This window comes from Pseudomonas sp. (assembly GCF_030683065.1).
Lineage (GTDB): Bacteria > Pseudomonadota > Gammaproteobacteria > Pseudomonadales > Pseudomonadaceae > Aquipseudomonas.
Window position 1 is genome coordinate 1 of the sequence record NZ_JAUXMX010000040.1, and the last position, 55,458, is coordinate 55,458.

Here is a 55,458-nt window from a genome sequence, read left to right on the forward strand (position 1 = left end):
TGGTAACGTTGGGCCCGGGTCAGCTGCCGGTAATGCGTAGTCATCTGCGCTTGAATCCTTTGGTGTGAGAGCCTGGATTCTACCGGTGGCTGGCCCTCTGCCTATCGTTTCAAGCGTTGCACTTATTCTATGAATTCAGGAATCCTCTTTTCCCTTTTTTCGCGGTATATACCTCGAGGCCAAGGCAGCGCAGGGGTTACGTCAGTAGGTTCTGTAGTGAAATTCGATGACGAGGATGGTACGGAATTCGAGTTCTCTGCCAAATAAGCTGTTCAGCTCATAGCAGCAGCTCAGAAGAAAATACCACTCTGATTGCTGGGCAAAGAAAGCGACTGGCCGCTTTAGGGAACACCTCATTGGGTTCTGCGCAAAGCAGGAGATGTAAAGAGCAGGCTGAACCTTGTCCCCATCTGGTCGCTGCTGACACTGACCTTTCCTCCATGGGCCAGCATGATCGACCGCACTATCGCCAGGCCAAGGCCGCCGGAATCATCGGGCTGGTTGCGTGAAGGGTCGCATCGGTAAAACCGCTCGAAAAGATGCGGCAGGTTTTCAGCTGCAATCGCCTCCCCCTGGTTATGTACGCTGATCTCAAACCCATCAGCCTTGCTCACCGAGTGGATGGTCACTTGCGTATCAGGGGTCGCATAACGCAGCGCATTGGCCAGCAGATTGGCCAGCGCCCGACGCAGCAAGTCCGGGTCGGCATCCAGCTTACCGCTCGTCATGTTGATCAGCGCAAGGCCGCGTTCCTGGCCCATGCCCTCGAAGTATTCGCAGAGCTGCTCAACCATCGCGTGCAGTTCAATGGTTTCACGTCTGATCAGGGCATTGGGCTGTTCGGTACGAGCCAGGAACAGCATGCTGTCGATCATCCGGGCCAGGCGCTCGTATTCTTCCTGATTGGACACCAGCAGGTTCTGGTACTCCTCGAGCGAGCGACTGCGGCCAAGTGCATGCTGAGTCAGCCCCATCAGGTTGCTCAGAGGGGTGCGCATCTCGTGCGCCAGGTCTTCAGAGAAGCGCGAAAGCTGGGTGAAACCATGCTCCAGGCGCGCCAGCATCTGATTGAGGGCCTGACTCAGCCGGCTCAACTCGGCGACCTCCCTGAACTCATTTAGACGCACATGCAAATGCTGCGTATCAATGGTGGCTGCACGCAGCGCGAGCTGGCGTACGGGTCTTAACCCACGCTGACTCACCAGCCAGCCAAGCAGGAAAGCCAGCAATGTCCCTGCCGTCACAGCCAGCACAACCTTTAGGCGATAGACCCCGAGCATCTGCTCACGCTCAGAGACATGCTTGCCGGCGATCAGGCGCAGCTGGCGCTGCGGGCTGGCTACATCAAGCCAGGCCAGGCGCAGTGATGGGCTTTCCAGGCTATCGGCCAGACTCGGTGCCGGTGCCGCCGGCAGGTTCGGCAGAGGCAGGGCGAGCGGGTTTATCTCGATCAGCAACTGTCCGCCGCCATCGACGATCCAAAGCAGGTTGTCACGATTGCCCAGCATGTTGTCATAGAGCTGAGGTCGCATGCGCAGTGCCTCGATGTCGATGCTTTCATCGATCAGCGTTTGCATGCGCTGCAGACGCCCGAGCAACGCCTGGTCATCGCGCCAGGCGATTTCGCGCTGCAGTGACTGGTACAGGTAGAGCCCCACTGCCCCCAGCAGCAAGACGCTGACCATGGCAAACATCAGTGCCAGGCGCAGGCTCAGTGTACGCGGCCACAGACTCATGGGTGCGCATCCAGCATGTAGCCCATACCACGCACGGTATGAATCAGCTTGAGCGAAAAAGGGTCATCAACCTTGGCCCGCAGGCGCCGGACGGCCACATCTACCACATTGGTGTCGCTGTCAAAATTCATCTGCCAGACGTGGGAAGCTATCAGCGTCCGTGACAGCACCTCACCTTCGCGACTGAGCAAAAGATGCAGCAGCGCAAACTCCTTGTTGGTGAGGTTCAGGCGCTCGCCAGCGCGGGTGACCTTACGCTTGAGCAAATCCACATGCAGATCGGCGACCACAAACTGCTCCACTTCTCGGGGCGGCCCTCGGCGCAGCAAGGTCCGGACACGGGCAAGCAGTTCGGCGTAGGAGAAGGGTTTGACCAGATAGTCGTCCGCCCCCAGCTCCAGCCCCTTGACGCGATCTTCGACGGCATCGCGGGCAGTCAGAAAGAGCACGGGGGTTTGCCATTTGCGCCGGATGATTTGCAGCAACTGCCAGCCGTCCAGCCCGGGCAGCATGACGTCGAGGATGATCAGATCAAACTCGCTCTCCTGCACCAGATGCTGACCGTCCATGCCATTGAGAGCAACTTCGACCAGATAGCCGGACTCACTCAGCCCCTTGTGCAGGTAATCCGCTGTCTTCGCCTCATCTTCCACAACCAGGATACGCATCTTGTCCTCCAGCGCAGATGCATAGCCTAGGCCCATAACCACTTTCGTCCCATTACAAATTGGTAATGCGCAGGCAATCAGTCTGAGCGCATTGCCTGTGCAGTATGGCCGGCAACTGCTCAACCGAGCTTTGAACGGGAGGAACCATGCTTATCCGAACAACATTCACGTTGCCTCTGCTTGCACTGGCGCTGGGTTCGAGCGGCGTATTTGCCGAGACCGCAGCCGTAGTCCAGCGTGCGGATGTCACCCTGACCATGGCCAATCAACTGCTGGAAGCGACTCTGGCCGCCTGCCACGCCGAAGGGCGGACAGGGGTCGCAGCAGTGGTAGACCGCGGCGGCAATCTGGTCGCAGTGCAGCGCGACGACAATGTCGGTCCGCACAACACCCTGGCAGCGCAGCGCAAGGCCTATACCGCCCTATCGACCAAGACTGCAACCGGCCTGCTGGCAGAACGGGCACGCAGCAACCCGGACGCCGAAAACCTCAACACCCTTGATGAGCTGCTGCTTTTGGGTGGTGGCGTGCCACTGCGGATTGGCGATCAGGTGATCGGCGCCATCGGTGTTGCCGGCGCCGGTGGCGCCCAGATCGACGAGGGCTGCGCCCTGAAGGCCATCGCAAAAGTTTTACCCAACGACAAATAACCTGGAGAAGACCATGACCATGCTGAAAAATCTGATTGCCGCTGCCGTACTGGGCGGACTCACCTCGGCTACATTTGCCGCAGGCAACCCCCTGAGCGTGCACGTGCTGAATCTGCAGGATGGCCTGCCTTCACCCGAAGTGAGCGTTACCCTGGAAAAACAGAACGGTCAGGACTGGAGCACGCTCAACAGCGGCACGACCAATGAGCAGGGGCGCATCACCGCGCTGTACCCGGAGGGCAAAACACTGGAGAAAGGCACCTACCGTGTCACCTTCAAGACCGGTGACTGGTTCAAGAAGCATCAGTCGGCCACTTTCTTTCCTGAAGTGCCGGTGATTTTCGAAGCCGATGGCAGCGTGCCTCACTACCACATCCCGCTTCTGTTGAGCCCCTACGGCTTTTCAACCTATCGCGGCAACTGAGAATGCTGCAGCCTTGCCCCGACCATGGGGCAAGGCTGCACTCATACGAATGCCGACCCCAGGACAGGCGGCTCTGCAACGCTTGATACCTGCGTCTGATTGCGACCTGCCTTTTTCGCCCGATAAAGGGCCTGGTCGACACGATCGATCAGATCCGCCAGCGCCTCATCCGGCTGCAGTTCGCCCAAACCAATCGACAGTGTGACTGCACCGACATCCTCGTGCCGACTGTCCTGTATGGCCTTGCGACAGCGCTCGGCCAGCAACAGGGCATGACTCAGGTCACAGCCACCAAAGATCAGCAGAAACTCCTCACCGCCCCAGCGGATGACACTGTCGTTAGCCCTGAGCGCGGCAATCAGGCTGCTTGAAACCGTGTTGAGTACCGCGTCGCCCGTGCTGTGGCCCCACTGGTCGTTGACCTGTTTGAAATGATCGATATCTGCCAGGGCAATCGACATGGGCAGTTTGCTGCCGCGGGACTGCATAAAGGCATTCTCCAGTGCCAGCTCACCAGCCGTCCGGGTCAGCGCCCCAGTCAGGCCGTCAAAACGCACCATCTCGCGAAACATCTGCTCTTCCAGAACCCTAGTGGTCAGGTCACGAAAGATGCTGACGTAATGGGTGATGGCATCGTTCTCATCCATGAGCGGGGTGATGGTCTCGTCACAGTAGATCAGCTGGTTATTCTTGCCCCGGTTCACAAAGGTGCCCTTGTAGGAATGCCCCTGCTTCAGGGTGTTCCACATCTCCGTGTAGAACTCGGCATTCTGCTCCCCGGACTTGAGCATGCTGGGATTGCGACCGAGCACCTCAGTCAGCCCATACCCGGTGATTTTTTCAAAACCCTTGTTAACAAACTCAATGATGCCACGGCTGTCCGTGATGACGACGCCATCATCCGTGGCGTTAAGTACATGGGCGAACAACTGGGTGGTCTTTTGTGCGGCGATCAGGCTGCTGATGTCCTGCTGCAATGAAAGAAAATGGGTAATCTCACCGGACGCACTGCGCACAGGCGAAATATTCCACTCGACAACATAAGGGCGACCGTCCTTGCGATAGTTGATGGTCGAACCTTGAAAGAATGTGCCATCTGCCAGGCACTGGCGAAGGCGCCTGATGACCTCGCGGCACGTATCCGGCCCCTGAAGGATGCGCGGATTCTGTCCCAGAATTTCTTCTTCGTCGTAGCCGGTCATGCGCAAAAACGCGGCATTGGCATACACGATATGGTGCCCACCCTCGCCCGTGTGTGCATCGGTCAGCAAGACGGCATTGACTGACTGATCCAGTGCCTGGGCAATCACGCTGGGCTCAATGTAACTAGCAATACTCTTCATGCGAAACGCGACTCGTTGTAGGTTTTGTACTGATTGTGGCAGGTCGTCTGGGCGAATGAATATAGACCTTTCTGTCAGGATTTCAGTTTCCCAATTACCCGCATGCAACCGGCCTATCTCAGACTGTGCCCAAGGTTTGCCCTGGCCTGAACGCCTAAACGGTTACCCATAGATGCTGTAGGGCGGACAATCCTGTACAAGAATACAGTGATTATCACCATGTCCGCCCCTCTCCCCCTTGAGCTTTACTACCCCAGCAATTTCCGCACTGATCTCGCCTGGGTGGCTGAGCGCTATGCCGATTTGCTGTCGGATGAAGAGCAGGCCTTTCTCGACACCTTCAGCACCCTGGGCTGGCAGTATCAAGCTCTGCTGGTGCGCATGATCATGCGCAAGGGCTGTCACTTCCGCCTGAGCAAGCTCGAATACTCGGAAATCGACTACTGCCTGACCGCTAGTCCACTGCTAGAACATGGCCGGATTACCGAGCATGCGGCGCTGGCAGTCGATGAGATTGCCGAACTGCTGCGCAAGGATGAGGTACTGGCCCATCTGCCGGTCACCGACCACCGCGCCGCGCAGAAAAAGGCCGAGCCGCTCGAACAACTGCGCGCTCAGGCTTACCCGCCCAGACCGTCAGGGACTGGTGCCCTGGGCTGGATGATCAGTTACTGAGCCTTATGATGGACGAGCTGTGTGACCGCCTGCGCCTGATACTCTTCGGCAATCTGGCCCAGGATTGGTCCGAGTTCGTACTGGCAGACCTGGGCATCTAATGCTACGAATCGGTGGACATAGGCCCGGAGTCACTGGATTTTCAGTGCCGTTAGGACCTTGAGGATTCCCTGCACCTGCGCCAGTTGCGCCTCAGCGTTGAACAAGGAGCGGTCCTTTCGGACATTGTGCGGCCGCTGCAGGAGTTCAGTTCAGGTAACCCCTATCTGTGCAGTAGCTAGTCGCGCCCGCTGGCGGCAGATTCGTGTACTGGAACAACTGAGGCAGCATACCGAGGCCCGTGAACAGGCACTGGCCTTTAGCCAGGCCCAGGGCAGTGATGAGGAAAGCCCCCGATCTACCGTTTTGATAAATCAGCTCATGCTGACAACTAGCCTGAAACCGGGGGCCAGAGTCATTCTTACCGTTCACCTCGCAGCTACTTTGGCTCGAAATCCTTTTGATGTAAGTGACAGCTTTTGGCTGGTTTCTGTCAATCCGCCACTGGCGGCTTCGGGCCGTTTTCTGTCTGTTGCGAACGGCAGCTGTGGGTCAGTAAAAGCAAAATCATGGGAGGACCGCACAACCGCAGCCCTCCATCTGCAATCTTTCCTTTACGATGAGCCAGGCATCCGCATCAGGCCGTGGAGTACCCCCATTCTCAAACCTGGCTCGGAGGGGACCATCTCTTCGATGCCTAACACTTTGAAAGCAGCGAGCATTACCGCCAGCCCACCCGGCAAAGTACTTAATCGTTGGGGTTGCAGGCCAGCCAGTTTCAACTGCTTGACGTGACCGGCCTCTAGCAAACAAATGGACAAGCGCAACAAGCCCGCATAGGTAATGCCGTCTTGACCATAGGCATTCAGGCCATTGGCTTTGAGAACCTTTGCCAGCATCCTTGCCGTGCCGGAAGAGCCGATGGCTTGCTCCCAGCCCAATTTTCGATAGCGGTAGGCAACTTTTTCAATTTTCTCGCTGGCGATTCGTTCGGCCTCTTGGAGAGAGCGGCTGTCAATATAGCCACCGACAAAGTAGCGCTTGCTGAAACTGCCACTGCCGATCGCTATGCTTTCAGTCAACAGCGGACGATCACCCTGCCCCACAATGAGTTCGGTAGACCCGCCACCAATATCAACGACCAGTCGAACGGCTTGCGCACTTGGCATTGTGTGGGCCACACCCGCATAGACGAGTTTGGCTTCCTCACGCCCAGAAATCACATCGATACGAAACCCCAGGCGTTGTTCAGCACCCGCAAGAAACACGTCGCAATTATTGGCCTCACGGACTGCGCTGGTGGCCACCGCACGAACACGGCCAGCCTCGAAGTTACGAAGCTGCTTGCCGAATCGCTGCAAGGCGAGCCAACCCCGCTCCAACGCCAAACCATCTAATGCTTTACCTTGAAAACCTTCGGCAAGGCGCACCGGCTCGCGAAAGGTTTTCACTTCCTGAATAACCAGCCGTTGGTTCCGCTTGACCTGTTGGCCAATCATCATCCGAAACGCGTTGGAACCCAGATCAATGGCAGCAAACAGCGAAGCGTCACCCTTCATGCTGAATTCCTTTTGAGTTCACGAGCCGAGAGCACTTCGTCCGCGAGACCCTAAAAAGTAGGAAAGAAAGGGATCTTGCCACTGGAACCATGACACTCCGATGACATCCGCTGAGCTTGAATTCGAGACTGCTAACCTTTTATCTCAACTCAGCGCAGCGCGCCTGCCGGACAAGCTTTCCCTTATTTCAGAGCTGATGGTTATTGGTGACTATGGCGCACTTGATATGCCCTCCTAGCCCCGTGCGGGAGGACAAGGAAGAGACTCAGGCCGCTTCTGGCCCAAGACAGGCATAAGGAACCGACAGGCTGTCGCTCACTTAGCGATATCAGGCACGCTTAAGCTCTTGGCCGGCAATGTCATCACGGGCTACACGCAGTTGAAAAGCATCCAGGTTCATGCGATGGATCACATTGAAGAGTTGTTGCTTAAGCACATCGTCGCCAATTCTCTCGGCTGCGCGCATTACGGCTACTGAGGCAGCCTCATTGTTGGAGGCCACTTGGTCGAGCGTTTTGCAGATATTTCGTGTTGTACGGCTCACGAGAGTGCTCCTCCTAAAATCAAGCGTGCACTGTAGAGCCGCCACATGTCGTTTTGATTTCAGCTTGTCACGCCTGAAGAGTTCAGGGTCAGTTAAACTGAATCTTAGCTGTGACGGGAGGGATCTATGCGGCGCGTGGTGTTCAACCAAAAAGGGGGCGTAGGCAAATCCAGTATTGCCTGCAACCTGGCGGCAATCAGTGCGACAGAAGGTTACCGAACCTTGTTGGTCGATCTGGATGCTCAGGCCAACTCTACCCAGTATCTGACTGGCCTTACTGGCGATGCGGTGCCTAGTGGCATAGCCGACTTCTTCAAACAAACGCTTTCATCAGGGCCGACGCAGAAGAAACCCCGCGCCCACATTCATGAAACCCCTTTCGCAAATCTCCATCTGATTGCCGCATCGGCGGAGCTGCGCGAGCTGCAATCCAAACTCGAAGCACGCTACAAGGTGCAGAAACTGGGCAAGTTACTGAACCAGCTGGATTCGGACTATGAGCGGATATATCTAGACACCCCGCCAGGGCTCAATTTCTACAGCCTTTCAGCCTTAATCGCAGCGGATCGCTGCCTGATCCCCTTCGACTGCGACAGCTTTTCCCGCCAGACTCTTTACGCCGTACTCGGTGAAATTGAGGAAATCCAGGCAGACCATAATGAGAACTTGAGACTCGAAGGCATCGTGGTCAACCAGTTCCAATCCCATGCATCACTGCCTCGGCAGTTGCTCGATGAACTGGCTTTGGAAGGACTGCCATTGCTACCGGCCTACTTGATGAGTTCGGTGAAGATGCGCGAGTCGCACCATGTCTGCAAGCCGCTGATTTATCTAGACCCGAGGCATAAGCTGACGCAACAGTTTCAGGCATTGTTCCAACTATTAGAGAGTTGAGCTAGCCTCTCGCAGTTCGATAGCTATGCTTCCAGGTGCCTCACTATTTGGTGTGAGCCTTGGCTCTTTCAACCTGACCCCACCCCATGCATGAGGGAAAGATGTCAATAGTCGACGCGGTCGTTGCTCATGTTTTTCAGATCGAAATTAGCCTCTACCACGCTTGCGCACGCCTCGATGGTAGAACCGATGCTGAAGCCCTGCATGACTTACGCATCAATGTGCGGCGTCTGCGGAGCCTGCTCAACCCCCTGCGTGGCAGAGACGGTGTGGAAGCGTTGGACGAAGCCGCCGCCGCAGTCGGACAGCTGACCACTCCGGTCCGTGACCTGGAGGTGTTGGCTGACGAGTTGCGCAAACGCGGTCTAAGCGGGCCGGCCAGCACCCGCGAGGCCATGCTGGCATCCCACTACGTTGAGATTCTGCAAAGTACAGAGTTGCGAGAGCTATTCGCCCGGCTGGACGCATGGCCGGAGGTCGCTCGCGCAGCTGAACGGGAGGGCGAGCTGCGCAAGTTGGACAAGCTACTTCGCAAACGGCTGCGCAAGCAGATGGTGCGTCTGCAAGAAGCGCTGACCAACATGCAACACGACCCACATCGCATCAGGCTGCTGGTCAAACGCAACCGTTACGCTGCTGACGCTTACCCGCAGCACTCGCCTATATCGCCGGAGGCGGTTAGCGTTCTGAAAGCCGTGCAATCGTCCCTTGGTGCCTGGCATGACCGCTATCAGTGGTCACTCCGGGCTTGTCAGGAGTCAGATCTTGAACCGCTCCGGCAGCAGTGGCAAAGCGAGGCGGTCAAGGCGCTAGAAGAGGCCGAGAGCAGGCTGCTTGTGCTGGCGGGCCTCTTTATTTCGGCGAACAAGTCCAAGATTAACGGTCCCGCACACAAGCACTCGTATTGGCAAAATTGGTCTATCGTCTAGGCGCATGCTAGTAAGCCATTGGAGATAGGTATGAGCGACAAGCTACGTATCCTTTTCATCTGTACTGCTAACGACGCGCGTTCGCCTATGGCAGAAGCATTGCTGCGTCACCTCGACAGCGAGCACTTCGAGGCCCACAGCGGTGGTCTTCAGCCTGGACAGATCGACCCACGGGCCATCACCGCGTTGGAACGTGCAGGTGTTTCCGCTGCTGACCTGCGTAGCAAATCCATTGATGAGTTCAGTGGCCAACACTTCGACTACCTGATCGACCTGTGCGACAAGTCCTCCGACGAGGAGCAACTGCTGCCCAGTTCAGAACAGGTGCTGGTCTGGAACTTCGCCGACCCGTGCATCAGCGAACAACCGGATGCCTTTCGTCATACATTCCAGGAAATCAACGACCGGGTGCGGATGTTCTCGCTGGTGAAGAACAAGGGCTGATCAGCGTTCAAAGCAATTCCTAAGGATTGGCGGACGACTCCTGATTAGAGCGCGCCGGTTTTTCATTTGGCAGACTATGGGGTGCATCGATCCGCTCTTTGAGTTTGGCGGCAAACGTCAAAGCCGAAGCTTGACAGGAAAACGAGAAGGCCATGCTGTCAGCAGTCACCCGCCAGACCTCACTATCGCCCTGCAACAATTTCCCAGCTGTAATATCCATGACCGCTCCCCTCTGTGCGAGTGTTTCAAAGATGCTGGCCTTTCCATGGCGTTCAATCACGCAAAAAAAATGCCAACCAATGGTCGGCAAAAATATGAGCACACAACGAAGATCGTTGTGTCCCAGCAGACTGGGCTTGCTGCGTTACGTTTTTGTTACCCTTATGTGAACCTTTGTCACACGGAATCCCCCGGCTGCGTTTTATGTACCGATCGTCCGCAATTGGACAGATTACTGTCTGTCACGACTGACCGCTTTTGGCCGGTAGCTGCCTATCGCGACTGACCGTTTCTGGGCGATCCTGCCGTTCATCCCTTGCGGCTAAATACTAGATGGGTATTTTCGGCAGTGCTCCACCACTAAATTGTTTACTCAAGATGAGCATACTCTCTACGCCCTGCGCTGCAGTTCTCCTCTGCTCCATACCATAGCCGGAACTGTTGCCTGCCTGCACAAGATTACCCACCCAAACGGTCTTTGACCCCTTCTCCACCTTTGCCGAATCTCTCGCACGCGGCACATTTGCGTGCCGTGCATTTTGCCGGAGAGGTTGGGTTCAGGGATGCAAGCGACAACAGTGCTGTACGGCCATGTGCTGGCGGTTTTGGCCGTCACCCTGTCAGGTGTATGGACCGCTACCCAGTGGACGGCTGCGGCGCTTGACTACCAGGCCCGCTTGGGGGCCCCGTGGTTCGAGTTGCTCGGAGTCCCTATCTACCACCCCTGGCGGCTGTTCGAGTGGTGGTTCTTCTTCGATGCCTACGCGCCTGACATCTTCAACTTCGGCGGGGCCATCGCGGCTGGAAGCAGCCTTGTGGCGGTGCTGGTGGCAATCGGCATGGCCATCTGGCGCGCCCGTCAGGCACGAAGAGTCACCACCTACGGCTCGGCACGCTGGGCCGATAAGGACGAGGTGCGCAAGGCCGGGCTGACTGGAGCGGCAGGCGTTTTCCTCGGCCTCTTTGATGAGCAGTACCTGCGCCATGAAGGCCCCGAACATGTTCTGGCATTCGCACCAACACGCTCGGGCAAGGGCGTTGGTCTGGTGGTGCCCACCCTGCTCTCCTGGCCGGCCTCTGCGGTTATCCACGACATCAAGGGCGAGAACTGGAGCCTGACCGCTGGCTGGCGCTCACGCTTCTCGCACTGTCTGCTGTTCAACCCTACCGACCCGGCTTCGGCAGCCTACAACCCATTGCTGGAAGTACGCCGCGGCACCCATGAGGTGCGCGACGTACAAAACATCGCCGACATCCTGGTCGACCCAGAAGGCGCTCTGGAAAAACGTAATCACTGGGAGAAGACCAGCCATGCACTGCTGGTCGGTGCCATCCTGCACGTGCTGTATGCCAGCGATGACAAGACCCTGCGCGGGGTCGCCAACTTCCTCTCAGACCCTGCCTGCACCTTCGAGCTGACCCTGCACCGGATGATGACCACACCTCATCTCGGCAAGACACCTCACCCGGTTGTGGCCTCCGCTGCCCGCGAGGTACTCAACAAAAGCGAAAACGAACGCTCGGGTGTGCTGTCCACGGCCATGTCCTTCCTTGGCCTGTACCGCGACCCCACAGTGGCCAGCGTGACCGCGCGCTGCGACTGGCGTATCGCCGACCTTATCTCGGCCAAACACCCTGTCTCGCTGTACCTGGTAGTGCCGCCCTCCGACATCAGCCGCACCAAGCCACTCATCCGCCTGATCCTCAATCAGGTCGGGCGTCGCCTGACCGAATCCCTGGACGGTGCCGACGGCATCGAACGTAGGCACAAGCTGCTGCTGATGCTCGACGAGTTCCCCGCGCTGGGTCGGCTGGACTTCTTCGAGTCGGCTCTGGCCTTTATGGCCGGCTACGGGCTGCGCGCCTTTCTGATCTCACAGTCGCTCAACCAGATCGACAAGGCCTATGGCCAGAACCACTCGATCCTCGACAACTGCCATGTGCGGGTGACCTTCGCCACCAACGATGAGCGCACCGCCAAGCGCATCTCCGAGACGCTCGGTACCGCCACCGAGCTGCGCGCGCAGCGCAACTATGCCGGCCACCGGCTGGCTCCCTGGCTGGGGCACCTGATGGTGTCGCGCCAGGAGACCGCTCGCCCTCTGCTGACGCCGGGCGAGGTGATGCAACTGCCTACCGACGAATCGGTGGTGATGCTCTCCGGCCACGCACCGATCCGGGCGAAGAAGCTGCGCTACTTCGCCGACGCCAACTTCCAGCGCCGGGTGCTGCCGGCCCCTCAACTGCAGCCCGGCGGGTACGCCGATGCACCAGCAACCCGGGCAGATGACTGGAGTGCCCTGGCCCTGCCGACAGCCGTTTCCGTCCCGCGTGCAGAAACCCAGAACAGCGAAGGCCTCGACGACGGCGGCCCACGTCGCCAGCCCGAGCTGACGGAAATCGATCACCTGCCGGATCCCGATAACCCGGCCAGCGATCTGTTTCTCCTCGACGAGGACGACGCTCCCGCGCCCTTCCCCTCCCAGCTCGAGCCGCGGCTGCAACGCGCGGCTCGACTGGCCGCCCTCGACCCTGACGACGGAATAGCCCTATGAGCCGAGCCCGCCTGAACCTGTTCATCCAACCGGAGCACGCCAAGCGCCTGAACGAACTGGCGATCAAGAAAGGTGTGTCGAAGTCCTCGATCATTGCCGCAGCGCTCGCCTCCTGGTTATCGCCGGACTCCGGTGACCAGCGTGAGGCGGCCATTGCCAAGCGCCTGGATCGATTGTCTCGCCAGTTCGAACGACTGGAGCGCGATCAGAACATTCTGATCGAGACCATGGCGCTCTATGTGCGCTACTACCTGACGGTCAGCACGCCAGTGCCCGAGGCACACCAGGACGCCGCACGGGCTCAAGGCAAGCTGCGCTTCGCCCAGTTCGTCGAGCAACTGGGCCGCCACCTGCAGCGCGGACGCAGCCTGGTCAGGGACGTACAGGAGGAGATCCAGCCTGACGCCCAGTGGTTGGACATCCCCCAAGGTTCGGGAGAGCAGCCATGACCGCAGCCCCGCACACAACGCTGGCGGCGGCCGCTACCGCCTTGGATCGCCGCACCCGCATGCTGCGCACGGCGATGGGCCCGCTGATCGCCGCTGCGCTGGAAGACCCCGACGTGGTGGAGGTCATGCTCAACCCCGACGGGAAGCTCTGGCTCGACCGGCTCTCCAGCGGCCGGGCAATACTGGGCACGCTTTCAGTCGACGACGGCGAACGCATCATCCGCTTGGTCGCCGCGCACATCGGTGCGGAGGTGCACCGTGGCAAGCCGCTGCTAAGCGCCGAACTGCCGGAAACAGGCGAGCGCTTCGAAGGATTACTTCCGCCCATCGTATCTGGACCGACCTTCGCACTGCGTAAACGCGCCATGAGCGTGATACGGCTGGCCCAATACGTGGCAGATGGCATTCTCACGCCCACGCAAGCCGACTACCTGCGAGAAGCAGTACTCAGTCGGCAGAACATCCTCGTGGCCGGCGGAACCAGCACCGGCAAGACCACCCTGGCCAATGCCCTGCTCGCTGAAGTGTCCAGTACGGGTGACCGCGTTCTGGTGCTGGAGGACACGGTCGAGTTGCAGTGCTGCGCACATGACCATGTTGCCTTGCGAACCCGTAGCGGCGTGGTGTCCATGGCCGACCTGGTACGCACCACCCTGCGCCTGCGTCCCGACCGTGTGGTCGTCGGCGAGGTGCGCGGCGGCGAAGCGCTGGACCTGGTCAAAGTCTGGGGCACAGGCCACCCAGGCGGTATTGCCACCGTCCACGCCGGCTCCGCCCATGGAGCCCTGTTGCGCCTGGAGCAACTGATTCTCGAGATCGCCATGACCGCCCCTCGCGCGTTGATCGCCGAGGCGGTCAACCTGGTGGTTTTTCTCGCCGGGCGCGGCCGCGCCCGCCATGTCCAGCAAATCGCCCGCGTCGTCGGCCACGACGAACACGGCTACCGGCTCGACACCACCGATACCGCTCAATCCCTGCCCACTGCCACTGGAGAACAGCAATGACCGCAGCCTTTGTCCTGCCCATCCATCGTCAACTGACTGCTCGTACGCTGGCAGTGGGCGCGCTTTTGCTGGGCATTGCCTTGCCGGCTTTCGCAGCCGGCTCCGGGATGCCCTGGGAGGGACCGCTGCAGTCGATTCTCGACTCGGTGCAAGGCCCGGTGGCGCGAATCATGGCGGTGATCATCATTATTGTCACCGGCCTGACCCTGGCCTTCGGCGACACCAGTGGCGGCTTTCGCAAGCTGATCCAGATCGTCTTCGGCCTATCTATTGCCTTCGCCGCGTCGTCATTTTTCCTGAGCTTCTTCAGCTTTGCCGGCGGAGCGCTGATCGCATGACTATTGATAGCGATTTCATCGCGGGCTTCGAGGTGCCTCTGCACCGCTCGCTGGCCGAGCCGATCCTGCTTGGCGGCGCGCCGCGCAACGTGGCCATTCTCAACGGCACCTTGGCCGCCGTAGTTGGGCTGGGCCTGCAACTGTGGATACCGGGCTTGGTGCTCTGGCTAGTCGGCCACTCGCTGGCCGTCTGGGGTGCACGGCTGGACCCGCAGTTCCTGCAGGTCTTCGCCCGGCACATCAAACATCGCCCCTTGCTTGACGTATGAGGGGGACGCCATGCTGAACCTAGCCGAATACCGCCAGCGCCCTGCGCAACTTGCCGACTGGTTGCCATGGGCCGGACTGGTCGCCCCTGGGGTCGCACTCAACAAGGACGGCTCGTTTCAGCGCACCCTGCGCTTTCGCGGGCCAGACCTGGACAGCGCCACTGCGGGCGAATTGGTGGCCACCTCTGCGCGCCTGAATAACGCCCTGCGCCGCCTGGGATCAGGCTGGGCATTGTTCATCGAGGCCGAACGCCTGACCGCGGCCGGCTACCCGGCAGGCGCGTTTCCCGAGCCGCTGTCCTGGCTGGTTGACGAAGAGCGCCGCGCCGCCTTCGAGGCGCAAGGCAGCCACTTCGAGAGCGCCTATCACCTGACGCTGCTGTACTTGCCAAACGAGGAGTCGCGCTCGCGTGCTGCTGGGTTGCTCTACGAGCACAAGCCGCAACGCGGCGTCGACTGGCGCGAGAGACTGGTCGCCTTCATGGCGGAGACGGCACGCTTGCACGACCTGCTCGTGGGGGTGATGCCAGAAGTCGCCTGGCTCGACGACAGCCAGACGCTGACGTATCTGCACGCCACGGTGTCGACCCACAGGCAGCGCATTGCTGTTCCCGAGGTGCCCTTCCACCTGGACGCCCTGCTGGCCGACTGCCCGCTGAGCACTGGTCTGGCACCCAGACTGGGCGAGGAGCACCTGCGCGTGGTCTCGGTGCGTGGTTTCCCAACCTCAACCTGGCCCGGCCTGCTGGACGACCTGAACCGACTGGGTATCGCCTATCGCTGGTCGACCCGCTTCATCTGCATGGACAAGGACGAGGCGGAGAAGGAACTGGTGCGCCTACGGCGGCAGTGGTTCGCCAAGCGCAAGGGTGTTCTGGCCCTGCTGCGTGAGACCCTGTTTCAGCAGGAAAGCCCGCTGGTCGACAGCGATGCCTCGAACAAGGCCAGCGACGCCGATGCAGCCCTGCAGGAACTCGGAGCCGATCAGGTCGCCTTCGGCTATGTGACCGTGACCGTTACGGTGAGCGACGCCGACGCACGAGTAGCCGACGAGAAGCTGCGCCTGGTCGAGCGGGTGATTCAGGGCCGAGGCTTCGTCACCATCGCTGAAAGCCTCAACGCGGTGGAGGCCTGGCTATCGTCCATTCCGGGCAACGCCTACGCCAACGTGCGCCAACCGATCATCTCCTCACTCAACCTGGCGCACCTGATGCCGCTGTCGGCGGTGTGGGCTGGCCCTGCGCGTAACGCCCACCTCGACGGCCCGCCGCTGGTGGTGACCCGTACCGATGGGGCTACGCCTTTCCGCCTGGTCACCCACGTCGGCGACGTCGGCCACACCCTCGTGGTGGGGCCGACCGGCATGGGCAAGTCGGTGTTGCTGGCAACCCTGGCCCTGCAGTTTCGCCGCTACCCCGGCTCACGCCTGTTCATCTTTGACATGGGCCGCTCACTGCGTGCGACGGTCCTAGGACTAGCGGGTGAGCATTACGAGCTGGGCGGTGATGGCGACCTGGCCTTCCAGCCCTTGGCGCGCATCGATCAGGACAGCTATCGCACCTGGGCCGCCGAGTGGCTGGAAGGCCGTGTGCTGCATGAGGGTGTAGCCGTCGGCCCGGACCAGAAAGCGGCCCTCTGGACGGCCCTCACTAGCCTGGCCGGTGCGCCTGAGGCGCAGCGCACGCTGACAGGGCTGTGCATGCTGCTGCAGGACAACACCTTGCGTCAGGCCCTGCAGCCCTATGTGCTGGGTGGTGCTCACGGCAGGCTGCTGGACGCGGACACGGATCGCCTGGGTACCGCCGACGTGCAGTGCTTCGAGATGGAAGAGCTGATGCACAGCAAAGCGGCAGTAGCGGCCGTGCTCGGCTACCTGTTCGCCCGCTTCGAGGCGCGCTTCGATGGGGCTCCTGCCCTGCTGATCCTCGACGAAGCCTGGCTGTTTCTCGACGACCCGCTTTTTGCCGCGCGCATCCGCCAGTGGCTCAAGACCCTGCGCAAGAAGAATGTCTCGGTGATCTTCGCCACCCAGTCCCTCGCCGATATCCAGAACTCCAGCATCGCCGCCGCGATCATCGAGAGCTGCGCGAGCCGCATCTTCCTGCCCAATCCGCAGGCCAGCGAGCCGCAGGTTCGCGGCATCTACCAGGGATTCGGGCTCAACAACCGGCAGATCGAGATCATCGCCCAAGCCACGCCCAAGCGTGACTACTACTACCAGTCGCGCCTGGGCAACCGGCTGTTCGACCTCGACCTGGGACCGGTGGCACAGGCCTTCACAACCGCTGCAAGCCCTGCCGAGCAGCGCGAAATCAGCCAGATCCTGCAGGGCGCTGATGACACGGGCTTCGCCCCCGCCTGGCTACGTCATCGTCAGCTTGGCTGGGCCGCCGACCTGCTTACCGCCCATACCTCGCAACGCAAGGAGCAGCTGCCATGACGCCTCGCACCCGCCTTACGCCCATCGCCGTCTTATTAAGCCTAGGTTTGCTGGTAGCCCAGCCGGCGAACGCAATGACCGTCATCGACCCGACCAACCTGGTGCAAAACATGCTGACCGCGGTGCGCACCCTGGAGGTGATCAACAACCAGGCCAGCCAACTGCAGAACGAAACGCAGATGCTGCTGAACCAGGCCCGCAACCTGGAAACCCTGGACATCAACGTGCTCAATCGCTTGCGCACGACCCTGGCTAGCACCGAGCGATTGCTGGCCGAGGCCCAAGGTTTGGCTTTTGACGTACAGCGTCTGGACCAGGAATTTACCCGTCTGTATCCAGCCGAATACACCAGCTCCGTCAGTGACGAGCGCATGGCTCAGGACACACGCGCGCGTTGGAAGCAGGGACTTGATGGCCTGCACACCGCCATGCGCATGCAAGCCCAGGTGGCGCAGAACCTGGCCCAGGACGAGAGCGTGCTGGCCGACCTGGTCAACCGAAGTCAGTCGGCCAGCGGCGCACTGCAGGCCAGCCAGGCCACCAACCAACTGCTGGCCCTGCAGGCCAAGCAGTCGATCCAGGCGCAGCAGTTGCAGATCACCCAGAACCGCGCCATCGCCCTGGAGCTGGCGCGCCAGGCTGCGGCGGTAGAGGAAGCCCGCGAACTGCGGCGGCGCTTTATGGGCAGCGGCACGCCCTACACCCCTCATCCCGTGCAGTTCTACCGGTAGTGGGGGGTGCTATGAAAGCTCCATTGCTGATAACGGTTCTGCTCGTACTGGCTGCCTGTGGCAGCGGCGGCAAACCCGATGAAGCCAGGCAGCACGCGCCTCTGCATGAGCGTTTTTACTCTGGTTGCGCTCTGCCAGATGAGTTCCAGACTCCCGAAAGCCTGCCAGCCATTCCCGCGAGTTTCGAGGGGGACGTGCAGTGAACGATGTCAGCGTGATCGATCATTTCCTCGATGTGTTCTCGCGCTACATCGATTCGGGTTTCGGCCTGCTCGGCGGCGAGGTGGCTTTTCTCACCCTCACGCTGGTGGTGATCGACATGACCCTGGCCGGCCTGTTCTGGACCATGGGCGGAGAGGACGTTATCAGCAAGCTGATCAAGAAGACCCTCTATGTCGGAGCCTTCGCCTTCATCATCGGCAACTTCAATACCCTGGCCGAGATCATCTTCCGCTCCTTCGCCGGGCTGGGCCTGCTTGCCTCAGGCTCCGCGCTGACCCAAGCCGAGTTTCTCCAGCCAGGACGGTTGGCGTCCATCGGCATCGAAGCTGGCCGACCTATGCTGGAGCAAATCAGCAATCTCAGTGGCTTCCCCAAAGTCTTCGGAAACCTTGACACCATCGTTGTCCTGCTCCTTGCCTGGACTGTGGTGGTGATCAGCTTCTTTATCCTGGCCATCCAGCTGTTCGTCACGCTGATCGAGTTCAAGTTGACCACCCTCGCCGGCTTCGTCCTAGTGCCCTTCGCGCTGTGGAACAAGACCGCCTTTCTCGCTGAGAAGGTGCTGGGCAATGTGGTTTCCTCTGGTATCAAGGTGCTGGTGCTGGTGCTGGCGGTGATAGTAGGCATCGGCTCCAGTCTGTTCGCTGAGTTTCAGACGTTGACGGACAAGCCCTCCATCGATCACGCGCTGGTAGTCATGCTCGCCGCCCTGGCGCTGTTGGGCCTGGGCATTTTTGGCCCTGGTATCGCCACCGGCCTGGTCTCCGGTGCACCGCAACTGGGTGCCGGAGCCGCTGCCGGCACTGCCCTTGGCGCCGCGGGGATGGCGGCTGGAGCTGCGGCGCTTGCCACAGGTGTCGGCGGTGCCGTGATGGCCGGCGCACGTATGGCTCCGGGCGCAGCACGCCTGGCCATGGGCGGCGCACAAACGGCGAACACCCCCATGCCCCAGGGAGCCCAGCCAGCAGGATCTATAGCAGGTAGCGCCTCCGCTGCGAGCGCCGCGCCAGGCGCGCCCGCCAAGCAACCCGACTGGGCCAAACGCCTACAGCGCAAGCAACAACTCACCCATGCCGCCACCACCGTTGCCCACACCCTGCGTGGTGGTGATGCCGGCGGTTCAGCTCCTGGACCACAGGTGCGCGACCCATCGAATTCGTGAAGGAGAACAAGCATGCGATTCAAGCGCCCTCAGGTGCGTTACAGCGACACTCCGGCACCTGCAACGCCTTACCAGAGAGCGGCGCAGGTATGGGATCAGCGTATGGGGGCAAGCCTGGCGCAAGCGAAGAACTGGCGCTTGATGGCCTTCGGCTGCCTGAGCCTGGCCTTGCTGATGGCTGGTGGTCTGGTCTGGCGTTCGGCCCAGTCGATGGTCACGCCCTATGTGGTGGAGGTCGACAGTGCCGGCCAGGTGCGGGCAGTTGGCGAGGCGGCCAGCACCTACCAACCCAACGATGCGCAGATGGCTCACCACCTGGCGCGCTTTATCGGTCTGGTGCGCTCGCTATCCATCGACCCTGTTGTGGTACGGCAGAACTGGCTGGAGGCCTACCACTACACCACCGACCGGGGCGCTGCGACGCTCAACGACTATGCCCGCGCCAACGATCCCTTTACCCGAGTCGGCAAGGAATCGGTGACCGTCGAGTTGAGCAGTGTCGTGCGCGCCAGTGACAACTCGTTCCAGGTGCGCTGGAACGAGCGCCGCTATGTGAATGGCGCGGCTGCGGGCATAGAGCGCTGGACTGCGGTGATATCGATCGTGTTGCAGCCTCCACGTAGCGAGGAAAAGCTGCGCCGCAATCCTCTGGGCATCTACGTCAACGGCCTGTCGTGGAGCCGTGAACTGGACACTACGCAAGGAGCCAAGACCCCATGAAGACCTCCACCTACCTTTACGCCTGCCCTCTCCTGCTGGCCATGCTGGCCGGTTGCGCCAGCCAGGGTAAACCGCCGCCTACCATTGCCCTCGACGAGCCAGTGGAAGCCCAACGCCTGCCGGAACCGCCCAAGCCCATCGAGGTGGTGGCAGTGCCGCAGCCACTGGCCTTGCCGGCACAGCTGAAACCGCTTCCAGATACCAAGCCGACCACCCCTGCCAAGGAACCCGCCGATGAGCAGGTGCGTGTCTCACGTGCCAACCGGGACGCGCGCATTGCGCCAACCCGGGAGGGCTATATCAACGCCATTCAGGTGTGGCCGTTTTCCGATGGCGCGCTGTATCAGGTGTACACCAGCCCAGGCCGGGTGACGGTGATCAACCTGCAGGCAAGCGAAGAACTGGTCACCGTGGCCGCAGGCGACACCGTGCGCTGGATCGTTGGCGAAACCTCCAGCGGCAGTGGTGAGGAGCTTCGCATCAGTGTGCTGGTTAAACCCACACGCAGCGACCTCAAGACCAACCTGGTCATCACCACGACGCGGCGCACCTACCTGATCGAACTGACGTCTACCGAGCAGGCCTGGATGGCCTCGGCGTCCTGGGATTACCCCAAGGATCGCATGCTCGCACTGCAGCGTCGGGCCAACGCCGCTCAGGCGGCAGCACCGGTCGAAGCCGGCCTGGCGTTGGAGCAGTTGCGTTTTCGCTATGCGATCAGTGGCAGCAATCCGCCGTGGAAGCCGCTGCGCGCGTTCGACGACGGTCAGAAGGTCTATATCCAGTTTCCTGCGGGCATCGCCCAAGGCGAACTGCCGCCGTTGTTCGTCATCGGCCCGGAGGGCGACGGCCAGTTAGTCAACTACCGCTTCCGCTCGCCCTACTACATCGTGGATCGGCTGTTCGGTGCCGCCGAGTTGCGCCTCGGCGCAGACAAGGGCGATGTGGTGAGGATCGAGCGCACCGATGGTATAGCGCGGAGGCCCTGAGCATGAGCGCTGTCGATAACGTCCAGGATACCCAGTCCGCAGAGCTACCGTCCAAGGTGGCCCCGGAAAGTCTCGAACTGCGTGCGCAACCGCGCCCGGTCACGCGCCTCAACCCGCGGATGCTGGCCGTCCTAGCGGGTGGGCTGGCCACTGCAGTGCTCGGCGCCATGCTCTGGTCACTGCAGCCGCCACAGCGCCGGCAAGGTGCAGAGCAAACCGAGTTGTACAACGTCGACCGCGTGGCCCGTTCCGAGGGGCTGGAGCAGTTACCCGCCGACTACTCGCAACTGCCGCCACCCTCGGCACCCGAAGTGCCGCAACTGGGGCCACCCCTGCCCGGCGATCTGGGCGGGCCCATCCTCAGAGCGGAGCAGCAGGCCCAGAGCTATGACTACCGCCATGCGGGCCCTGACCCGGCTGAGGCCGAGCGCCTGGCCAGGCTCAAGGAAGCCGAAGAAGCAGCGCTGTCCTCCGTATTTTTCCGCTCGGGTGGCGGGCGAACGACAAGTACCAGTGCCCCGACCGAAAGCCCGCCGATACATTCGCGACTGACCGGATTCGATCCCATGGCGGCCGGGCTCGCCTCGACTGCCGCAGTCCCTGCAAGCGCCGGATCAACGCAGAACAGCCAGGAGCAGAAAGAGGCGTTTCTCAGTAAATCCGCATCCCCACAAATACGTAATTCTGGATTTGTGCAAATGCCCGGCTCGCCCTACCAGGTCATGGCCGGCACCGTGATCGCTGCTGCCCTGGTCACCGGTATCAAATCAGACCTACCGGGCGATGTAATCGCCACGGTGACCGAACCAGTCTACGACAGTGCCACCGGCCAGCATGTGCTAATCCCCCAAGGTTCGCGTCTGCTGGGCCGCTATAACAGCCAGGTGAGCTACGGCCAGAGTCGCGTGCAGGTGGTGTGGCAGCGGGTGATCCTGCCGGACGCCTCGTCCTTCCAACTCGACAACCTAGTTGGCAGCGACACCGCCGGCTATGCCGGCCTAGAAGATGGCGTTGACTGGCACTGGGACCGCATTGCCGCCGGCGCAGCCATGACCAGCCTGCTAGGTATCGGCGCCGAACTCGCAGCTCCTACCAACCGCACCGACGGCGACCGAATCATCATCGCCGGGCGCGACAGCCTGCAGGACACGGTCAACCAGGTCGGCCAGGAAGTCACCCGGCGCAATCTCGATATCCAGCCCACGCTGACCCAACGCCCAGGGTTGCCACTGCGCGTGATCGTCAACCGTGACCTGGCACTACGCCCTTACCAACCCTTGTTCATTCAACGGAGGAACCATTAATGAGCATGAACAAGCTACGTCTCGGCCCCTTGCCCAAGACCGAGAACCTGAAAGTCACCTTTACCTGTCCAGCCAGCCTGAAGGCTGACCTTGAGCGCTATGCGGCGTTGCACGCGCAGGCCTATGGCGAAGAGGTCGATGCCCTGACGCTCATCCCGCACATGCTGGAAGCGTTTATGGCGAGGGACCGGGTGTTCAGAAGAGCCACCACGGGCTAAGGGCATAGACAGCGTGCCACTCGACCGCCAGTAGGACGCCAAAAAAAATCGGAGTCGGTATGCACTGCCATACGTGAATATCTGGTATCTGCAACTAGTTAAACCGTAGGAGTGGGCCGGGCTGGAGGTTTACCGCTGATTGCCTGGATGCCATTCAGGGGCCGCCATTTCCCGAGTCTCGCCCGGTTTATCTGCTGCAAAACGTGCGCCGCTCCCCGCATAATGCAGCCATTGTAGACCCGGCCTTCTCGCCAGAAAGGAATCGACGTACCCCCATGTTTGACACCAGGATGAGCATGACGGATCAGGAAAAGCAGCTGGAGGCCGAGGCCCTGGCGTTTGCTAAGGCAAACAAAAAAGCCATCGCCAAGCGCCTGACCGATCCGACCATTTTCCTGCCGGAAGACGACCCGGTTTCGGTGTTTATGGCCGGCTCGCCGGGCGCAGGCAAGACAGAAACCTCCATTGAGCTACTAGAGCTGTACCAGCAGAATGGCAACCGGGTGCTGCGGATTGACCCGGATGAACTACGCAACGAGCTGCCTGGCTATACCGGCGACAACTCCTGGCTGTTCCAGCGTGCGATTTCCATCCTCGTGGAAAAGATTCACGACCTGGCGCTGAAACAGAAGCAGAGCTTTTTGCTCGATGGCACCTTGTCGAACTATGAGGTGGCGGAAAAAAATCTGCAGCGTTCCCTGGATAAACTGCGTTTTGTACAGATACTGTATGTGTATCAGGAGCCGCATTTCGCGTGGGATTTTGTCCGCGCTCGCGAGGCAGCTGAAGGGCGGCGCATCCGACCTGAGCATTTCATCCAGCAGTACTTTGCCGCCCGTGACGTGGCCAACCGCTTGAAGCGGCAGTTCGGCAAGACCATCCGGGTCGATCTGCTACAGAAGGACAATGACGGATCACACCGCGCATACCATGCGAACATCGATCAAATTGACAACCATGTGGCCGAAAAATATGATCGTGCATCCCTAGAGCGGATGCTCAACTTGAGCGAGGCCTAAAATGTTCGGCATCACCAAAGCAAAGACTGTCCCCTCCACCCCCTTTGCTGATTTCATTCGTAACGCCTCTTCTGGCGAGAAGAAGCGTGTGTATGAGCGCGTGTTGAAAAAAGCCACCGAGCGTCAAAATCGCGTGCTGGCAGAGGCAGCCAGCAAGTAACTCAGCGTCTTTCTGACTTCTATCCCCCATTATTAATGGTCATATTCAACCCGCCACATCCCGGCGAAACGCTGCTCGAAGACGTGATACCCGAACTGGGCATCAGCATTGCCGAACTGGCCCGTCGCCTTGGTTTTGCACGTGAATCCTTGTCCCTCGTCCTGCACGGCCAGGCACCGATCAGCCCAGACCTGGCCGTTCGCCTGGAACGGGCCGGCGTTGGCAGAGCACGCACCTGGCTGGACGTACAAACCGATTATGACTTGTGGCAAGCAAGGCATCGCGAGCAACCCCATATCGAGCGCTTTGCCGCCATCGCTTAATGGCTAACCGGCAAAATACGGAGCAAGGCGGTGAAACGCTGGCGCAGCACATGATCCCTGGGCTGCCAACGCCCTCGGACTCATCCACGGCCCGATCTACCGCGGTCGACACCAGACGTTCGGAAGATGCCGACCTATGACATTAAGAAAAAACCAATACAAACGCCTGAAATAAAGGTCTTCTTGCCTCAGTTAAGAAAAACTGAGGCTCAGAGTCGGCCTAAAGGATTTTTGACATGCACCTAGTCGGATATGTCTATCCCAGGTGCTCATCCAGATCCGCCGGCAAGGTTATTTGGTAAGTCGGGTTCAAGTGCCCCCCAGGGACCAGGCAGCGCTTCCCCTTGCCGAGATACACACCATCCAGCGAAACATGATCCAGCCAGGCATGCTGGTGACGGTCGGCAAGTGCTAGGAATAGCTGCTTGGCCTTTATGCTGGTGCAATGGCACCCCTGACCCACCCACACCTACGCCCCCATTTTCTACAGCTGGTTTTAATCATGACCTCTGCCTCTTAGGCTGCGAATAGGATAATCAATGAGGCACGTGGAGTGATGAAGACACTGTTTTTGCTAATGACTCAATACGACGGACAAGCTGTCATCCCCATCGACTGGGTTTGCCGCGACTTTCTTGGATTGTCGGTGGACAAGTTCAAACGCAAAAGGCTCATGGGTGAGATTGATCTGCCGGTAGTGCGCCTCGGCGCAAACTCCCAGAAGGCAAACCTTGGAATACACCTCGAGGATCTCGCTGCCTATATCGACAGGCAGCGAGCGGCAGCGATCAAAGAAAGGGATCAGTTGACGGGACGGCGCTTAGCCTGAACCGCCCTGGCCAAGCCAGGATCAGCCTCACTTGGCACCCGAGCCCCAAGCTCTACAGGGGCGGCGATGATCTTGCCCAGCCAAGTCCATTCCTTGTATGGATCCCCTCGACCATTCAAATGCGTGTAACGACGCATTGAGTTCCAGTCACGATGCCCAGAAACACTGGCTACGCGAGGAATATCCCAGTCCATCTCAAACAACCGACTCACACCATCATGGCGAAGGTCATGGAAATGCAGGTCTTTGATCTCGAGAAACTTGCAGGTACGGGTAAAGGAAGCAGAAATTGAGTCCGAGCAATAGGGGAAGATCTCTCGGCCCGATTTGGGCATGCTCTGCAGGATCTTCCAGGCTTCATCCGGCAGATGACACCAGACGTTGTTGCCGATCTTCTGCCCAGGATTCTTCATATCCCTGACGAGAACCGACTGGCGTTGCTCATCCAGGTCTTCCCAACGAATCCTGGTGATTTCTTCCTGCCGACGGGTCGAGAAGATCGCGAAGGCGATCACCTTGGGCATGTGGATAGCGCTAGGTCTACGGTCTTGTAGCTCAAAGAAGCAGGAAAGTAGCTTATCCAGTTCGTCCTTGCTCGGCCGCCGATCACGCTCGCGGCTCCGACTGACCATACCCAGCTTGCGCAGAACCTTGCGGGCATCACTCATCGCGACTGAATCTACCTCATAGCCCCAAGCAGGCCTGGCAACACCCATCACCGCCCCCAAGTGCGAAAGGTCATTGCCGACAGTCTGAGCTTGCACGCCGCCGCCCTCCTTGCTTATGCGCCACTGCGCATACTCGACCAATTTCTGACTTGTCAGCTCGCTATCAAGGACACCGCCCAACCAAGTCTCACTGATCGCGCACAAGGTCGCACGCTTAGTCTTGCCCAGCGGCCGGATCCTTTCGTACTCCTCAAGGTAGCGCGCAATGATGTTCTTGAGCGGCACGGCCTTACGTGACGCGCTATCGAGAGCGCCAGGTTGTGCCAGCTCAGCCTCCCGCCTGGTCATCCAGGCACGGGCCACCTGTTTTCGGTCGAACGATTGGCTTTCTTGGTAGACTATTACCCCTTTTCGTCGCAACCGAATCTGGGCCGTGTACTTGACCTGCCCGCTTTTGTTCAAGCGCTTAGTGATCGTTCCCACTGCGCTCACCTCCAGTGCTAAAAGCTGATCATCCAGTGCTAAATTTTAGCACCAAGCTTGCGAAAACAGGCAAAAACAAGCTTTTTCGGCCACCAATTGACATGAACCGATGCCCCTAGAATCAGCCTCAAACCCAACAAACACGCCACCTACAGTGTCTCGACGCTTCTCCGTTGCGCCGATGATGGATTGGACAGATAGGCACTGCCGATTCTTTCTCCGCCAACTGTCGACGAACGCCCTCCTCTATACCGAGATGGTTACCACTGGCGCTCTGTTGCACGGTGATACGGCGCGGTTCCTGCGCCATAGCGCGGCGGAATACCCATTGGCACTGCAGCTCGGCGGTAGCGTTCCGGGAGATCTGGCAGCCTGCGCCAAGCTGGCGCAACAGGCGGGCTATAACGAGGTTAACCTCAACGTCGGCTGCCCCAGCGATCGGGTGCAGAACAATATGATTGGCGCCTGCCTGATGGGCCATCCACAGCTGGTCGCCGACTGTGTTAAGGCCATGCAGGATGCGGTGAGCATCCCTGTGACGGTCAAGCACCGCATCGGCATCAATGGCCGTGACAGCTATGCGCAGCTGTGCGATTTCGTCGGTACGCTACGAGACGCCGGCTGCCAGAGTTTTACCGTGCATGCGCGCATCGCCATTCTCGAAGGCCTGTCACCCAAGGAAAACCGCGATGTACCGCCGCTGCGCTACGACATCGTCGCGCAGATCAAACACGACTTTCCGGACCTGCAGATCATCCTCAATGGCGGCATCAAGACCCTGGAGCAATGCCAGGAGCACCTGCAGACCTTCGATGGCGTAATGCTGGGTCGCGAGGCTTACCACAATCCTTATCTACTGGCGCAGGTCGATCAGCAACTGTTCGGCTCGACGGCACCGGCGCTCAGCCGATTAGAGGCGATGCAGTCGATGCGCGGCTATATCGTCGCGCACCTGGCCGAGGGCGGCAGCATGCACCACATCACCCGCCACATGCTTGGCCTGGCCCAGGGTTTCAATGGCGCACGGCGCTTTCGTCAGCTCCTGTCGGTGGATATTCACCAGACCAGCGAGCCCTTGGCACTATTCGATCAAGCGGCGCAATTGCTGCAAGGGCGCTGACTCGGGTAAGGTCATGGCATCAGTAACGACAAGGCAAGGTCATGACCTCCAAGCTGGATCAACTCAAGCAGTTCACCACGGTGGTCGCCGATACCGGCGACCTCGATGCTATCGCCCGCATGCAGCCGGTCGATGCCACTACCAATCCTTCACTGCTACTCAAAGCCGCCGCCATGCCCGGCTACGCTCAGCTACTGAAGAATGCAGTCAGCACCAGCCAGGGTGATCTGGGTTTAGCCTGTGACCGCTTCGGCGTAACAGTCGGCCAGGAAATTCTCAAGATCATCCCGGGTCGAATTTCCACTGAAGTCGATGCGCGCCTGTCCTTCGATACCGAAGCCACCCTGCGCCGTGCCGAGCGCTTGATCGACCTGTATGACCAGGCCGGCATCGGCCGCGAACGGGTGCTGATCAAGATCGCCTCGACCTGGGAAGGCATCCGCGCCGCCGAGCAACTGGAAAAAGCCGGCATCCAGTGCAACCTCACGCTGCTGTTTTCCTTCGCCCAGGCCCAGGCCTGCGCCGATGCCGGAGTGTTCCTGATCTCACCATTCGTGGGCAGGATCTACGACTGGTACAAAAAGGCTGAAGCGCGTGATTTCGTTGGCGCAGAAGATCCAGGCGTACAGTCGGTGACACGCATCTATAACTACTACAAAGCCAATGGCTACGGGACCGTGGTCATGGGCGCCAGCTTCCGCAACATTGGCCAGATTGAGCAATTAGCTGGTTGCGACCGCTTGACCATCAGCCCGGAATTGCTGCAACAACTGGCCGATGACCAGGCTCCGCTCGAACGAAAACTTAGCAGTGGCCAGCCCGCCGAAGCCCGACAAAGCCTTGAGCAGAGCCAGTTCCGCTGGGCAATGAACGAAGATCCGATGGCCACCGAGAAACTCGCCGAAGGCATTCGGCAATTCGCGCGCGACCAGGAAAAACTGGAAAAACTGCTCACCGACATCGCCTGAATGCAAAACGGGGCGCCGATTCTTATCGAGCGCCCCGTTTTGCTTTGAGAGCAAAGCACTTCCAGGCAACACTAAAAACTATCAGTGATGCTCCAGCGCACTGACCAAGTCATGAAAGGCTTCGCGATTAGACTCATTCAGGTCCATCAAAATACGATGCGCCTCCAGCACCTTCGCCCGCACCACGTCTTCGGATTGATCCTGCGATGGCAGGTCGTCCAGACAATCCGGGCATGGAATTGGGGTATCGACAATATTGAACACTTGATCGAAACCCATCGACTGCAATAGTCGGGTGATATCAGGGTGCGTCGTTACCACGGTTGGCAACAGACCGATCTTTTGCCTCGACAGAATCGACAGCTTGGCCAGCAAGCCCAAGGTAGTGCTATCGATGCTGCGCGTCTCGGTCAGGTCTATAACGATGGCGGAAAAATTCAGCGCGGTGAAAATCTTTTCGATGGTGGAATCCAGCGCTGAACACAGGGTCAGGCGCACCTCACCGACAAACTTCAGTATGAAGGTACCATCTTGTTCGGCGAACTGGATTCTACCGGGGCTCATCCCAAGATTCATGCAAGGTTCCTGCTTAACACCAGCAAGGCAATATCATCCGGCATATCGGCCAGCTTGGCCAGCCCAAACACCTGACGCAGACCGTCCAGGGTTCCGCCAGCCGAACTGATCAAGCGGGGTAGCGCGAGTTCTTTTTCCTGCAAGGTATCTCCCGGCAGCAGATCAAGAATGCCATCGGAGAGCAGCGTCAAACTGAACGATTCAGGCAATTGCAGCACGTGATCGCTGTATTCGGCCTCATCGAACAGACCAACCGGCAAACCACGGCCCGTGAGGTAGTGTGCTTCACCTTCGCTATACAGCACTGGCAGCGGGAGATGGCCACCAATACTGTAGGTGAGCTGACCCAGTTGCTCATCAATAACCCCACCCACCATGGTCACATGCTTGCCCAGCTTGCAATTGATCAAGCCACGGTTGATATGGCCAAGGACTTCCGAAGGCTTGAACTCCGGGAAACTGCCATTGCGCCGCAACTCATAGAGCAAGCGGGTGGTCATGAATTTCAGGAGTACGGTAACGAATGCCGAAGAAGCGCCATGCCCGGACACATCCGCGAGGTAAAAGGCGATACGCCGCTCATCAACGCGAAAGTAGTCGACAAAATCCCCTGATAAATAGAGTGACGGAATGATCTGGTGAGCGAACTGCAATCCATCGGCTTGCCAGGGCGTGACCGGCAGCATGTTCATCTGTACTTGTCGACCAGCGTTCTGGTCTTCCTGGAGCAGATGCAAGCTGGCTTGCAGCTCGCGGTTAGCCGCCTCCAACTGCTCCCGATAGCGCTGATTCTCAAGGCGCAGATGCGCACGGTCCAGCGCTCGGCGCACCGAATGCTCGAGCACCGCAAGATCTTCAAGGGGTTTGATCAGGTAATCTGCAGCACCCAGACGCAAGGCCTCGACCGCATCGTTCATCACGCCAGCACCTGAAACCACGATAATCGGCGTTTCGACCTGCAGCTGGTTGATCCGCCGAATCAGCTCAAGACCATCAACCTGCGGCATGCGCAGGTCGCAGATCACTACATCCGGCTGTTCGCGCTGGAAGACCTCGAAGCCTTGCAAACCATTACAGGCTTGCAGAACATTGAAGCCGCTGTCTTCCAAGTAGGCTGCGAGACTCGCACGCACCACTTCGTCGTCGTCGATAATCAGCAGCGTGGCACTGGTTTTGAGCATTTGGTATCCAGGCAAACTGCGCCGGGGCAAGGCTTGGCAGAAACACCAGGCCATCAGCCTGCGCGCGCGTACTCGGTTCGTCTCAGGCCGCTGACGGTACTCCCATAAGCACCTCGATTCAAGCGTATGCCACTCATCACTGTACGACTTTACACCTCAAATCGACGAAGGTTATAAAGAAGCACAGGAGAACCCTACAACAAAGAGGATAGCGTCCATGAGCAATAGTAATCACGATTACAGTGAAAAACGCGATTACATCCGTATGCGGCTGGAGGCACCAGTCACTGTGCAGCATGCCGGACAGGAAATCCCTTCACTGTGCCTCGACCTGTCGAGTACCGGCATGCAACTGGAAGTCGAGTGCACGCTGAAAGTGGGGGACAAGATCAAGGTGCATATCGCCTCTGACCATAACCAGCTCAAAGGCCTGATTGCTGAAGCCGAGGTGGTTCGTGTCAGCGATCTGGGCGACGGACGCCAGAACCTGGGCTTGGCTATCTTGTCGATGAGGTGAGTCAGCAGTTCCCTACATACAAAAAGGCGACCCGAGATGGTCGCCTTTTTGCTAGCCAGAAAACGCGATTAAAAATCGTCTTCAACATCGCCGTCGCGCACCTTGAACTCACGGTTCTGCAGGTAAGCGTTGCGGATGAAGATGTATTTATCGCCGCTGATCATTCGCTCAGCCGACAACAAACTGGCTCGGGTGTCGATAATGTCTAAACCGCGCGTGACGTTTCGGGTCGGCACGTGGCCCATATAGCGATATGGCTGAAGCAGGCTGTCCGGCACCTTACTGAAGGTGTCGCGCACTGTACTGGGACCGAGCAAGGGCAGCACTACATAAGGACCGCTGCCCAGCCCCCAAGCGCCAAAGGTCTGACCAAAGTCTTCGTCATTGCGCTGCAGGCCCATTTCCTTGGCCACGTCGAAGAAGCCTAGTACGCCAAAGGTGGTGTTGAATATCACCCGACTGGTGTCAACGCCGGCGTCGTGTAGCTTGCCTTGCAACACGTTGTTAGCCAGATTGCCAACATCGCCGATATTGCCGAAGACGTTACGCACGCCGTCTTCCAGAAACTGCGGGGTTACTGCCTGGTAGCCCTGCGCCAGAGGCTTGAGCGCATAGGTGTCAACCGTGTCATTGAAGCGAAAGATCGTGCGATTGAAGCCTTGCCACGGGTCATCCTCAGCGCCCTGAGCCACCAGCGGAAGCAGTACCAGGCTGGTACAGGCAAAAAATCGGCCCAGCCGATCGATCCAGTTCGCACCGATTACAGGCATTAGGAGTCTCTCCTTGAGAAAGGTTGTAGGCAGTATAGAGCTGAGCAGTATAAAGCCTGAAGCCACCAAATAGGCAGCCAGAGAAGTTTGCGCCTTGTAGGAAAACGCCTTGCCCAGTACTTGTCGGGTGATGGCAATCATCATGCTCAATGCCTAATCAGGCGCCAAGCACCACACCGAAAGGAGCGAGCGCTTTTGTCGATAGATGTCACAACTGCTTCATCTAATTGTCATAAGCAGCCTGCAAGATTGAGCCGATCAATTCATGGATGACCCGTATGCCCGCCACTCCCCCCGCCTTCAGTGCATTGCTTTTCGGTTTATCCGGCGGCTTGGTGGACTTTGGCGCACGCACACTGCCTTCGGCCATGCAGCGCCTGTATCCGCAATACCGAGACGATCAAGTCGACACTGCACTTACTGCTCTGGAGAAATCGCTTGGGCGCATGCCCAGCAACGACGAACGTCAAGCTTTTGAGCAGGCCTTGAGCGAGGCAGCCTGTGAGCATGCCGAGCTCACTCCTGGCGCAATGCAGCAGTTGCAACAACTGCATCAGCGACATGTGCCCTGCGCCTGGATTGATGAACTACCGCGCGATGCCAGCATTGCCCTGGCAACTCCGCTACCTGACTGGCTCACCGCGGCACCGACCGGGGCCGCGCGTGCCTGGCCAGCACCGGACGCCTGCTGGCAGGCACTGGCGGGCTTACAGGTAGGGCAGCTCGATGGCTGCGTACTGATCAGCGGCGAGCCGCGCCTGCTCCAGTCCGGCCTCAATGCAGGCCTGTGGACGATCGGCCTGGCGGCTTGTGGGTCACTCTGCAGCCATGCACCGGCAGACTGGCAGGCCCTTTCCTTGGCCGAGCGTGACCACTTGCGCACCCAGGCAACCTTGACCCTGTATCGCCTCGGCGTGCATGCGGTAATCGATCAATTGACTGAACTCGGCCCCTGCCTTACCGACCTCAGTTGCCGCCGTCAAAAGGGCGAAAAACCCTGAGCACGGGTGAAAAAATTCACGCCGACTGTGCTCGCATCCAGACGACTTACGCGTCGACCAATCACCTCGCACAATCCGCATGCAGTCACACTATTTAAGACAGAGCACTGCTTAAGACAGAGCACTGTCGATCACGGATGTGCTTCACCTCCGGCGGACTGTCGCGTCTTTCCTTGGTCTGCCTACCCGGCGGGAACAGTGACTAGCGATCGACCTAAGCTACCGGGCGCAATCCGAACGGGTAACCGCGGGCCCGAAGCCGCTGAAGATTTGATCTCGAGCAAGCAAAACAGCGCTGCTTGGATTACCCTAGCAGGCATACGAAGACCTTCGCCAAGGCGCACGGTCAATAGCTTGCCAATCTGATAAAGAGAGCGTTTTATGCCTGCAAACCGCCTACAGCAACAGTTGGAAGAGCTACGCGATCAGCTGGCTCAGGATTTGCCACTGACTGAAGAAGAGCGAGCATCCCTGTTCGTCCTGACTCAGGAAATCGAACTTCAACTGGCTCGCCAGGCAGCCGCTGCACCGGATGCCACCCTGATCGATGGCGTCAATCTAGCGGTAGAGCGCTTCGAAGCCAGCCATCCTACTGTAGCTGGCACTCTGCGCAACATCGTTCAGAGCCTGGCCAACATGGGCATCTGAGCAACTGAACACCTTTCGCCTGCTGCCTCCACCTTCCTGCTATTGACGGTGCTCGACACGTCTAGCGCCTCCGCAGGACCGCCATAGCTGCCACGGTGTGCCCAACATGTTGGTTGACACTTCCGCCTGTGCTTACTGGCGCACCAAGCGCCGGTTGTCCGGCGCTATCGCAGCCGTACTGCGGTAAGGATTGATGTCCAGGCCGCCGCGCCGTACATAACGGGCGTAAACCGTCAGGTACTCGGGTTGGAGCAGGCGCTGCAAGTCAAGAAAGATCCGCTCAACGCACTGCTCGTGAAAGTCCGCATGCTGGCGAAAGCTGACCAGATAGGCCAGTAAACTGGCGTGATCCAGCGCTGCCCCGCGGTACTCGACTACCACGCTGCCCCAATCCGGCTGACCGGTGACCGGGCAGTTGGACTTCAGCAGGTGGCTGTGCAGGCTCTCTTCAACGATGCGGTCTGCCGTGCACTGCAGCAACTCAGGCTGCGGTTGTGCATAGTTGCTGATAACCACGTCCAGCTCATCGATGCACGGCCCAGGCAACGTCGCCACGCCTTCGGCTGTCACCTCGGCCAAACTGCGCACGCGCACGCCTACCCCCTTGCCGGCCGCCTCTGACAAATCGCGCTGGAGCAACGCGAGCAATTCACCCACATCATTGAACACAGTCTGATTCAACGAGTTGAGGTACAACTTGAAGGACTTCGACTCGATGATATTCGGTGAATCGGCGGGTATGGCGAACTCGCCAATGGCCACCACCGGCTTACCTGAAGGCAACAGCCAGGACAGCTCGAAGCAGTTCCAGAAATCCACACCTTGATACGGCAACGTCTCAGCCGTCAGGCCCAGCTCGGCCCACTTGGCTGCACGCGAAATCGGGAACAGCAGTGACGGCGTATAGGTAGCGATGTATTCGCTGGATTTACCCAGTGGCGAATCTTCGGCGGCGGGATGCATGGCAAAAACCTGGTTAGTCAAAGGGAACAGTGCATGACGCGGGCGGAGCTTAATCGCCGTGCAAGCACGACGACTCTCGCCTACTCGAGGCCCGCTGTTGGCGGTGCGCTAGGCCAGCTCAGCCACAACCGCAGCCAACGCCTGGGACGGATCGCTGGCCTGGCTGATCGGGCGACCGATGACCAGATAATCGGAACCGCCATCCAGCGCCTGACGCGGAGTGAGAATACGCCGCTGATCGTCCTGGGCGCTGCCCGCCGGACGAATCCCCGGTGTGACCAACTGCAATGCCGGGTGAACAGCCTTTAGTGCCGGGGCCTCCTGGGCAGAGCACACCAGGCCATCCAGCCCAGCCTGCGCAGCCAGACCCGCCAACCGCAGAACGTGTGTCTGCGGCTCGACATCCAGACCAATACCCGCCAGATCCTCGCGCTCCATACTGGTCAGCACGGTTACGCCGATCAAGAGCGGCTTGGCACCGCTAAGGGCGTCCAACGTCTCGCGGCAGGCCGCCATCATGCGCAAGCCACCCGAGCAATGCACGTTGACCATCCACACGCCCAATTCGGCGGCAGCCTTGACCGCCATCGCCGTGGTGTTGGGAATGTCGTGGAATTTCAGATCGAGAAACACCTCGAAACCCTTGTCCGCGAGCGCACCAACGATGTCCGGACCACAGCGGGTGAAGAGCTCCTTGCCGACTTTGACCCGGCACAGCGCAGGATCAAGTCGATCGGCCAGCGCCAGCGCGGCGTCACGGGTCGGGAAATCCAGGGCAACGATGATTGGGGTCTGGCAGGCTGGCATGGGCGGACTCTCGGACAAGACAAATTCGGCGCGCATTGTAGCGGAACCCGCTCACGATTGCCGGTTCGACGGTTCGACGGTTCGACGGTTCGACGACTCGACGGTTTAGCCGCCCATAGCAGGCGGCGCTATCAGCAGCAACATAAATACATCGGCAACCGCACTGCTGCGCAATCAGTGCAGCCAGTCACCGGCAACCGAGAGCATCGTCGAAGGCTTTAGGCTCTGAGGCCGAGCAACAGCGCACAGAGCAGCAAGAAGCCGGCGAACAGCACGCGCAACAGTCGCTCGGGCAAGGCGTGAGCGAGCCTCACCCCCCAACTGATACTGAGCAACCCACCCAGCGCCAAGGGAGCTGCCAACGCCCAGTCGACATGATCGTGCCAGGCATAGATCACCAGGGTAGCCGCCGTACTCGGCGCCGCCAGAGCAAGCGCCAAACCCTGAGCCATCAACTGGGTGGCGCCAAACACGCCGGTCAATACCGGCACGGCCAGCACCGCACCACCGACCCCGAACAAACCGCCGAGCAAACCGGCAGCGCTGCCCAGCGCAGCCAGCCAAGGCCAGGGCTGACGCAGTTCGCTGCTGCCCGCAGCCGGGCGCCAATACATGCGCGACAGATTGTAGAGCGCCAACACCAGGAGAAAAACAGCGAAGGCTATACGCATCTGCTCGGCATCCACCGCCACCGCCCATCCTGCCCCGAGCCAGGCACACAAGAAGCCGCTGAACGCCAAGGTCAGCGCATGGCGCAGGTCGATGCGGTTACGCTGGTGATAGCGCCACAACGCCAACAATACGTTCGGCACCACCATCACCAGGGCCGTACCCTGGGCCAACTGCTGATCGAGCCCGAACAGCACGCCCAGAGCCGGAATCGCGATCAACCCCCCGCCGATGCCGAATAAGCCACCCAGCGTACCCAGTAGCACACCGAGAATCAGATTCAGGGCAAAGTCAGTCAGATTCATCGGTAGCTCCGTTGGCGTTCCGCTCATCGTACCCAGCCATTACTGGCCCGGAAACGCACAGCAGCGCACAATCGCTGTGCTGATCACGCATAAGCGAGCCATACATGAACCCCGACGCCCTCACTGACCAACTCAGCCTGTTTCTCGACGTACTGGAAACCAGCAGTTTCTCTGCTGCCGCCAGACGCCACCCGCTGACCCCTTCTGCAGTGGCCCGGCGCATCGATGCGCTGGAGCGCTCGCTCGGCAGTAGCCTGTTCAGTCGCAGCACCCACGCGGTGCGCGCGACACCGGCCGGACTGGCCTTTGCAGAGCGCGCCCGGCGCATTCTTGCGGAGCTGCACCTGGCCCGTGCTGAGGCCGTATCGCTGAGCAGCGCACCGGAGGGATTGATCAGCATCGACGCCCCTGCGCCCTTTGGCCGGCGCCACCTGGCGCCGGCGATTGCCGAATTTCTCGTCGCCTACCCGGGACTTGACGTGCAACTGCGCCTGATCGACAGCTTCATCGACCTGCATGGCGCACACCTCGGCGAGGTCGACCTGGTGTTGCGCATCGGCCCGCTGGCCGACACCCGCCTGGTCGCCACCGCCCTGGCGCCACTGGTGCGAGTGGTCTGCGCCAGCCCGAATTACCTGGCACAACATGGCGTGCCGCGTTCGCCAAGTGAGCTGATCGAGCACGCTGGACTCGACTGGGACAGCCTGGCGCCGCCCCACGCATGGCGCTTCGAGGTCGACGGCAAGCTGCAGATCTGTCGCCCAAAACGCCTGCGCATGATCGCTAATAACGCCGAAACGCTGTTGTTTGGTGCACTTGCCGGCCTGGGTATAGCCCACCTGCCAACCTGGCTGATCAGCGACTACCTGTTACGCGGCGAATTGCTGCCGCTGTTCTGTGCAGACGGCCTGCCGCCGCCGGAACCGAGCGGCATCTATGCCCTGCGCCTGGAGCGTGAAACCAGTTCGCGCAGCCGTTTGCTGCTGGAGTTCCTCAAGTCACGCTTCGGCCCGCTGCCGCCCTGGGACCTCGCCCTGCAAAGCGGCCTGAATCGCCGCTGATCAGATATCCCTGCATGCAACGCCCGAATCAGCCACCGCAGCAGCCCACGGCCTCGCATCCGAAACCGACGGCGCAGCCCGACTCAGGCCTGCGCCTGCCTGACGTTGAGCGCGACGAATTGGCAATATCTGTGGGCTTATTGTCCTTGTTGCCAGTCTCTCGCTGAGCGCAGACTGCATCCACTGTTCGTCGAGTGCTCGCCCGTGGATACGCTAAAAACCATTGCCTGCCTGCTTTACCCGGATGTGATGAGCCTGGATGTGACCGGCCCGCTGCAGGTCTTCGCCTCGGCCAATATCGAGCGCCAGCGCCAGGGTTTGCCGGCGGTCTATCGACTTGTCGTGCTCGGCCAACAGACCGGCGCTATCGCCACTTCGGCCGGTTTCCAACTGGTTGCCGAACAGCGCTGGTGCGAAATCGACGCAGCACAGATCGACACCCTGCTGATCCCCGGCGGCCTGGGCGAGCAGGCCCAATGCCAGAATCAGGAATTATTGGCCTGGTTGCGTGCCGCCGAACCACGGGTGCGCCGCCTGGGCTCAGTCTGTTCCGGCGCACTGATCCTCGCCGCCGCCGGCCTGCTCAAGGGCCGCAGGGCAACTACCCACTGGGCCGATGCGGAAAATCTGCGCCGGGAATATCCAGACGTCATGGTCGCTGCAGACTGCCTGCACACCTATGACCCGCAGGATTTGCATGGTGACGGCCATATTTTTACCTCTGCAGGCGTAACTGCGGGTATCGACCTGGCCCTGGCCCTGATCGAGGCCGACCTTGGACGCGTCACCGCACTGGCGGTGGCGCGTCGCCTGGTGATGTTCCTGCGCAGACCCGGCGGGCAAGCCCAGTTCAGCGCCCTGCTCACTCCAGAGCCAAGCCGCATAACACGCCTGGCCGCGTTGCTGGAGTGGATTGCGGCGCACCTGAGCGAAGACCTGTCGCTGGACGCACTGGCCGCCCAGGCGCACATGACGCCGCGTACGCTGTCGCGAGTATTTGTCCAGGAAGTGGGCATGGGGCCGGGGCGCTATGTCGAACGTATTCGCCTGGAAGCAGCGCGCCATTTACTCCAGGGTCCTCAGGCGTCGATCGCTACGGTGGCACGCCTAACCGGTTTCGCTCACCCAGAAAACCTGCGCCGCACATTCCACAAGCACCTGGGCGTCAGCCCCCTGGAATACGCCGCGCGGTTCACCTGACGTCTCATCATCCAATCAGGAATCAAGCATGCTGCAACTGCGCCCCAACTGTGAATGCTGCGCCCGCGATCTGCCCGGCGACTCGAGCGAGGCGCTGATCTGCTCGTTCGAATGCACCTTCTGCCGTGACTGCAGCGACAACATTCTGCACGGCAGCTGCCCTAACTGTGGCGGCGAGCTGGTCAGACGACCCATCCGCCCGGCGGCCAAGCAGCCCGACAGCACCGAATCGACTGAAAGCAGCTGGCGCCCACCCCTGCCGCCTTTCACGCGGCAAAGCGCCATCGAAAAAGTCCGCCTGGCCGAGGACGGCTGGAACAGCCGCGATCCGCAACGGGTATCACAGGCCTATACCCTGGATACCAAATGGCGCAACCGTGCAGAATTTGCCGTCAATCGACAAGAAGCCGAGCGCTTCCTCACCCGCAAGTGGGCCCAGGAGCTCGACTACCGTTTGATCAAGGAACTGTGGGCGTTCAGCGACGAACGCATCGCCGTGCGTTATGCCTACGAGTGGCGTGACGACGCTGGGAACTGGTTTCGTTCATACGGTAACGAGAACTGGGAATTTTCTCAAAACGGGCTGATGAGCAAACGCTTCGCTTGCATCAACGACACGCCAATCAAAGAATCCGAACGCAAATTCCGCTGGCCCCTGGGCCGTCGCCCCGATGACCACCCTGGCCTGTCCGAGCTGGGCCTTTGAACGCTTACCGCGCACATTTAACCTACTCAAGCAGCGAGAAAAACAGTGCAGGTAAACCTAAGACAGGCACGCCGTAGACTCAGGTCAACGGCGCTGGCGCGACCTGATTACTGAGGTAAACCTTGGTCTGGTTGCGACCTGCTTTCTTGGCCGCATACAGCGCCTGGTCAGCCCGTTCGATCAACTGCTGGTAGCCCTCGACGGGATCGCTCAGGTCAGCCACACCCAAGCTGATGGTGAACGGAATTACCTGCCCCTCATAGGTCACCAGCAGCGATTCAATGCGTTGGCGCAGGCGCTCGGCAAACAACAAAGCGCCAGCACTGTCGATATCCGGCAGCAATACCACGAACTCCTCACCGCCATAGCGCCCCGCATAATCAGTGTCGCGCACCTGTTCGCGCACTACTTCAGCGACGGCTTGAATCACCTTGTCCCCAGCCGGGTGACCATGAGTGTCATTGACCTGCTTGAAATGATCGATGTCGAACATCACCAGTGCGGCCATGCTCTGATAACGCCGGTGGCGGGCGTATTCGTGCTGCAGGCACTCCTCCCAATAACCGCGGTTATTCAGGCCGGTCAAGCGATCGGTGCGCGAGAGTTGCTGCAATTGCAGGTTAGCTGCTAGCAGTTGCCGCTTGTTTACCGCCACGCTGGTCACGTCATAAATGATCAGGCAGATGTGCTCGATACGGGTATTGATGGCCTGCAGCGGCAGAATGGTAGTGTTCTGGAACATGAACTCTTCCTGCCCGGTAATTGGCTGGTAGTTCTTGAACTTCATCAGATAGGGTCGCTGCTCCCAGATGGTGAACGCGGGGGTACCCAGCGTCACTACCCCTTCAACCTTGCGGCGAAACCAGTTTTCCTCGATTTCGGGAAACAGGCTGAACAATGACTGCTGGTGAACTTCATGGGGCTGCAGACCTGAGCGATTCTCCATAAAGGTGTTCCAGACGTGTACGCGGTATTCGCGATCCAGTACCACGACGCCCACGTCAATGCCCTGCATCACGGCCAGTAGCCAGTGAAATTCGTTAAGATCCACGTTGTCGTTCATGTTCAATTCATCAGATGAGCAAGCTTGTTGGAAAGCAACGTCACTGAATCTTCAGTGAACAACAGAAGCAAGTCGAAGTGAATGGGATGGCCTTCGATGCTGTAGCTGATCTCTACCGCCAGCGTGGTCTTCCAGCGTGATCGATTGAGCTTGATCAACTCGTCAATGGATGCGTGCTCGCCCAATACGATGGGATGGCTTTGAGAAAACTGCACATCGATCTGCTCGGCAATGCCATTCAGGCAGGCGCTAATCAATACCGTGGACAAATCCAGGAGCATTTCAATTTCGGAATATTCAGACGAAGAACTACTCATCAACCCGGCCATGTCGCCCACTTCCGAGTCGTGAAAAATCAGCAGTGCCTCACCGGCTATGCCACCACCGATAAACCCTTGGCACACGGCGGTAAGTCCGTCATCGCGCTGAGCATCCGCCAGGGCCATGTGCAGCTCGCCGACCTCAAACAGATTGACATTGGGTACAGGCAATTGCACAAACACGCCCAGTAACTTGGCCAGCAAGGCCGCGGCACGGCCCATGGAGACGTTGACCACCTCACGAAAGGCATCGAGGAAATTGATGGCCGATTCAGCGGTAGCCGCACGCACAACCAGTTCATTCCCGCTGCTGGCGAGCAACCCAAGATCTTCCAGGGTTTGCCTTAGTAGCTCCGGAGCTGCCGGTTTCTGTACAAAGGCCAGCGCCCCAAGCTCCATGACCCGCCGTACCGCCTGCTCCTGAATATCGCCTGATACAACGATAACTTTGCAGGACAACCCCTCATCGCGCAGGGCCGCAAGCACCTCAAAGCCATCCATCTCGGGCATGGTCAGGTCGAGCAACATCACATCGGTCTGACCCCGACGCAAAATCTCCATGGCCTCAATGCCATGGGTCGCCTGCTCGATGGCAACAGGCCATTCGGCAGGCAGCGCGCGTAATAATTGCTTGCGCGCCATGCCTGAGTCGTCACAGATAAGCAGCGTAATGGCAGTCATGCATACCACTTATTAGGTTGTTTGTTGGCTTGGAGTCTGCGGACCAGACTCAGTCAGCTATCAATACGCCATGTTCCTGGCGTTGCACTTATTCTATGAACACAGGAACGGTAGACGGCGACCTTACGGCAAAGAGCACAGAACTATTAAATGGTATAGAAACAAAAAGGTGGCCATTTGGCCACCTTTTGCAGAGTAGAGAGTCTATGCAACTCTACAATGATCGATATTGTCACAGCCGCTGACTAAGCAGGCGCCTTAGTAGTAGGCGTTTTCCTTGATGGAGTGATCGGTCACGTCACGCACGCCTTTCAGTTCCGGGATGCGCTCAAGCAGGGTTTTCTCGATGCCTTCCTTGAGGGTCAGATCGACCTGCCCGCAGCCCTGACAGCCGCCGCCGAACTTCAATACCGCGATGCCGTCTTCGACCACATCGATCAAGCTCACTTCACCGCCGTGGCTGGCCAACCCCGGATTGATCTCGGTTTGCAGGTAATAGCTGATGCGTTCGTTTATCGGACTGTCTTCACTGACCATTGGCACTTTGGCATTCGGCGCCTTGATCGTCAGCTGGCCGCCCATACGGTCGGTCGCATAATCGACCACTGCATCTTCCAGGAAGGGCTCGCTGACTGCATCGATCCAGGCAGTAAAGCTGGCCAACGCAATTGCGGTGTCGTCTGACTTTTCTTCACCCGGCTTGCAGTAGGCAATGCAGGTTTCGGCGTACTGACTGCCCGGCTGAGTGATGAAGACACGAATGCCAATGCCTGTGGTGTTCTGCTTGCTCAGCAGATCAGCAAGATAATCGTGGGCAGCGTCGGTAATGATAATGGTGCTCATGGCAACTCCTCGCAAACATGCCCGCAGTGTACGCCAACCTTCGGGCTGCAATAAAGCCCGAGTATTTATCTCGGAATAGTTTTACCTCGCCCCACGCGTACCCCAGGACCGGCTGCAACCGACAGATGAGCCGATCAGCAGCACCGCCAGCTACAGATTTTCATAGCGATTCATATCCAGCACACCGGCCTCGATAGGTTCGGTTTCGCGGATATACGCCGACATGTCATGGAAATAACCCCAGAATTCGGGATGGCTGCGACGAATACCCCAGCGCTCGACAATCTTGCCGAACGCCTGGTCATCACTCGCCAATTCCATGCTGCGCACGAACTCCGGGACCTCCTGCGCGGTGAGGCTAAACATGAAGTTCGGGTAACTGGTCAGCACCCCTGGGTACACGGTCAGGGTATCCAGGGCCGGCTGATAACGCAGTTCCTCGCCATACATAAAGGCCACGTTGCTGTGCGCGCGGTTGCGCAACAGGCTGTAGACCTCGCGTGTGCCATTGGCCAGTTCGACGCGCAGCAGGGTTGCTTCCGGCAGCTGATGAATGACCTTTAGCCCGCCTGCAGGCTTACTGGTCAGACGGCTCAGCGCTTGTTCGGCCGCCTGCACATCGGCAGGCTGCCCAGGGCGATGGCAGTATGCATCCCGGCAACGATTGATCGGATCAGGTCGCGCATTGAGGCTGCCGTAGCGCGTCAGCAAGGCCTCGGCAAAGTCCCGCTTGGGGTTAATGGCAGATAATTGCAGGGCTGTCCGGCTACTGCTGTCAATACGCTGGTAATCCAGCCACAGCTTCAACTGACCACTGAACTGATACCAGTCATTGAGAATTGTCTTGCGCGAGTCAGCCGGCATCAGGCGCAGGAAGTTCTGCTCGGCGCCGTTGCGGATCAGATCGAAATACAAACGCGTCTGCGCCTGATGCGACAGGGTGCCGAACACATCGAAGTTGACTACTAATTGGTAATAGGCCCGCTCAAGCAGCGGATAGTCCATCCACCAGAGGGTTTGCGGGATCTCGCCGACCAGGCCCTTACGCACCGAGGCGCTGTCGTGCTGACGGAAGATACTCAGCAGCGCGTTGTCGTTACCGGCCCAGATGTGAGACCAGCTCGGCGCGGCGGCAGCGGCGTAACTGTCCATGCGCAGAGCTTCGTACTCATTGCGCCGGTTGCGATAAGTGCGCCACAGGCTAAGCAGGCTGCCGATATCGTCAAACTGGCCGGGCATGGCCAGCAGCGGCGTCGCCTCGGCGCGGTAGTTGGCATCGACCATGTACAGATCATGGCGAGGGTCCTGGAACACCACCCAGAAGTTGTCACGGATCACGTCGGTGGCGATCTGCCCGCGGCACACCGGGCCACGGATAAAGGTGCGCACAAAATACTCGGCGTTATCCAGCATGAACTGATAGCGCGCTTGTGGGGGTATCGCGGCGAACGTCTCGAATGGATTGGCGCGGCGCTGGGCACCATACCCAGGGAGCGTATCAACCTGCCAATCGTCGGTAAAAAACAGCTCTTTGACTCGCGCCAGCTTGTTCGCACTAAGCGCATAGGTGATGTGGGTCTTGTGCACGATCACGCCCTCAACCAGCGCCAGTCGATAATAGAATGCCGTGCCCGGGTCATCGTTGGGCCGGCGCGTGGCTATAGGATCGACGGGTTGACCACTCGGGGTACGTGAACGCAGCAGCTGGAAAAAATGCCCTGCCTCGCCACCACTGAAATGCAGGTGAGCGATAAACAGGTGCTCGTATAACCAGCGTGAAACCAGGCTTTCACGCATGCCCGGAGCATTGAGAAAGCGCTCCCAAATATCGACCTGCGCCGCCTCGACCGCTGTCGCCGCAAGTGCGTGCTGGTCGACGGGTGCACCTTGCTGCAACCAGTGCTGCACGGTCTGATACTCCACTTCGCTCAGGCCGGTGACCGCGAATGGCATACCCGCTTGCGGGTTTTTCCGGGCGAAGTCAGCGAACTGGTCGGGCCGTGGACACTGGTTGTCACGCTTGATGCTGACATCCAACCCAGCTGGCAGCTTGGCATTAGGTGAGAGCGGTTCAGCATGGCCCAAGGCGAGCATGCGACTCAGCAATGCCGCCTGGCTGCCCTGTTGCTCCAGCACTGAAAAGAAATCCTTGCGCCGCCAGGCATCGCTGCCATGCGCATCGAGAAACAGGCGCGTGGTGGCCTGCGCGTTGAGGCGCTTGGCGTCGTAAACCGGCAATGTGTTCGCACCCCGCTCGACGCCCTCGGCACTGCCCAGATTGAGCTGGCAAGGCGCGTCGTAACAGGCATGGCAGGCCACGCAATACTGGGTAAAGATCGGTTGCACATCACGACTGTAGGAAATCGGCTCTGCCGCCAGCAGCGCACTGATAAGCCATAAGCAAGCACCGAGCATGGCGCGATAAGGCATGTATCTATTTTCCTGGGTGCCCTTACTAGCAGGCCGTTTAAATAATTGAGTTTAGCTGTCTCACAGAGCGCAACATGAGCACTATTCATGCAAAAGACCGGGGCGCTGCAAAAGCGCGCAGCTTTGTTATGATTGCGCCCCCATTGTGTCAGCTTTGCTCAGGTAGTTCCGTCCATGTCCCCGTCCGATCGTAGCGCCCGCCTCCACGCACTTCAGCAAGCATTGAAAGAGCGCATCCTGATTCTCGATGGCGGCATGGGCACCATGATCCAGAGCTACAAACTGGAAGAAGAGGACTACCGCGGCACGCGCTTCGCCGACTGGCCCAGCGATGTGAAGGGCAATAACGACCTGTTGATCCTCAGCCGACCGGATGTGATTGGCGCCATCGAGAAAGCCTACCTGGATGCTGGCGCCGATATTCTCGAAACCAACACCTTCAACGCCACGCAAGTATCCCAGGCCGACTATGGCATGGAAGCGCTGGCCTATGAGCTTAACCTCGAAGGTGCACGCCTGGCACGCCGGGTGGCCGACGCCAAGACCCTGGAGACGCCAGACAAACCGCGTTTCGTTGCCGGCGTGCTTGGCCCGACCAGCCGCACCTGCTCGCTGTCGCCAGACGTCAACAACCCCGGCTATCGCAACGTCACCTTCGACATATTGGTGGAGAACTACAGCGAAGCGACACGCGGCCTGATCGAAGGCGGCGCAGACCTGATCCTGATTGAGACCATTTTCGACACCCTCAACGCCAAAGCAGCGATCTTCGCCGTGCAGCAAGTGTTCGAGGACGATGGCGTCGAGTTGCCCATCATGATCTCCGGCACCATCACCGACGCTTCCGGTCGCACCCTGTCCGGGCAGACCACCGAAGCGTTCTGGAACTCGGTACGCCATTCCAAGCCGATTTCCGTAGGCCTGAACTGCGCGCTAGGGGCCAAAGACTTGCGCCCCTACCTGGAAGAGCTGTCGAACAAAGCCGAAACCTTCGTCTCCGCACACCCCAATGCCGGCCTGCCGAACGCCTTCGGCGAATACGACGAAACCCCGGCAGAAACCGCGGCAGTGATCGAGGAATTCGCCCAGAGCGGTTTCCTCAATATTGTCGGTGGCTGCTGCGGCACCACCCCCGCGCATATCCAGGCGATTGCCGAGGCGGTGAGCAAATACCCGCCACGGGTTATTCCGGATATCCCCAAGGCTTGCCGCCTGTCGGGCCTGGAGCCCTTCACCATCGACCGCAACTCGCTGTTCATCAACGTCGGCGAGCGCACCAATATCACCGGCAGTGCCAAGTTCGCCCGCCTGATCCGCGATGACAACTACACCGAAGCCCTGGAAGTCGCCCTGCAGCAGGTCGAAGCCGGCGCCCAGGTGATCGACATCAACATGGACGAGGGCATGCTCGATTCGCAGAAGGCGATGGTCACCTTCTTGAATCTGATCGCCGGCGAGCCGGACATCTCGCGCGTGCCGATCATGATCGACTCCTCCAAGTGGGAGGTGATCGAAGCCGGCCTGAAATGTATCCAGGGCAAGGGCATCGTCAACTCGATCTCGATGAAGGAAGGTGTCGAACAGTTCAAGCACCACGCCAAGCTGTGCAAGCGCTATGGCGCCGCCGTGGTGGTGATGGCCTTTGACGAAGCCGGCCAAGCCGACACCGCCGCGCGCAAGCGCGAGATCTGCAAGCGCAGCTACGACATTCTAGTGAATGAAGTCGGCTTTCCGCCGGAAGACATCATCTTCGACCCGAACATCTTCGCCATTGCCACCGGCATCGAGGAACACAACAACTACGCGGTGGACTTCATCGAAGCCTGCGCCTATATCCGCGACCACCTGCCCCACGCCCTGACTTCGGGCGGCGTGTCCAACGTCTCGTTCTCGTTCCGCGGTAACAACCCGGTGCGCGAGGCGATTCACTCGGTGTTCCTCTACTACGCGATCCAGAACGGCCTGACCATGGGCATCGTCAACGCCGGTCAGCTGGAAATCTACGACCAGATCCCCAAAGAGCTGCGCGATGCGGTGGAAGACGTGGTGCTCAACCGCACACCCAACGGCACCGAGGCGTTGTTGGCGATTGCCGACAACTACAAGGGCGATGGCAGCGTCAAGGAAGTCGAGACCGAGGAATGGCGCACCTGGCACGTCAACAAGCGCCTCGAACACGCACTGGTCAAGGGCATCACCACCCATATTGTCGAAGACACCGAGGAATCGCGGCAGGGCTTCAAGCGCCCGATCGAGGTGATCGAAGGCCCGCTGATGTCGGGCATGAACATCGTCGGCGACCTGTTCGGCTCGGGCAAGATGTTCCTGCCCCAGGTAGTCAAGTCCGCACGGGTGATGAAGCAGGCGGTGGCTCACCTGATCCCCTTTATCGAGTTGGAAAAAGGTGACAAGCCGGAAGCCAAGGGCAAGATCCTCATGGCCACGGTCAAGGGCGATGTGCACGACATCGGCAAGAACATTGTCGGCGTGGTTCTGGGCTGCAACGGCTATGACATCGTCGACCTGGGCGTGATGGTGCCGGCAGAGAAGATCCTGCAGACCGCGATTGCCGAAAAATGCGACATCATCGGCTTGTCCGGGCTGATTACTCCGTCGCTCGATGAGATGGTCCATGTCGCCCGCGAGATGCAACGCCAGGGCTTCAGCCTGCCGCTGATGATCGGCGGCGCCACCACCTCCAAAGCCCATACCGCGGTAAAAATCGAGCCCAAGTACCAGAACGACGCGGTGATCTACGTCACCGACGCCTCGCGCGCGGTCGGCGTGGCCACCCAGTTGCTGTCCAAGGAACTGAAAGCCGGTTTCGTCGAACGCACCCGCCTCGATTACATCGAGGTGCGCGAACGTACGGCAAACCGCAGCGCCAGAACCGAACGCCTGAGCTACGCCAAGTCGGTGGCGAACAAACCCAAGTTCGACTGGGCGACGTATCAGCCGAGCGTGCCGAGCTTTACCGGGATCAAGGTGCTGCAAGACATCGACCTGAGTGTTCTGGCCGAGTACATCGACTGGACGCCGTTCTTTATCTCCTGGGACCTGGCTGGCAAGTTCCCGCGCATCCTTACCGATGAAGTGGTCGGTGAAGCCGCCACCGCGCTGTATGCCGACGCCCAGGAAATGCTCAAGAAACTGATCGACGAAAAACTAATCAGTGCGCGCGCCGTATTCGGTTTCTGGCCGGCCAATCAGGTGCAGGACGATGACCTGGAACTGTATGGCGAGGACGGCCAGCCGCTGGCCAAGCTGCATCACCTGCGCCAGCAGACGATCAAGCCGGACGGCAAGCCGAACTTCTCCCTGGCCGACTTCGTCGCCCCTAAAGACAGCGGCATTACCGATTATGTAGGCGGTTTCATCACCACCGCCGGCATCGGTGCCGAAGAAGTGGCCAAGGCCTACCAGGACGCCGGCGACGACTACAACTCGATCATGGTCAAGGCCCTGGCCGATCGCCTGGCCGAAGCCTGTGCCGAGTGGCTGCACCGCGAAGTGCGGACAACGTACTGGGGTTACGACCCGGAAGAAGCACTGAGCAACGACGAACTGATCAAGGAAGCCTACAAAGGCATCCGCCCTGCCCCCGGCTACCCGGCCTGCCCGGATCACACCGAGAAAGGCACCCTGTTCGAACTGCTCGACCCCGCCGCCAAAGAGCACCAGGCTGGCCACAGTGGCGTGTTCCTTACCGAACACTACGCCATGTTCCCCGCTGCCTCGGTTAGCGGCTGGTACTTCGCCCACCCACAGGCGCAATACTTTGCTGTCGGCAAGATCGACAAGGACCAGGTCGAAAGCTACACGGCGCGCAAGGACCAAGCCCTGAATGTCAGCGAACGCTGGCTGGCGCCCAACCTCGGCTACGACAACTAAACGGGTAGTAGCCCACAACTAGTCCATAGCCAGGCCCGCCAATGCGGGCCTGGCTGCTTGCGGCCTGGTTAAATCTGCCGAGCACAGGCCACGCCATTGCGCGGGGTTATCGCTACAATCGCCGCCTCGCGCATTTCGATATGGAGCCTTATGTCGACCCTGGAAATAGTTGCATCGATTATTGGCGTTGTAGCTGTCTGGCTGACGGTAAAGCAAAACCCGTGGTGCTGGCCCATCGGCCTGGTCATGGTGGTTATGTATGGCTGGATTTTTTACGACGCCGCCCTGTATTCGAACATGCTCCTGCAGGGCGTGTATGCCGCGCTGCAACTCTACGGCTGGTGGCAGTGGACGCGGGGCGGCGATGGCCAAACCGGCGTACAGGTCAATCGGCTCAACCGCTACGGCGTGCTATTGAGCCTGGCTGCCGGGGCGACAGGCGCATTGCTGCTGGGCTATCTGATGGTGGTATTCACCGATGCCGCTGCACCCTGGCAGGACGCAACGCTCAGCGCGTTCAGCCTGGTTGCACAAGTCTGGATGGCGCAGAAGCGCGTTGAGTGCTGGCCGCTGTGGGTCATCCTCGACGTACTGTTCGTGGCGCTGTTCCTGCAGCACGGCCTTTATCTGACTGCCGGCCTGTATGCACTATTCACCTTGCTTGCGCTCAATGGCTGGCTGACCTGGCGCCGTGACCGCGCCTTGGCCCCGGCATGAAGGTGCTGGTCTTGACGGGCCCGGAGTCCAGCGGCAAAAGCTGGCTGGCAGACAAACTCCACAGCGAGTTTGGCGGTGTTGTGGTCGGCGAATACGTTCGCCACTTTATCGAACAGACCCAGCGCGACACCTGTTATGCGGATATCGAGCAAATCGCACGCGGGCAACTGCAATGGGAAGACCAGGCGCGCGCAGCGCGACCGCAACTGCTGATACTCGACACCCACCTGCTCAGCAACATGCTCTGGAGCCAGGAACTGTTTGGCGACTGCCCCACCTGGCTGGAACAGGCGCTGCTTGAGCGCGAATACCACCTGCACCTGCTGCTCAGCCCAAACCAGGTGCCTTGGGTAGAGGATGGGCAGCGCTGCCAACCAGATTTGGCCCAACGCCAGCAATTTCACCTGAGCTGCGAACGCTGGCTGCGCCTGCATCGCCAGCCACTGCAGTGTATCCAGGGCGACTGGCAGCAGCGCCAGGCCCAGGCCGTGCAGGTGGTGCAGCAGTGGCTTGCGTCGAGCTGAGGCGCCGCCGGTGCCAAGCCAACAACACACACCAAAGCACTGGCCGGCAGGGTATGGAGGCTAAGGCTATCGGCTAAAAACGCTGCACGATTGCTCTCCCTACCGGACCTTGAACTTGCTTCGGGTGGAGAAGGCGTTCTCGTGCAGCCTGTTTACCAGCGCCTGCAAACGCATGCGGTATCCGCCGTTCAACTCAACCGCGTAGCCGACTTGCGGATGATCTTGATCGAGTGCTTGAGCGTCGGCTTGCGCGTCACGCTGATCGCCTTACGGGTAACGGTATCAATGGTGATATTCCAGAAGCCACTGCTCGGCACAGTGATTCTCGCCGGGAAGGTATCGAAAGCTCCGCCGTGATAGGTGTGTCGGCCGCCATTCTTGAAGCTGCGAAAGTTCGCGTCGCTCATCAGGCGGATATTGCAGGTCTGCGAGCACTCGATCACGACTTCGTCGTCTTCGTTAAGGTGTTCGCGCTGGTGTATGTATTTCATCTACCGCTCCGCACAGCTGGGTCAGGCCAATCAAGGCGCTAGTATGAGTGTGCGGGCGGGGTTGAGCAAAGCACTCGTCACACCAGCCTGCAATAAACCTCACCACGTGACAGATACCGTCACTGCACGCCCGGTGATAGCATGCGCGCCCCATGCAGATCGAAGATTTCTACCAGCGCCTCGCCGACCTCGGTGCCAAGCCCATACACATTGGGCGAATCAGCCGTGCCTGGCTGCAAGGCAAGCCACTGGACACCGGTACCCGACATCAACAAAGCGAAAACTTCCTGCCGCTGGCGGTGCGCAATGCCCTGCCGCAGCTGACGGAAGCGCTCAACGCACTCGCTCGTCTCAGCGCCGAACACCCAGCGACGGACGGTTCGGCGCGGTTGCTGGTGGAGCTGGCCGACAAGCAAATGGTGGAAAGCGTGCTGCTGCCACGCGACGGTCTTTGCGTGTCAAGTCAGGTCGGTTGCGCGGTGGGGTGCGTGTTCTGCATGACCGGCAAGAGCGGGCTGTTGCGTCAGTTGAGCACAGCCGAGATCGTCGCCCAGGTGGCCTTGGCCCGACGCTTTCGCCCAGTAAAGAAAGTGGTGTTCATGGGCATGGGGGAACCGGCGCATAACCTCGACAACGTCCTGCAGGCCATCGACCTGCTCGGCAGCGATGGCGGCATTGGCCAGCGCAATCTGGTGTTCTCCACGGTCGGCGATCCGCGCGTATTCGAGCGCCTGCCAGAGCAGCGGATCAAGCCGGCACTGGCCCTGTCGCTGCACACCACCGATGCCGAACTGCGCCAGCAATTGTTGCCACGCGCGCCACGTATCGACCCCGAGGAGCTGGTCGAGCTAGGCGAGCGCTATGCACGGCAGATCGATTATCCGATCCAGTACCAGTGGACGCTGCTCAAGGGCATCAACGACAGCCAGGCCGAAATGGACGGCATCCTGCGCCTGCTCAAGGGTAAGTACGCGATCATGAACCTGATCCCCTATAACAGCCTGGATGACGATGAGTTCCAGCGCCCGGATGGCGACCGTATCGTGCAGATCGTCCGTTACCTGCACAGCCGCGGCGTGCTGACCAAGGTGCGCAACTCCGCCGGCCAGGACATCGACGGTGGTTGTGGTCAGTTGCGTGCGCGGGCAGTCGAGGTTCTCGACCGCCGTCGCCGGGTTGAGCGCACAACTGGCGCTTGAGACCGCGACACCCTGCAAGCTGCTGTCGACATGGCGCTGCCTCGGCCTCTGTCCACAGGTTAAGATGCGCACCACTTCCGGCCATGGATCGGGCTAATAGGCCCACAGCGAACCCTGCATGATCGAGCGTCAACGCCTACGCCACATCCTCACTCTCGGCCTGCCGATTATCGGCGGCATGCTCAGCCAGAGCCTCCTCAACCTGGTGGATGCGGCCATGGTCGGCCACCTCGGCGAGAAGGCATTGGCCGGCGTCGGCATCGGCAGCTACGCCAACTTCATGGCCATCGCCCTGGTCATGGGCCTTGGTGCCGGTGTGCAAGCGCTGGTTGCACGCCGCCGCGGCGAAGGTCGCCTGGATGAGCTCGCGGCACCGCTGAATGCCAGCATGCTGATCGCGCTGTGCCTCGCCCTGCCCCTAACGGTATTCTGCTGGCTGAACGCCCAGCCGATCATTGGACTGCTGTCAGGCGACCCCGAGGTGCTGGGCATTGGCACCACCTACTTCGAGTGGCGCGTGCTGGCGATTTTCGCCGTCGGCCTGAACTTCTCCTTCCGCGGCTACTGGAACGGCAGCCACCGCTCCGGGGTGTATATGCGCACCTTGGTAATCATGCACCTGGCCAATGTGCTGATCAGCTACTCGTTAATCCACGGCCTGTTCGGTTTACCGCAAATGGGCGCAGCCGGCTCAGGGCTGGGCACCACTCTGGCGCTGTACCTGGGCTCACTGATTTATGCCGTGCAGACTTGGCACAGCGCTCGCGGGGAGGGCTTCCTGACCCGCCGCCCCAGCATTATCGACCTGCGCAGCCTGCTACGCCTGTCGCTGCCCAACTCGGCTCAGCAATTCTTCTTCGCCACCGGCATTACCGCGCTGTTCTGGATCATCGGCCAGGTCGGCACCGCCGAGCTGGCAGTCGCTCATGTGCTGATCAACCTGGCGCTGCTGCTGATCCTGCCGGCGATCGGCCTGGGCATGGCGGCCACCACCCTGGTCAGCCACAGCCTGGGCGAACAGGACTTCGATGCCGCCCATCGCTGGGGCTGGGATGTAGTCAAGGTCGCGGCAGTCGGCCTGCTGCTGCTGGGCACGCCCTTCTGGCTATACCCGGAGCTTATCTTGCAACTGTTCGTCAGCGATCCGGCATTGATTGAACTGGGCAGCTGGCCGTTGCGCCTGACCGGCCTGGGCATGGTGCTGGATGCCACCGCCCTGGTACTCACCCAGGCACTGCTCGGCGCTGGCGCCAGCCGCACGGTGATGCTGGTCAGCCTGGGCAACCAGTGGCTGTTCTTTCTGCCCTTGGCTTACCTGCTCGGCCCCATCTTGGGCTATGGTTTGTTGGCCATCTGGAGCCTACAAATTCTCCAGCGCGGCCTCGCCTCGGTGATTTTTGCCGTGATGTGGCAACGACGAGGCTGGACCAACATACAGTTGTAGGTAACCAATGTGGCTGTTAGACGAACCTGACAGACCGCAACCCAGGGGTACATATGAGCAAGCAGGATGATCCAGACAACAAGCCACTGACTCTATGGGAAATGCTGCAAAGCGTGCTGGCAGCAGCCATTGGCGTACAGAGCGGTAAGAAGCGCAGCCGTGATTTCAGCCGCGGCAAACCCAGCCATTTCATCATCCTCGGCATACTGTTCACTCTGCTGTTCGTGCTGGTGATTTTTTCTGTGGTCAAACTGGTGCTGCATTTCGCAGGTGTTTGAACCCGGGACTGTAGCCTCAGCCCCTAGCGCAACAGGCCGTCGATAGAGCAATCATAGCCCTGCCGCCCCGGATTGAGCGCGGTACTGAAACGACGAAAATCCAGGCTGGCATCACGCGTTTTGATGCGCCGCAAAAAATTTAAGGCGTCTTGCTTATTGAGCATGCGAAACAGGTTTGCCTGTTGATCCTTGCCGCCGCGTGTAGCGAAATCCATGCCTGCAGCATGGTCGTGGAGCATGACCAAGGCGCAGCCGCCAAGAATGAAATGGCCACTTACAAGAGCGCTAACGCGCCCATCAATCCGTGCCTGCAGCACTTTCGTTGAGTTGTTCAATGCCGAATAGCGCAGCTGCCGCCCCTGCTCCTCAGCCGCGCGCATGACGCCAAAAGCCATCTCGTCATTCGCCGCCCACACCAGGCCAACATCGGGGTAACGCGCAAGCAGGACTTGAGCCTGTTCATAGGCGCGCTGGCTCGACCACTCCCCATACAGCAGCTGCCTTAGGCGCATGCCTGGGTGCTCGGCTAGCGCTCGATGCAGGCCCGCCTCACGCAATGTGGCGGATGGCGTCTGCTTGATTCCCGAAAATGCGACCATTTCGCCAGAGCCAGCTGGCGCCAGGGCGATCAAGGCCTTGGCCATCAGATAACCGGCGTCCTCATCGTTGGGCACCAGACTGCCAATCCAGTTGTGATACTTCTCCCGACTGCCGCCGGCAATTGCCTGTTGATCCGGGGTTAGGGTGCTGTGCAGGGCGAAGAGTTTGGTCTGACTGTCAGCAAACAGGCGAAGAATCTCGGGCCCGGCATAGTGTTCGTTGACGAAGACCAGGTAGGTTGGCTGCTCTTGGGCTTGCAGAACATCACGTGCATGCTGCAGCACCTTGAGCTGGTCACGCTCACCATCGAGCACCCGCAACTCGATCCCCAAGTCAGCCGCAGCCTCGTGCATGTAACCGATGTAACCGACCCAGAACGGCTCATTCGCATAGCCAGGATTGATAAACACCACAGACACGGGAGCCTTGGCCGTGACGAGCGCACCCGCGCTTGCCGCAGAAACCAGGCTACTGAGCATTGAGAACAGCAGCAGAGAAGCAATACCAACAACCGACCCAATCACGCACATACCTCCAGAAAAGCGTGCGCATTATAGGCTCAGGCAATGGCTCTTTGCCGCCATCGGTCCATAAACGTATAAAAATCCGGGTTATTGCTGGCTGACCCAGAACACTGCGGTGATTACGGCTAGCAGGATCAGAACGAAAATCGCCCTGGCATCGGCAACGCTGTCTTGGCTTTCGACTTCGGTGTGGTCGGTCATGGGCTACCCTTTTATTATGCTTATGAGTGGTTCGCTTATGCAGTTAAGCCTAGGTCATGCGCTTGCTCAAGCACTGAATGAACAGCAAAAACTTTCGTTTGTTATGAACGAGCCCGGGCTCGGACCGATTAACTGGATCAATCTCCTCACTCGCCACAGGCCAGTGCCGCCTGGCTCTTCGCGCGAGACAAATCTTGGTGGGTTGTCGTTGCGCAACGGACGCCCTGCCCGTTAAACAAAACGCCCTTCTGTAGCGACAGATTCCCCCAAGTGAAGCGGCCTAATGATTCACCGCGAACAACTGGAGGCAGACTCGCAGCGCCCTCACCAGTATTTTCAGCGCCTGTGAGGTTATGTTCTTGCCCGTCCTTAGCACTCGAAGTTCTGTCCATATACTAAAACTTCACTTTTGCGCATAACCTTGAGCTGGTATCTTCCTGCAGCTCCGTTAGGGGTGCGCCCATGCGCGCAGAATTGCTGTAAGCAGCCTGACACAGGACTCTTCATGTACGTATACGACCAGTACGATCAACAAATCATTGAGGACCGCGTCCAGCAGTTCCGTGATCAGACCCGCCGTTACCTGGCTGGCGAGCTGAGTGGCGAAGAATTCCGCCCGCTACGCTTGCAAAATGGCCTGTACATTCAACGCTTCGCGCCTATGTTGCGGGTTGCCGTGCCCTACGGCCTGCTGTCTTCCAAGCAGGTGCGCATGATGGCCAAGATTGCCCGCGACTACGACAAGGGCTACGCCCACATCAGCACCCGGCAGAACGTTCAGTTCAACTGGCCTGACCTGGAAGACGTGCCCGAGATCCTCGCCGAACTGGCCACTGTGCAGATGCACGCGATCCAGACCAGCGGCAACTGCATTCGCAACACCACCACTGACCAGTTCGCCGGCGTGGCCAAGGACGAGATTGTCGACCCACGGCCCTGGTGCGAAATCATCCGTCAGTGGTCGACCTTCCACCCTGAGTTCACCCACCTGCCGCGCAAATTCAAGATTGCAGTCAATGGTGCAACCAACGACCGCGCGGCAATCGAGGTGCATGACATCGGCCTTGAAGCTGTTAACAACGACGCTGGAGAGCTGGGCTTTCGCGTTTCCGTCGGTGGCGGCCTGGGTCGCACTCCGGTGGTCGGCAGTTTCATCAATGAATTTCTGCCGTGGCCGCACTTGATCAGCTACCTGGACGCCATCCTGCGCGTCTACAACCGCTATGGCCGTCGCGATAACAAGTACAAGGCGCGCATCAAGATTCTGGTCAAGGCGCTGACCCCCGAGGTGTTCGCCGAGCGCGTCAACGCCGAGTGGGTACACCTGAAGGATGGCCCAACCACCCTGACCGAAGCCGAAGTAACGCGCGTCGCTGCGCATTTCATCGACCCGGCCTATAAGCCCCTGCACGATCAGGACGCGGTTCTGGCGCAACTTGATGCTGAGCACCCAGGCTTCTCCCGCTGGCGCCAGCGCAACACCTTCGCCCACAAGAAACCCGGCTATGTCGCTGTCACGCTGTCGCTCAAACCTACCGGCGTAGCACCGGGAGATGTCACCGACAAGCAACTCGACAGTATCGCTGACCTGGCTGATCGCTACAGCTTTGCCGAGGTGCGCAACAGCCACAACCAGAACATCATCCTCGCCGACGTCGAGCAGAGCCAGCTGTTCAGCCTCTGGGGTGAACTGCGCGAGCATGGCTTTGCCACTCCGAACGTGGGCCTGCTGACCGACATAATCTGCTGCCCG

General features: G+C 59.6%; 58 protein-coding genes and 1 pseudogene (1 of these 59 only partly in view). 39 read left to right on the top strand and 20 right to left on the bottom strand.

Going from position 1 to position 55,458, the window contains the following annotated elements; translation table 11 throughout:
• Window positions 1-353: 353 nt before the first annotated feature.
• Both Q8K09_RS12875 and Q8K09_RS12880 read right to left on the bottom strand, forming a co-directional pair.
• Window positions 354-1,736 carry a heavy metal sensor histidine kinase gene (locus tag Q8K09_RS12875; RefSeq protein ID WP_305255368.1) on the bottom strand — a complete coding sequence of 461 codons (1,383 nt, stop codon included), beginning with the start codon at window positions 1,734-1,736 and terminating at the stop codon, window positions 354-356.
• Window positions 1,733-2,404: a heavy metal response regulator transcription factor gene (locus tag Q8K09_RS12880; RefSeq protein ID WP_305255369.1), complete on the bottom strand. Its 672-nt coding sequence runs from the start codon at window positions 2,402-2,404 to the stop codon at window positions 1,733-1,735. The genes Q8K09_RS12875 and Q8K09_RS12880 overlap by 4 nt, the downstream gene beginning before the upstream one ends.
• 146 nt (window positions 2,405-2,550) lie before the next feature.
• Here Q8K09_RS12880 and Q8K09_RS12885 point away from each other — a divergent pair, with 146 nt between their 5' ends.
• Both Q8K09_RS12885 and uraH read left to right on the top strand, forming a co-directional pair.
• Window positions 2,551-3,054: a heme-binding protein gene (locus Q8K09_RS12885; protein WP_370869528.1), complete on the top strand. Its 504-nt coding sequence runs from the start codon at window positions 2,551-2,553 to the stop codon at window positions 3,052-3,054.
• A 13-nt stretch (window positions 3,055-3,067) separates the two neighbouring features.
• The gene (gene uraH, locus Q8K09_RS12890) at window positions 3,068-3,478 is read left to right on the top strand and encodes a hydroxyisourate hydrolase (protein ID WP_305255370.1); all 411 of its coding nucleotides are present in this window, start codon (window positions 3,068-3,070) and stop codon (window positions 3,476-3,478) included.
• Between the two features lie 41 nt (window positions 3,479-3,519).
• Here the strand turns inward: uraH and Q8K09_RS12895 are convergent, their stop codons facing one another.
• The gene (locus Q8K09_RS12895) at window positions 3,520-4,821 is read right to left on the bottom strand and encodes a PAS domain-containing protein (RefSeq protein ID WP_305255371.1); all 1,302 of its coding nucleotides are present in this window, start codon (window positions 4,819-4,821) and stop codon (window positions 3,520-3,522) included.
• A gap of 219 nt (window positions 4,822-5,040) precedes the next feature.
• On the opposite strand from Q8K09_RS12895, the gene Q8K09_RS12900 reads away from it, so the two are divergent.
• Window positions 5,041-5,496 (top strand): hypothetical protein, encoded by a 456-nt coding sequence (locus Q8K09_RS12900; protein ID WP_305255372.1) that lies wholly within the window; start codon window positions 5,041-5,043, stop codon window positions 5,494-5,496.
• Between the two features lie 653 nt (window positions 5,497-6,149).
• On the opposite strand, the gene Q8K09_RS12905 is transcribed toward Q8K09_RS12900, so the two are convergent.
• Complete coding sequence (locus tag Q8K09_RS12905; RefSeq protein ID WP_305255373.1) at window positions 6,150-7,094, bottom strand: Ppx/GppA family phosphatase; 945 nt, start codon at window positions 7,092-7,094, stop codon at window positions 6,150-6,152.
• Between the two features lie 328 nt (window positions 7,095-7,422).
• Window positions 7,423-7,638: a hypothetical protein gene (locus Q8K09_RS12910; RefSeq protein ID WP_305255374.1), complete on the bottom strand. Its 216-nt coding sequence runs from the start codon at window positions 7,636-7,638 to the stop codon at window positions 7,423-7,425.
• A gap of 126 nt (window positions 7,639-7,764) precedes the next feature.
• Here Q8K09_RS12910 and Q8K09_RS12915 point away from each other — a divergent pair, with 126 nt between their 5' ends.
• The 3 genes from Q8K09_RS12915 (at window position 7,765) to Q8K09_RS12925 (ending at window position 9,905) form a co-directional block, all read left to right on the top strand.
• The gene (locus Q8K09_RS12915) at window positions 7,765-8,532 is read left to right on the top strand and encodes a ParA family protein (RefSeq protein WP_305255375.1); all 768 of its coding nucleotides are present in this window, start codon (window positions 7,765-7,767) and stop codon (window positions 8,530-8,532) included.
• 101 nt (window positions 8,533-8,633) lie between these two features.
• Window positions 8,634-9,461, top strand: a complete 828-nt coding sequence (locus tag Q8K09_RS12920) for a CHAD domain-containing protein (RefSeq protein WP_305255376.1) — start codon at window positions 8,634-8,636, stop codon at window positions 9,459-9,461.
• Window positions 9,462-9,491: 30 nt separating this feature from the next.
• Window positions 9,492-9,905, top strand: a complete 414-nt coding sequence (locus Q8K09_RS12925; protein ID WP_305255377.1) for an arsenate reductase ArsC — start codon at window positions 9,492-9,494, stop codon at window positions 9,903-9,905.
• A 19-nt stretch (window positions 9,906-9,924) separates the two neighbouring features.
• Here the strand turns inward: Q8K09_RS12925 and Q8K09_RS12930 are convergent, their stop codons facing one another.
• The gene (locus Q8K09_RS12930) at window positions 9,925-10,227 is read right to left on the bottom strand and encodes a hypothetical protein (protein ID WP_305255378.1); all 303 of its coding nucleotides are present in this window, start codon (window positions 10,225-10,227) and stop codon (window positions 9,925-9,927) included.
• A gap of 460 nt (window positions 10,228-10,687) precedes the next feature.
• On the opposite strand from Q8K09_RS12930, the gene Q8K09_RS12935 reads away from it, so the two are divergent.
• The 16 genes from Q8K09_RS12935 to Q8K09_RS13010 all read left to right on the top strand — a co-directional run bounded on the left by Q8K09_RS12935 (window position 10,688) and on the right by Q8K09_RS13010 (window position 24,027).
• Window positions 10,688-12,679, top strand: a complete 1,992-nt coding sequence (locus Q8K09_RS12935) for a conjugal transfer protein TraG (RefSeq protein WP_305255379.1) — start codon at window positions 10,688-10,690, stop codon at window positions 12,677-12,679.
• Window positions 12,676-13,128 carry a CopG family transcriptional regulator gene (locus Q8K09_RS12940; RefSeq protein WP_305255380.1) on the top strand — a complete coding sequence of 151 codons (453 nt, stop codon included), beginning with the start codon at window positions 12,676-12,678 and terminating at the stop codon, window positions 13,126-13,128. The genes Q8K09_RS12935 and Q8K09_RS12940 overlap by 4 nt, the downstream gene beginning before the upstream one ends.
• Entirely contained in the window at window positions 13,125-14,132 is a 1,008-nt protein-coding gene (gene trbB / locus Q8K09_RS12945) for a P-type conjugative transfer ATPase TrbB (protein ID WP_370869530.1), read from the top strand. The genes Q8K09_RS12940 and trbB overlap by 4 nt, the downstream gene beginning before the upstream one ends.
• Window positions 14,129-14,470 carry a TrbC/VirB2 family protein gene (locus tag Q8K09_RS12950; RefSeq protein ID WP_305255381.1) on the top strand — a complete coding sequence of 114 codons (342 nt, stop codon included), beginning with the start codon at window positions 14,129-14,131 and terminating at the stop codon, window positions 14,468-14,470. The genes trbB and Q8K09_RS12950 overlap by 4 nt, the downstream gene beginning before the upstream one ends.
• Entirely contained in the window at window positions 14,467-14,739 is a 273-nt protein-coding gene (locus Q8K09_RS12955; RefSeq protein ID WP_025167750.1) for a VirB3 family type IV secretion system protein, read from the top strand. Before Q8K09_RS12950 ends, Q8K09_RS12955 begins: the two co-directional genes overlap by 4 nt.
• A 10-nt stretch (window positions 14,740-14,749) precedes the next feature.
• Window positions 14,750-17,179 (top strand): conjugal transfer protein TrbE, encoded by a 2,430-nt coding sequence (gene trbE, locus Q8K09_RS12960; protein WP_305255382.1) that lies wholly within the window; start codon window positions 14,750-14,752, stop codon window positions 17,177-17,179.
• Complete coding sequence (trbJ, locus tag Q8K09_RS12965) at window positions 17,176-17,910, top strand: P-type conjugative transfer protein TrbJ (protein ID WP_305255383.1); 735 nt, start codon at window positions 17,176-17,178, stop codon at window positions 17,908-17,910. Before trbE ends, trbJ begins: the two co-directional genes overlap by 4 nt.
• A gap of 11 nt (window positions 17,911-17,921) precedes the next feature.
• A complete protein-coding gene (locus Q8K09_RS12970; protein ID WP_305255384.1) occupies window positions 17,922-18,113 on the top strand; it encodes a hypothetical protein in 192 nt (63 codons plus the stop codon).
• Window positions 18,110-19,294 carry a P-type conjugative transfer protein TrbL gene (trbL, locus tag Q8K09_RS12975; RefSeq protein WP_305255385.1) on the top strand — a complete coding sequence of 395 codons (1,185 nt, stop codon included), beginning with the start codon at window positions 18,110-18,112 and terminating at the stop codon, window positions 19,292-19,294. The genes Q8K09_RS12970 and trbL overlap by 4 nt, the downstream gene beginning before the upstream one ends.
• Before the next feature lie 12 nt (window positions 19,295-19,306).
• Window positions 19,307-20,014, top strand: a complete 708-nt coding sequence (gene trbF, locus Q8K09_RS12980; RefSeq protein ID WP_305255386.1) for a conjugal transfer protein TrbF — start codon at window positions 19,307-19,309, stop codon at window positions 20,012-20,014.
• A complete protein-coding gene (trbG, locus tag Q8K09_RS12985) occupies window positions 20,011-21,003 on the top strand; it encodes a P-type conjugative transfer protein TrbG (protein ID WP_305255387.1) in 993 nt (330 codons plus the stop codon). The genes trbF and trbG overlap by 4 nt, the downstream gene beginning before the upstream one ends.
• 2 nt (window positions 21,004-21,005) lie before the next feature.
• Entirely contained in the window at window positions 21,006-22,307 is a 1,302-nt protein-coding gene (locus Q8K09_RS12990) for a TrbI/VirB10 family protein (protein ID WP_305255388.1), read from the top strand.
• Window positions 22,307-22,525 (top strand): DUF2274 domain-containing protein, encoded by a 219-nt coding sequence (locus tag Q8K09_RS12995; RefSeq protein WP_305255389.1) that lies wholly within the window; start codon window positions 22,307-22,309, stop codon window positions 22,523-22,525. The genes Q8K09_RS12990 and Q8K09_RS12995 overlap by 1 nt, the downstream gene beginning before the upstream one ends.
• 296 nt (window positions 22,526-22,821) lie before the next feature.
• Window positions 22,822-23,544: a zeta toxin family protein gene (locus Q8K09_RS13000; protein ID WP_370869531.1), complete on the top strand. Its 723-nt coding sequence runs from the start codon at window positions 22,822-22,824 to the stop codon at window positions 23,542-23,544.
• Between the two features lies 1 nt (window position 23,545).
• Window positions 23,546-23,704 (top strand): hypothetical protein, encoded by a 159-nt coding sequence (locus tag Q8K09_RS13005; protein WP_170862291.1) that lies wholly within the window; start codon window positions 23,546-23,548, stop codon window positions 23,702-23,704.
• Between the two features lie 35 nt (window positions 23,705-23,739).
• Window positions 23,740-24,027, top strand: coding sequence for a HigA family addiction module antitoxin (locus Q8K09_RS13010; RefSeq protein ID WP_025167760.1), 288 nt, complete (start codon window positions 23,740-23,742; stop codon window positions 24,025-24,027).
• A 256-nt stretch (window positions 24,028-24,283) separates the two neighbouring features.
• Here Q8K09_RS13010 and Q8K09_RS13015 read toward each other — a convergent pair whose 3' ends face one another.
• A complete protein-coding gene (locus tag Q8K09_RS13015; RefSeq protein WP_370869532.1) occupies window positions 24,284-24,496 on the bottom strand; it encodes a type IV toxin-antitoxin system AbiEi family antitoxin domain-containing protein in 213 nt (70 codons plus the stop codon).
• A gap of 87 nt (window positions 24,497-24,583) precedes the next feature.
• Here Q8K09_RS13015 and Q8K09_RS13020 point away from each other — a divergent pair, with 87 nt between their 5' ends.
• Window positions 24,584-24,856 carry a pyocin activator PrtN family protein gene (locus tag Q8K09_RS13020; protein ID WP_305255510.1) on the top strand — a complete coding sequence of 91 codons (273 nt, stop codon included), beginning with the start codon at window positions 24,584-24,586 and terminating at the stop codon, window positions 24,854-24,856.
• Here Q8K09_RS13020 and Q8K09_RS13025 read toward each other — a convergent pair.
• The gene (locus Q8K09_RS13025) at window positions 24,829-26,007 is read right to left on the bottom strand and encodes a tyrosine-type recombinase/integrase (protein ID WP_305255390.1); all 1,179 of its coding nucleotides are present in this window, start codon (window positions 26,005-26,007) and stop codon (window positions 24,829-24,831) included. The genes Q8K09_RS13020 and Q8K09_RS13025 overlap by 28 nt on opposite strands.
• Before the next feature lie 109 nt (window positions 26,008-26,116).
• Here Q8K09_RS13025 and dusA point away from each other — a divergent pair, with 109 nt between their 5' ends.
• Together dusA and tal are read left to right on the top strand one after the other, a co-directional pair.
• Window positions 26,117-27,127, top strand: a complete 1,011-nt coding sequence (dusA, locus tag Q8K09_RS13030; RefSeq protein ID WP_305255391.1) for a tRNA dihydrouridine(20/20a) synthase DusA — start codon at window positions 26,117-26,119, stop codon at window positions 27,125-27,127.
• 41 nt (window positions 27,128-27,168) lie between these two features.
• On the top strand, window positions 27,169-28,095 hold the full coding sequence (gene tal / locus Q8K09_RS13035) for a transaldolase (RefSeq protein WP_305255392.1): 927 nt from the start codon (window positions 27,169-27,171) through the stop codon (window positions 28,093-28,095).
• Between the two features lie 81 nt (window positions 28,096-28,176).
• On the opposite strand, the gene rssC is transcribed toward tal, so the two are convergent.
• Together rssC and rssB are read right to left on the bottom strand one after the other, a co-directional pair.
• Window positions 28,177-28,659, bottom strand: coding sequence for an anti-sigma factor antagonist RssC (gene rssC, locus Q8K09_RS13040; RefSeq protein WP_305255511.1), 483 nt, complete (start codon window positions 28,657-28,659; stop codon window positions 28,177-28,179).
• A gap of 8 nt (window positions 28,660-28,667) precedes the next feature.
• Entirely contained in the window at window positions 28,668-29,852 is a 1,185-nt protein-coding gene (rssB, locus tag Q8K09_RS13045) for a two-component system response regulator RssB (protein ID WP_305255393.1), read from the bottom strand.
• A 217-nt stretch (window positions 29,853-30,069) separates the two neighbouring features.
• Here rssB and Q8K09_RS13050 point away from each other — a divergent pair, with 217 nt between their 5' ends.
• Window positions 30,070-30,369 (top strand): PilZ domain-containing protein, encoded by a 300-nt coding sequence (locus Q8K09_RS13050; protein ID WP_305255394.1) that lies wholly within the window; start codon window positions 30,070-30,072, stop codon window positions 30,367-30,369.
• 68 nt (window positions 30,370-30,437) lie between these two features.
• Here the strand turns inward: Q8K09_RS13050 and Q8K09_RS13055 are convergent, their stop codons facing one another.
• Window positions 30,438-31,139: a VacJ family lipoprotein gene (locus Q8K09_RS13055; RefSeq protein WP_305255395.1), complete on the bottom strand. Its 702-nt coding sequence runs from the start codon at window positions 31,137-31,139 to the stop codon at window positions 30,438-30,440.
• Between the two features lie 278 nt (window positions 31,140-31,417).
• Between Q8K09_RS13055 and Q8K09_RS13060 the strand changes: the two genes are divergently transcribed.
• Both Q8K09_RS13060 and Q8K09_RS13065 read left to right on the top strand, forming a co-directional pair.
• Window positions 31,418-32,140, top strand: a complete 723-nt coding sequence (locus Q8K09_RS13060; protein WP_305255396.1) for an HAD family phosphatase — start codon at window positions 31,418-31,420, stop codon at window positions 32,138-32,140.
• 381 nt (window positions 32,141-32,521) lie between these two features.
• On the top strand, window positions 32,522-32,788 hold the full coding sequence (locus tag Q8K09_RS13065; RefSeq protein WP_305255397.1) for a DUF4404 family protein: 267 nt from the start codon (window positions 32,522-32,524) through the stop codon (window positions 32,786-32,788).
• 132 nt (window positions 32,789-32,920) lie between these two features.
• Here Q8K09_RS13065 and queF read toward each other — a convergent pair whose 3' ends face one another.
• From queF to Q8K09_RS13080, 3 genes are all read right to left on the bottom strand, one after another.
• Window positions 32,921-33,751: an NADPH-dependent 7-cyano-7-deazaguanine reductase QueF gene (gene queF, locus Q8K09_RS13070; RefSeq protein ID WP_305255398.1), complete on the bottom strand. Its 831-nt coding sequence runs from the start codon at window positions 33,749-33,751 to the stop codon at window positions 32,921-32,923.
• Between the two features lie 108 nt (window positions 33,752-33,859).
• Window positions 33,860-34,558, bottom strand: coding sequence for an orotidine-5'-phosphate decarboxylase (gene pyrF / locus Q8K09_RS13075; protein ID WP_305255399.1), 699 nt, complete (start codon window positions 34,556-34,558; stop codon window positions 33,860-33,862).
• A gap of 218 nt (window positions 34,559-34,776) precedes the next feature.
• A complete protein-coding gene (locus tag Q8K09_RS13080) occupies window positions 34,777-35,532 on the bottom strand; it encodes a sulfite exporter TauE/SafE family protein (protein ID WP_305255400.1) in 756 nt (251 codons plus the stop codon).
• 104 nt (window positions 35,533-35,636) lie between these two features.
• Here Q8K09_RS13080 and Q8K09_RS13085 point away from each other — a divergent pair, with 104 nt between their 5' ends.
• The 4 genes and pseudogenes from Q8K09_RS13085 to Q8K09_RS13100 all read left to right on the top strand — a co-directional run bounded on the left by Q8K09_RS13085 (window position 35,637) and on the right by Q8K09_RS13100 (window position 38,499).
• A complete protein-coding gene (locus Q8K09_RS13085; protein ID WP_305255401.1) occupies window positions 35,637-36,593 on the top strand; it encodes a LysR family transcriptional regulator in 957 nt (318 codons plus the stop codon).
• A 204-nt stretch (window positions 36,594-36,797) separates the two neighbouring features.
• Window positions 36,798-37,793 carry a GlxA family transcriptional regulator gene (locus Q8K09_RS13090; protein ID WP_305255402.1) on the top strand — a complete coding sequence of 332 codons (996 nt, stop codon included), beginning with the start codon at window positions 36,798-36,800 and terminating at the stop codon, window positions 37,791-37,793.
• A gap of 28 nt (window positions 37,794-37,821) precedes the next feature.
• Window positions 37,822-38,022 (top strand): annotated as a pseudogene (locus Q8K09_RS13095) (DUF1272 domain-containing protein); the annotation flags it as partial.
• Window positions 38,023-38,049: 27 nt separating this feature from the next.
• Window positions 38,050-38,499, top strand: coding sequence for a DUF1348 family protein (locus Q8K09_RS13100; RefSeq protein WP_370869536.1), 450 nt, complete (start codon window positions 38,050-38,052; stop codon window positions 38,497-38,499).
• Window positions 38,500-38,578: 79 nt separating this feature from the next.
• Here Q8K09_RS13100 and Q8K09_RS13105 read toward each other — a convergent pair whose 3' ends face one another.
• From Q8K09_RS13105 to Q8K09_RS13120, 4 genes are all read right to left on the bottom strand, one after another.
• Entirely contained in the window at window positions 38,579-39,562 is a 984-nt protein-coding gene (locus Q8K09_RS13105) for a sensor domain-containing diguanylate cyclase (protein ID WP_305255403.1), read from the bottom strand.
• A gap of 2 nt (window positions 39,563-39,564) precedes the next feature.
• Window positions 39,565-40,563 (bottom strand): response regulator, encoded by a 999-nt coding sequence (locus tag Q8K09_RS13110; protein ID WP_305255404.1) that lies wholly within the window; start codon window positions 40,561-40,563, stop codon window positions 39,565-39,567.
• A gap of 258 nt (window positions 40,564-40,821) precedes the next feature.
• The gene (nfuA, locus tag Q8K09_RS13115; protein WP_305255405.1) at window positions 40,822-41,406 is read right to left on the bottom strand and encodes a Fe-S biogenesis protein NfuA; all 585 of its coding nucleotides are present in this window, start codon (window positions 41,404-41,406) and stop codon (window positions 40,822-40,824) included.
• Window positions 41,407-41,556: 150 nt separating this feature from the next.
• Window positions 41,557-43,836, bottom strand: coding sequence for a fatty acid cis/trans isomerase (locus Q8K09_RS13120; protein WP_305255406.1), 2,280 nt, complete (start codon window positions 43,834-43,836; stop codon window positions 41,557-41,559).
• A 174-nt stretch (window positions 43,837-44,010) separates the two neighbouring features.
• Between Q8K09_RS13120 and metH the strand changes: the two genes are divergently transcribed.
• The 3 genes from metH (at window position 44,011) to Q8K09_RS13135 (ending at window position 48,968) form a co-directional block, all read left to right on the top strand.
• Window positions 44,011-47,727: a methionine synthase gene (gene metH, locus Q8K09_RS13125; RefSeq protein WP_305255407.1), complete on the top strand. Its 3,717-nt coding sequence runs from the start codon at window positions 44,011-44,013 to the stop codon at window positions 47,725-47,727.
• Window positions 47,728-47,877: 150 nt separating this feature from the next.
• Window positions 47,878-48,444 (top strand): nicotinamide riboside transporter PnuC, encoded by a 567-nt coding sequence (gene pnuC, locus Q8K09_RS13130; protein ID WP_305255408.1) that lies wholly within the window; start codon window positions 47,878-47,880, stop codon window positions 48,442-48,444.
• Window positions 48,441-48,968 carry an AAA family ATPase gene (locus Q8K09_RS13135; RefSeq protein ID WP_305255409.1) on the top strand — a complete coding sequence of 176 codons (528 nt, stop codon included), beginning with the start codon at window positions 48,441-48,443 and terminating at the stop codon, window positions 48,966-48,968. The genes pnuC and Q8K09_RS13135 overlap by 4 nt, the downstream gene beginning before the upstream one ends.
• Before the next feature lie 188 nt (window positions 48,969-49,156).
• On the opposite strand, the gene Q8K09_RS13140 is transcribed toward Q8K09_RS13135, so the two are convergent.
• Window positions 49,157-49,459 (bottom strand): DUF1883 domain-containing protein, encoded by a 303-nt coding sequence (locus Q8K09_RS13140; RefSeq protein WP_305255410.1) that lies wholly within the window; start codon window positions 49,457-49,459, stop codon window positions 49,157-49,159.
• 152 nt (window positions 49,460-49,611) lie between these two features.
• Here Q8K09_RS13140 and Q8K09_RS13145 point away from each other — a divergent pair, with 152 nt between their 5' ends.
• The 3 genes from Q8K09_RS13145 (at window position 49,612) to Q8K09_RS13155 (ending at window position 52,380) form a co-directional block, all read left to right on the top strand.
• Window positions 49,612-50,658 (top strand): RNA methyltransferase, encoded by a 1,047-nt coding sequence (locus Q8K09_RS13145; protein WP_305255411.1) that lies wholly within the window; start codon window positions 49,612-49,614, stop codon window positions 50,656-50,658.
• A gap of 118 nt (window positions 50,659-50,776) precedes the next feature.
• Window positions 50,777-52,102: an MATE family efflux transporter gene (locus tag Q8K09_RS13150; protein WP_305255412.1), complete on the top strand. Its 1,326-nt coding sequence runs from the start codon at window positions 50,777-50,779 to the stop codon at window positions 52,100-52,102.
• Window positions 52,103-52,155: 53 nt separating this feature from the next.
• On the top strand, window positions 52,156-52,380 hold the full coding sequence (locus tag Q8K09_RS13155) for a DUF2970 domain-containing protein (RefSeq protein WP_305255413.1): 225 nt from the start codon (window positions 52,156-52,158) through the stop codon (window positions 52,378-52,380).
• Between the two features lie 23 nt (window positions 52,381-52,403).
• On the opposite strand, the gene Q8K09_RS13160 is transcribed toward Q8K09_RS13155, so the two are convergent.
• Window positions 52,404-53,510: an ABC transporter substrate-binding protein gene (locus Q8K09_RS13160; protein WP_370869533.1), complete on the bottom strand. Its 1,107-nt coding sequence runs from the start codon at window positions 53,508-53,510 to the stop codon at window positions 52,404-52,406.
• Window positions 53,511-54,210: 700 nt separating this feature from the next.
• Between Q8K09_RS13160 and Q8K09_RS13165 the strand changes: the two genes are divergently transcribed.
• Window positions 54,211-55,458: the 5' portion of a nitrite/sulfite reductase gene (locus tag Q8K09_RS13165; protein WP_305255415.1), read on the top strand. 411 nt of this gene lie beyond the right edge of the window; 1,248 of the gene's 1,659 nt are visible here — the first part of the coding sequence; its start codon is at window positions 54,211-54,213; its stop codon lies beyond the right edge, outside the window.

Bases quoted from the DNA above. Each gene is read 5' to 3' on its own strand.
- Q8K09_RS12875 (WP_305255368.1), bottom strand. From the start codon at position 1,736: ATGAGTCTGTGGCCGCGTACACTGAGCCTGCGCCTGGCACTGATGTTT.
- Q8K09_RS12880 (WP_305255369.1), bottom strand. From the start codon at position 2,404: ATGCGTATCCTGGTTGTGGAAGATGAGGCGAAGACAGCGGATTACCTG.
- Q8K09_RS12885 (WP_370869528.1), top strand. From the start codon at position 2,551: ATGCTTATCCGAACAACATTCACGTTGCCTCTGCTTGCACTGGCGCTG.
- uraH (WP_305255370.1), top strand. From the start codon at position 3,068: ATGACCATGCTGAAAAATCTGATTGCCGCTGCCGTACTGGGCGGACTC.
- Q8K09_RS12895 (WP_305255371.1), bottom strand. From the start codon at position 4,821: ATGAAGAGTATTGCTAGTTACATTGAGCCCAGCGTGATTGCCCAGGCA.
- Q8K09_RS12900 (WP_305255372.1), top strand. From the start codon at position 5,041: ATGTCCGCCCCTCTCCCCCTTGAGCTTTACTACCCCAGCAATTTCCGC.
- Q8K09_RS12905 (WP_305255373.1), bottom strand. From the start codon at position 7,094: ATGAAGGGTGACGCTTCGCTGTTTGCTGCCATTGATCTGGGTTCCAAC.
- Q8K09_RS12915 (WP_305255375.1), top strand. From the start codon at position 7,765: ATGCGGCGCGTGGTGTTCAACCAAAAAGGGGGCGTAGGCAAATCCAGT.
- Q8K09_RS12920 (WP_305255376.1), top strand. From the start codon at position 8,634: ATGTCAATAGTCGACGCGGTCGTTGCTCATGTTTTTCAGATCGAAATT.
- Q8K09_RS12925 (WP_305255377.1), top strand. From the start codon at position 9,492: ATGAGCGACAAGCTACGTATCCTTTTCATCTGTACTGCTAACGACGCG.
- Q8K09_RS12935 (WP_305255379.1), top strand. From the start codon at position 10,688: ATGCAAGCGACAACAGTGCTGTACGGCCATGTGCTGGCGGTTTTGGCC.
- Q8K09_RS12940 (WP_305255380.1), top strand. From the start codon at position 12,676: ATGAGCCGAGCCCGCCTGAACCTGTTCATCCAACCGGAGCACGCCAAG.
- trbB (WP_370869530.1), top strand. From the start codon at position 13,125: ATGACCGCAGCCCCGCACACAACGCTGGCGGCGGCCGCTACCGCCTTG.
- Q8K09_RS12950 (WP_305255381.1), top strand. From the start codon at position 14,129: ATGACCGCAGCCTTTGTCCTGCCCATCCATCGTCAACTGACTGCTCGT.
- Q8K09_RS12955 (WP_025167750.1), top strand. From the start codon at position 14,467: ATGACTATTGATAGCGATTTCATCGCGGGCTTCGAGGTGCCTCTGCAC.
- trbE (WP_305255382.1), top strand. From the start codon at position 14,750: ATGCTGAACCTAGCCGAATACCGCCAGCGCCCTGCGCAACTTGCCGAC.
- trbJ (WP_305255383.1), top strand. From the start codon at position 17,176: ATGACGCCTCGCACCCGCCTTACGCCCATCGCCGTCTTATTAAGCCTA.
- Q8K09_RS12970 (WP_305255384.1), top strand. From the start codon at position 17,922: ATGAAAGCTCCATTGCTGATAACGGTTCTGCTCGTACTGGCTGCCTGT.
- trbF (WP_305255386.1), top strand. From the start codon at position 19,307: ATGCGATTCAAGCGCCCTCAGGTGCGTTACAGCGACACTCCGGCACCT.
- trbG (WP_305255387.1), top strand. From the start codon at position 20,011: ATGAAGACCTCCACCTACCTTTACGCCTGCCCTCTCCTGCTGGCCATG.
- Q8K09_RS12990 (WP_305255388.1), top strand. From the start codon at position 21,006: ATGAGCGCTGTCGATAACGTCCAGGATACCCAGTCCGCAGAGCTACCG.
- Q8K09_RS12995 (WP_305255389.1), top strand. From the start codon at position 22,307: ATGAGCATGAACAAGCTACGTCTCGGCCCCTTGCCCAAGACCGAGAAC.
- Q8K09_RS13000 (WP_370869531.1), top strand. From the start codon at position 22,822: ATGACGGATCAGGAAAAGCAGCTGGAGGCCGAGGCCCTGGCGTTTGCT.
- Q8K09_RS13005 (WP_170862291.1), top strand. From the start codon at position 23,546: ATGTTCGGCATCACCAAAGCAAAGACTGTCCCCTCCACCCCCTTTGCT.
- Q8K09_RS13010 (WP_025167760.1), top strand. From the start codon at position 23,740: ATGGTCATATTCAACCCGCCACATCCCGGCGAAACGCTGCTCGAAGAC.
- Q8K09_RS13020 (WP_305255510.1), top strand. From the start codon at position 24,584: ATGAAGACACTGTTTTTGCTAATGACTCAATACGACGGACAAGCTGTC.
- dusA (WP_305255391.1), top strand. From the start codon at position 26,117: ATGCCCCTAGAATCAGCCTCAAACCCAACAAACACGCCACCTACAGTG.
- tal (WP_305255392.1), top strand. From the start codon at position 27,169: ATGACCTCCAAGCTGGATCAACTCAAGCAGTTCACCACGGTGGTCGCC.
- rssC (WP_305255511.1), bottom strand. From the start codon at position 28,659: ATGAGCCCCGGTAGAATCCAGTTCGCCGAACAAGATGGTACCTTCATA.
- rssB (WP_305255393.1), bottom strand. From the start codon at position 29,852: ATGCTCAAAACCAGTGCCACGCTGCTGATTATCGACGACGACGAAGTG.
- Q8K09_RS13050 (WP_305255394.1), top strand. From the start codon at position 30,070: ATGAGCAATAGTAATCACGATTACAGTGAAAAACGCGATTACATCCGT.
- Q8K09_RS13055 (WP_305255395.1), bottom strand. From the start codon at position 31,139: ATGCCTGTAATCGGTGCGAACTGGATCGATCGGCTGGGCCGATTTTTT.
- Q8K09_RS13060 (WP_305255396.1), top strand. From the start codon at position 31,418: ATGCCCGCCACTCCCCCCGCCTTCAGTGCATTGCTTTTCGGTTTATCC.
- Q8K09_RS13065 (WP_305255397.1), top strand. From the start codon at position 32,522: ATGCCTGCAAACCGCCTACAGCAACAGTTGGAAGAGCTACGCGATCAG.
- queF (WP_305255398.1), bottom strand. From the start codon at position 33,751: ATGCATCCCGCCGCCGAAGATTCGCCACTGGGTAAATCCAGCGAATAC.
- pyrF (WP_305255399.1), bottom strand. From the start codon at position 34,558: ATGCCAGCCTGCCAGACCCCAATCATCGTTGCCCTGGATTTCCCGACC.
- Q8K09_RS13080 (WP_305255400.1), bottom strand. From the start codon at position 35,532: ATGAATCTGACTGACTTTGCCCTGAATCTGATTCTCGGTGTGCTACTG.
- Q8K09_RS13085 (WP_305255401.1), top strand. From the start codon at position 35,637: ATGAACCCCGACGCCCTCACTGACCAACTCAGCCTGTTTCTCGACGTA.
- Q8K09_RS13105 (WP_305255403.1), bottom strand. From the start codon at position 39,562: ATGAACGACAACGTGGATCTTAACGAATTTCACTGGCTACTGGCCGTG.
- Q8K09_RS13110 (WP_305255404.1), bottom strand. From the start codon at position 40,563: ATGACTGCCATTACGCTGCTTATCTGTGACGACTCAGGCATGGCGCGC.
- nfuA (WP_305255405.1), bottom strand. From the start codon at position 41,406: ATGAGCACCATTATCATTACCGACGCTGCCCACGATTATCTTGCTGAT.
- Q8K09_RS13120 (WP_305255406.1), bottom strand. From the start codon at position 43,836: ATGCCTTATCGCGCCATGCTCGGTGCTTGCTTATGGCTTATCAGTGCG.
- metH (WP_305255407.1), top strand. From the start codon at position 44,011: ATGTCCCCGTCCGATCGTAGCGCCCGCCTCCACGCACTTCAGCAAGCA.
- pnuC (WP_305255408.1), top strand. From the start codon at position 47,878: ATGTCGACCCTGGAAATAGTTGCATCGATTATTGGCGTTGTAGCTGTC.
- Q8K09_RS13135 (WP_305255409.1), top strand. From the start codon at position 48,441: ATGAAGGTGCTGGTCTTGACGGGCCCGGAGTCCAGCGGCAAAAGCTGG.
- Q8K09_RS13140 (WP_305255410.1), bottom strand. From the start codon at position 49,459: ATGAAATACATACACCAGCGCGAACACCTTAACGAAGACGACGAAGTC.
- Q8K09_RS13145 (WP_305255411.1), top strand. From the start codon at position 49,612: ATGCAGATCGAAGATTTCTACCAGCGCCTCGCCGACCTCGGTGCCAAG.
- Q8K09_RS13150 (WP_305255412.1), top strand. From the start codon at position 50,777: ATGATCGAGCGTCAACGCCTACGCCACATCCTCACTCTCGGCCTGCCG.
- Q8K09_RS13155 (WP_305255413.1), top strand. From the start codon at position 52,156: ATGAGCAAGCAGGATGATCCAGACAACAAGCCACTGACTCTATGGGAA.
- Q8K09_RS13160 (WP_370869533.1), bottom strand. From the start codon at position 53,510: ATGTGCGTGATTGGGTCGGTTGTTGGTATTGCTTCTCTGCTGCTGTTC.